The organism is Halomicrococcus pelagicus (assembly GCF_050954125.1).
The window spans coordinates 1-57,671 of record NZ_JBPBWC010000017.1 but is presented as its reverse complement, the minus strand read 5'-3'; the positions used below and the strand labels follow the sequence as shown (position 1 = coordinate 57,671).

Here is a 57,671-nt window from a genome sequence, read left to right as displayed (position 1 = left end):
ATCTTCGTGATCTGCGGGAGTTGCTAGCGCCGACGAAACTTCGACTGCTCCAACAGATCTTAGCGACCGACTGGGGCTCATTAAGCGCACGTGAACTTGCCTATCGGAACCCGGAGCTGACTGAAAGCACAATTCGTGACCATCTCCGAGCGATGGCGGATCGTGAACGGCCGTTTGTCGTGCAACTTGAGGCTGACACCAAACAGAAGGGGGTGCCGTGGAAGTATTATGCTGTGACTGAGTATGGTATCGAACTCCTCAAGGAAGCCGATATGTATGAGGGGATTTCAGTGCTCTATCAGGCGTATCAGGCGATGGAGCGGACTGACGAAATTCGACGCATCGAAGAATTCACTCATCGGCCGACGCCCGACTGGCTCTAACGCTGTCACTTAATCGCACGGGCTGTTGGAGAGGCTGTGGTATGGAGAGGTGTAGCGTTTGAGCGTGGTAGTTTAACGAGATTGCAGGTCCGTTCTGAGTTCTGTTGCCGTAGCACCAACTATTATTTGGGTCCATGCCATGTGTCCACATTCCATGATCGATGATGTGAGTGAGCAGAGTGATATGCTTCACCGCCATCTCGAAATCCTCGGACTCGTGCTCGATCAAGAACCGGTCGGCATCGTCCAGCTCTCGAAGCAGACTGCCTATGCTAAGCACGAGGTCCGCTACTCGTTACGACGACTCGAACAGAATGGTCTAATCGAACCTACACCTCAAGGAGCCCGCACAACCGATAACACAAGCGAATTCATCGCAGATCACGATAATCGCATTGATAACCTTCGAAAACGGATATCCGTACTGAAACGTGACAGGAAGACTGCAGAACAAACATAGGAGTAAAACTGAATTTCTCGTAGCGTCCGATAGCAATAGGCGCGATCAAAGACGAAGTGGGACGCTCGAACGTTAGTATACTATACTTACTAAAGTAACGAACTGGTGCAACAATCCAACAGCGACCGAAGCACTCGGAATACGAGGCTTATGGGGGTGACCGAGGGACACCAGATTTCCTGAGCTTTCTCTGAGCGACAACCAGCTCCACAGGAGCACCCGCGGGTCAGAGAACAGAAGATATCTCGCTCATATCCAACCCACTGATTAGTGCGTGGTAGCTGCCGCACGTAGGGTGCCAAGCCTTTGGACGACCAACAATGACCCACAGAGACCATGGTCTTATGAGAGCCCAGCACTACCCGTGGATATGGCGTTTATCGCGAGTTGACACACGCTACTTGAGGAATGCGATGTGCTTGCCGAGGATGCAACCCTCGTCATTCCGCTTACAGGCAAGCAGTTCCAGATTACCGATAGCTAAGAGCATCGCATCATCATTGAGTTCGTCGATTCGGGCGATGCACAGCCGCTCCAGCGCGACCAGTTCGCGACCCTCGCCGACACTGGCGGAGTCTTCGATCTTGAACGGTTGCCGCCGGACGTCGCACCCTACGCTGCCGTGATCGGTCTCCATCCACGCTATGAGTGAGATGAGCGCGCCGGTACCATCACTGAAACCGACGACCCAACAAGCTCACAGCTTATCGACAGCAGTCCATCCCCAGCCAGCGATGACACCGAGCGTGTCGAGCCGGATCTCGACATCTACGCCGACATGCTACTGCTGATCGACGCGCTCGAACGGCGTGATCCGACCGCGCTCGACGATTGTGAAACGCCAGTGCTTATCAATCTCTATACGCTCCTCTCCGACGTCGAGCGCGACGCTGGCGATCTCCGCAAAGACGTCCGAGGACTCTTGCTTGAATGGCTGCATCACGATCAGGCAGTCCACGGCCAGTATGGATGCGTCCAGCGGGCAACCCGCCGTAATCGATCACTGGAAGACGACGAAGAAGTTCTGGACGTGCTCGGAGATGCAGGCATCTCACGTGAACGCGTCATGGGTGTTGATCGCGAGAAGGTCGATGAGGCACTTGAGGTGACGGAGCTTGCTGAGTCGGCGGTCTACGACATCGATGAACGTGAGTACGTTCGGAAAGCCGAGGTCGACGACGACCGCAAGGAAACCCGCCTCCAGGGACTGAAAGACCAGCTCGCACTGAGCGACGAGCCTGAGACTGACGAATTATGCCAAGAGGTCGAGGAGCTTGAACAGCGGATTGAAGAGCTAACCCAGTTCAGACCCGGTTCTGAACTCGAATCACACTCCTAAGAGGGTTATTTGTAGAGGACAGAGAAGCACGTCTGAAAGCAGACGGTGGAAGCGCGTCTGCGTGGCGACAACGCTGACAAGCGGATGTTCCTTGGGTTAATTGTGCGACGGTACCACGGCACTATCAGTTACGCAACGGAAGTCATATATCAGTCGTGGTCAGACAGACTCGACTGTCACAACTACGGGACCAACGGCCGTTCAGAACGAGGTGGCTCGCCAGTCGACCGGTCAGTTCTCGGCCAGTGAGTCGTCAAGTGCGTCATCGAGGCCATCAGCAAGCGACTCACGGAGTGATTCCTCCTGGTCAGGCTCAGCCAGCGCGTCCTCGAAGCGCTGCTGGTAGTGATGATTCACTGCCTCAGCGGCGCGCTCAGCCTGAGTCACACGCCGATATTTCCGGACCGTACTCGTGCTCACAGCAAGCCTGTCTGCAATCTCGGTTGTTGAGGCCTCTTCATCGAGCAATGCACGGAGTCGATCGAGGTCGAACGGAGCGTCGAAGTCCGTGTCGCGAAACAGCTGCAGATGGATACGTGCACGCGCAACCGATTTATCTCGACTTGCATCCCCTAATTCACGCGCAATTGCTGTATCCGAGTAGTCATCAAAGTACAGCTGAACAAGGTCTATCAAGTCAGCTGTCGACAGTGAGGTTTGGAACTCATGTTCTGCCTGCATCTCCTGGATAATCTCGCGAAGCGTCTCATCTACAGCGGAACTCTGTTGGAGTGTGCCGTGGGATTCCTGCTGTTCTTCGGTGACGGTTGATTCGTCAGTGATATCCTGAAAGATTTCGCGTAATCGCTCAGTTTGGTCGCTTCCAGTATCAGCTTTCGTCATTCCAGCTGAAAGAGCTAGCGGCTGCTTGCATATCATCCTGTCGTTTAGGCGTCTTGGAGTTGCTATGTCGGTGATTACGTCCTCAGCTAAAATCGAGACAAGGATTCAATAGTTAGTATAATATGCTAACTAGCAATGACGAATCGAATCAAGCAATCTGGCGATGGGCTCGCGCTCCAGGTCACAAAGCCAGCCCGTACGGCTGGGCTCGTCGAAGAAGATGAGAATGGTAATCCAAACGAGCGGGCCGACATCCGCGTGTTCGCGTTCGATGGGCTGCTCCTCCTCACAGATACTGACCGGGTTGACGATGATGATGTGGCGGAGTTGGCGGCGACGGCCGTTCGCGATACGTCGTCGCTGCATCGGGTAATGGATGCCTCGATTCAGATTGCCGGCAATGGCTATCAGGTCCAGCTTCCCCCGGCTGAAGACGCTGGGTTTCGCGTCGGCGATCAGCCGGCCTGTACGGCCGCCCCGAACATGCTCGTGCTCGCGGACGGCGAGTCGGAGCGGTTGGCGACGGATTTCGAGGCGATCCGGCGAGAGCAGCTTGCTACTTCCAGTAGCTAATGTTAGAAGGTGATGCTAACCCAGGCCCCTCTCAGGTTGTCCTTCTCGCTACTCTCTTTTGAGAATTGTTCAGAGGGCCGTCCACTCCATTCGAGCACAACCATTATATGAGATGTAAACTAGTACATAGCACATAACAACATGCGCGTTGACATCCATCTTCCATTACCAGACGAGCAGATTTTTAGATACGAGGCGATGGACGACATCCTCGAAATCGTTGCACAGAATCCAGCAACGGAGTTTTCAAATCGAGAACTGCAGGAGCTTACCGGATTCGGCGGGCCAAGTGTCTCGAAGGCACTCTCACTGCTTGAAAGCTTGAACCTCCTCACTCGCCGTGACGTCAGTCGCAAAACCCTCTATCAGATCAACGAAAAGCATCTTCACGAAGTCGAGAATCCATTCTTAGAAATTCCACAACCAGCGTTCCGGCAGCCACTCAAACGCTTCACAAATCAAGCAACAGGTGAACTCTCGTCCGTTGCTGGCGTTGTCTGCTTCGGCAGCGTCGCACGAGGTGAAGCAGACCGAGTTAGTGACATTGATCTCTTTGTGCTGGTTGACGAGGATGACGAACTCGTGGCGGCCAGACGAACGATTTCGACGATTAAATCCAATCTTGAGACAGAGTTATTTGACGGGCAGCGATATGAATTCGAAGTGTTTGTCGAATCTGTCGACAGTGCTCGGCGTCGAGACGAGGATCTCCAGCCGATTTTTCAGGAAGGCGTCGAACTGTACAGCACGGGAACGCTTCAGCAGATCAAACAGGATATATTTGGAGGGAACAGATGACGTCGAACGATCTCATGAAGGCTCTTGCAAACGCTGAAGATGCATTCCAACGGTCTCCTGACAACCCTGAGATAGGCGTAGAATTCGTTTCTGATCCAACAACGCTACAACTGCGGAAAGCTTGCCGGCTTCTCGACGCTGCACAGTTTCTCATCGACCGGAATGGCCATTACACGGTGATTATCGAAGCGTCGTTTGTCGCGATTGAGCGCTCGATCCAGTTCTATGTTGAAGCGAGCGGCTACACGATGCCTGGCCAATCGCATACGGAAGTCTACGATTACGGAGTGCGAGCAGGACTATTTTCGCAGGATATCGCTGATCGGCTTGAAGCTCTCTGGGAGGAAAATCGATCCGAGTCATACTATCGGACGGGGATTGCTGGCGAGTACCGCGTTAAAGCAATCTATCAGCTTGCTACTAGGCTTCATCAAGAAGCCGTGCAGCTCACTCGAACCACGGACTGTATTTGTGATCGGTAACCGGACTCGGGTATCGTGACGTCCTCGCCCGACGTTCACGGCGGGGCTTCCCACACGGTGGGAGTACCGGACTATCTGGAGAGGTGACCTCCTCCTCGCCGTAAACGGCGAGGCGTCCCACGGCACCGCACCGCTGGGGTGGGATAGTTGCTGGTTTCCGACCCGTCGGCATGACGGGTCGATGGCGGGGCCACACCGCCGTTGCTCCTATCCCGGCATGGGACTCGGAGGTATCTTGCTGACCGAGACACCACAGCGGTTCGAGAGGATGTCTCGAACGTCCTGGGGCACGGAGTCCCGATATTGTGCAATTGAGTGGGCGGTGTGACCGCCTCGGTGTACGTTATATTTTGAACCGATACGACTTCAATATCCGTATGAGGGTCGATGCGTGGGTTGTGAAGGAGTTGTCGGCTTCACTCCCGCCGGAAACGGCGGGATTCTCTCCTCGCAGACAGATAGAATTCGGAGTTGATTATTTTTGTAAGGAGAAGTTGTTTGTCGAGGTGGGCTCTCCCCCACCCCACTGTGTCGAGTGTCTTTGTCGACAAAGAATGGGTGACGGGAGTGAGTTGTGTGGCTAGTGGACTACTTGTTTGAATCAAGAATATCGTTCGGAGTGATTGTGACTAGACCTATATAAACTTTCTCGTCATTTATAGTTGATTAGAGAATTGTTGCTGGATGGTTCTAGTGAGACACTGGACAAAGCGGGGTGGCAGCATCAAAGACACTGGACAGAGTGGGGTGGTAGGCTACTACTGTAGTACTGATCAAGAACCTTCACACGCAGAATATATAGCAAGAATTGGTATATGATTAATCACAGTCAAGTATTCCATCTCAAGAATCTCGTCGAGAGTGTCGTCCTCATTTCGCCGTACAGCGTGATATACTGCCTCGCGTACGTGGAACGTCGGAACAGACCGACTAAGCTCTGTTTCGAAGTTCGGAATGAGGTCCCATTCACCGTCGACGACCTTGTTGTGGACTAAAATCGTCAGGCGATCATCGCATTCGAACTTTGCTTTCTTCCATAGTCCGTTAGAGACTCATTGGAACACGTTCGGATTACCTAATTATGGAATAGTCTTTCTATTGCTGAAAACGAACGCACTGAGAAAAACGAACGGAACGAATAGAACGAACAGAATGAGGTGAACGAGTCCCGTGGACCTACAGACCATGTATTGATCTTTCATAGGAAGTAACGAATAGAACGAGCGTAACGAACTCAATGAACGTAATGAAGATATTTATAAAAACGAATGAGTTTCGTTCAGTGAGCATAACGAACGGTAGGTTTTAACACGGTGGTATTCCATTCATCAAATGAAACAATTGCACCGAACGCACTCACCGTAACGAACGAAACGAAGAAAACGAGCATAACGAATTCACCAAAGATAATGACTGATATGAGCGACACGAACACTTCACGAATCACCGTAGCGAATCAGAAAGGAGGTGCGGGGAAAACAACAGACGTCATCCATACCGGGGGTGCACTCGCCGCGCGAGGACATGACGTACTCCTCGTCGATATCGACTATCACGGTGGGCTTACATGCTCGCTCGGGTACAACGATCTATATTACGACACCGACCGAACAACGCTATTCGACGTGCTCGATTTCGAACAGATGGAGTTGGTCAACGACATCATCGTCGAGCACGAGGAATTTGACATTCTCCCCGCGAGTGAGAAGATCGCAAACAACAAGAACATCCAGACGCTGCTGGAAGCGCCAAAGAGCCGAGAGCGGTTGGGGATGACACTCGACGAACTCGACAGGGACTACGACTACATCATCGTTGATACGCCACCATCGCTGAACGTCCTCACCGACAACGCCCTCGTAGCAACCGGCAACGTCGTTATCCCCGTCATACCCGAGAAACTCAACGCCAACAGCCTCCAGATTTTCGCAAAGCAGCTGGGCTCCCTCGAACCGGCGTATGGTGACATCAACCGGCTTGCGATTGTGTGCAACCGTGTTGAGCAGAACGCGGAGCACCGAGACACCATCGAGGAGATCAAATCGGCATACTCGCTCCCTGTCTTCGAGATTCCGAAGCGCACCGACCTCTCCCAATCGATTGGCGAAGGCGTGTCCGTCTTTTGCTTTGGGAAGGAGAACAAGCGCGTCGAGGATGCTCGCGAGCTGTTCAACGAAATCGCCGACCTGTTCGACGAGACGTTTGAGAAGGCCGTTCCTGAGGAGGTAGAAGCATGACCGACGGATGGGGAGATGCCTCGGGTATCGAAGGCAACTACGAAGATGAGGATAATGAGGCCAATTCTAGCGAAGTGAGTGAAGTGGACGAAACGGTGGAAACAAGATCATCGACTGAAACGTCCGAATCGAGTACAACGAGTGAAACGAGCGGAACGAGCGAAACGAACAAAACGAAGACGAATATCAAGGACGAATGGAACGGGCGGACGATCTACATTCCGGACGACATCCTCGAGGATATGGAGGATACGTACCTTGAATCCCAGCTGAAGCTACGAAAGGCGGGTCAGGACAAGTTCAAGAAGAACCGCCATTTCTACCCGCTCCTTGTGCAGTTTGGTCTTGAGGCGCTCTCTGAAGCGGATGCTGATGAAATCCAGACTCGACTTTCCAATCATGGGGCTGAGTAGCAGCGGTGAGAACCAGAAATACAGTCCGGCTAGATTTTGAAACGTGAGGGTTACCCACGGCTTGAGGGACGGCCGACAGAAGTTGAGACCGTGGCTCTCAATGCAGAGCTAGTTTGTCTCAATCACTGGAGCGATGACTGCCCAGTACGTGTCGACGAGTTCTTCGAGATCGAGAAGGGTCCACGGGATGTCGTCGACGTCCTCCCAGTCCCGGTCAGGTATTGGTACTGGGGTATTGCTCATTGCATTGGCCCCCACGATGTCCGCTGTTTGAGGCTGAGCATGAGGGATAGACGCCCCGCTGAGTTCGTTCTCGATTCTAAGAACGGCATATTTGGCTGATAACGCGTTTCTCATAGATAGGGGATAGGTTTTGGGGACACACAGACCACACGGACCCATTGAGTCTGTGTGAACACCGGCAGGTCACCGCTGGAGCGAACAATACATCGATATATCCCATGATGGTATACCAAATTCAGTGAGCACCGCTTCACGTATGTAGCCATCAAGGTCACAGATACGAGGATTCTCGCTGAAACGCCGTCACACTGCATAACCCCGGTACAGGACGTGCTGAATCTACGAGCGCCTGAATGGATTCACTTACATCATCCGTACGTGGTAGACGAAACTGTAGTGCAGCTCGCCGAGTCTCGATAGCAAAGACAGACGGCCAACAGGCGGTTCCAGAGAACACGGAGGCGAACCGACTGGGAGAGAACCAGCGTTAACCATGTAGTCGAGTCACTCTACCAGCCCAGATTGCGAAGAACGAGTCTCTTCTCGACGCTCCACTCATGGTTGTCCCTCATGCTCGTCACCATCATCTCCCATGTCCTATCCAGTATCTGTGTGGGTGCGGCGTCAAAATCAGTATCGGATGTAGTCGGAACTAGTCTCGACGAACTCGTCTAGAGCGTCGGACCAGTACTGTCGGAGACTCCTGTACATGTCCGACGCGTCGACCTCACTACTAGCATCTTCCACGATCTTCCGAAGATGACTCCCGCCCGAAAGCTGATCGATGAAATACTCGTCTCCCATGTGGAGCCAGTCAGCCTCCGGATAGGAGGTGAACGCCGAGAGAACCATCGTGATTCCAACATTCACAGGGTCGATTGTGTCTCTGTCGAGGATGTGCACTTGGACGCCCTCGATGTCACGGCGCTCATGTTTCGAAAACATCGGGGTGAAGTAGGCAGGGCGGAAGCCGACACCAGGGAGGTCGTAGCTGTTGAGCGTCTGGCTCCATTCGTCTGCGTCGATCCAGGGCGCTCCGACAAGTTCGAACGGTTTCGTTGTTCCTCGCCCCTCCGAGAGGTTCGTCCCCTCGAAGAAGCACGTTCCCGGATAGAGGGTCGCCGTGGTGAGGGTCGGCATGTTCGGTGAGGGAAGAACCCATGGAAGGTCGGTCTGGTCGAACCACATGTCCCGCGACCACCCGTCCATCTCGAGGATTTCGACCGAGGCGCCGATATCGTACTCATCGTTGAAGTACGACGCCAGCTCGCCCACGGTCATCCCGTGAACGACCGGAAGTTCGTACCCATTGGCCGGTGACGCACCGAGTGGTGGAGCCAGGTTCCCGACAGCCTCCAACGGGCCTAACGGATTCGGCCTGTCGAGGACCAGTAGCCGAGTGTCCGTATCTGCAACCCCTTCGAGTGCGCGAGAGAGGGTGTAGATGAGCGCATAGAATCGACATCCGATATCCTGCATGTCGTAGATGAGGGTGTCCAGATTGGCCAGCTTCTCCGGTAGCTCTGTATTGTTATCACCGTTGAAGCTGTAGACCGGTAATCCAGTCTGTTCGTCGACCGATTCCCCGATATCGACGTCCGCCTGTGCGTTCCCGCGGATTCCGTGCTCCGGAGCGAACAGGCGTGCGAGTTCGACGTCATCATCGGTGAACAGAAGATCGATGGTCGGCGTTAGGTTCCGGGTCACTCCAGAAGGGTTCGTCACCAGACCGATTCGCTCGCCAGCGATTCGGTCGTGGGTATTACTGATGAGAGATTCGATTCCTAGTCGCACCATTTCAGTCAGAGAATGAGGGGGAAGCCCCTATAAAACTATGTGTCCGTCGACATTCCCCATCATCCGAACCGATACCCTGTATCGAATTACACGGAAGGCCGTTCGAGGACTCCGTTCAACCAGTCGAGATGAGCGGTGCCAAGAAGCCCGTGGTTATAGAGATAGAGTTCTCCGCTTGAGACGTTATTGGCGGTCTGAGCGACGGATGTGAACGATTCCCGGTCGGGGAGGATATCCGGATCGAATGTGACGGCAGCGTTCACGGGGCAGTCGACGGACCTATCGAGTCCTTCGATTCGGTTCCGGCCGGTCGTTACGTCATTGGTGTAGCACATCGCGGTCACCGAGTCTAGGTTCTCTTGTAATCGGTCGAGCCGAACGCCGGCCGGCCAACCATCGCCGACTTCGTACCCGATTCCATCTGCCACGTAGTAGTTCAAGGATACTGCACCACTCGCATCGGCAAGCTTCGAGAGAAGCTGTTCTATGATATCCCCGCGGAGATCTAAAAGAGGTCCTCGAGAACGGGATACTCTTCGACAAGCGTCACCAACTTCGGCGGATGATCCTGTGGTCCACGAATCGAGTCCTCCAGAAGCTCTTGGATGAGCGATTCCGCCGCATCCATATCGATATCCGTGGCCTCCGCCCGGCGGCGACACCCATCGCAGAAGCACTGAGAAAGTAAGAACTCCTCGGAATCGCTCGTGAGGACATGGTTCTTGGAGTGGCCGAAGTCCACTCCGTGACCGTGGAGAACTGACGGGAAGCCAAGCGATTCCAAGTCTATCCTGTCGACCTCACATCGACAAAGCGAGCGGGCGACACCGGCGTAGTACTCCTGTACCGCCGGATACGAAGGACACAGGGAATGGTCGTGGGCTTCGCCGAAGACACCCTGGAGACGGAATTCGGGATGTTCCGCTCCGAGTCGGGTGTTGTGGAGACAGACCATCCAGGCGGCCAGGTCGAGATTTCGATCGGCGGTGGCTTCCCGAACGGTCGATACCGGTTCCGTCAGACCCGGTATCTCGTTGGTCAGCGGTTCGATTGATGTCGAAACGAAGTCTGTCGGCTCCGGGGTGAAGTAGCAGCCGCCCGGATACTGCACGAACTTCTCGGATTCGGCTCGGGGAGCAAACGTCCGAATCGAGTGATAGTGGGCTGCGAGTGCGACTGAATCGATACCCTTCTTCCGGAGACGCTCGATTTCGGCGCCGACACCGTATTGCTGTAATGTCCACGGGTATACCAAGATCGTCGTCATGCGTCGACCCGAAGTCGTTCGACCATCTCTTCGTCGACCGAGATACCGAGTCCAGGGCCGGTCGGAACGGGGTATGCTCCGTCGGACAGTTCTAGCGAATCTTCGAGTAGATACTCATCCCAGGCGTAGTAGACTGAGTCCGGTGGAAGGTTGATGGCGGGGGTCGTGGCAACCAGATGAAGCATCGCAGCGGTCTTGATTCCAAGGTCAAACCCACAGTGATGCGACAGTGAGACCCCCGACTCAGCGGCATTCGCCGCGAGGTCCTGTGCGCGAAGGAGACCTCCTGCAGGAATCAGGTCGATGACACCGACGTCGACCGCATCCTGTCGGAGTAGGTGTGAGAAGTTCCGTTCGAAGTAGGTATCCTCGTTGACCGCCAACGGAGTCCGAAGTCGATTACGGAGCTTCTCGTAGGTACCGTAGGTATCGATTCGGCACGGTTGTTCGAGATACTGTAGGTATACGCCGGCATCTTCGAGCATCGCACCCGCTCTGACCGCTTCCTCGAATGACCATCCCTGATTCGGGTCCAGCCTGAAATCGAGTTCGCCATCCACGGCCTCGTACATGGTTCGGATACGTTCGACATCACCGCGCCAATCAGGACCAGCTTTGGTCTTGAGCGCCCGGAATCCTGCTTCGACTGCGAATCGGGCGTGTTCTTTCGATCGCTCAGAGTCCAACATCCCGAGACAATAGGCCACCGGCACCTCGTCCTCCACGCGCCCACCGAGCAGTGTCGAGAGTGACGTGTTGAGTTGCTTGCCCAGTACGTCCCACATCGCCATCTCGACCGCACCGAGGTACGGGTGGATACGGGTATATGGGAAATAGAACGAATCAATGAACTCTCGGATGTTCTCGACCTCTCGTCCGATGAGTTCCGGTGCAATCACATGGTCTACAATCGCCTTCGTTGCTTCGGGGGACGTCATCGCAACGAGCATCTCCCCCCAACCTACGATACCCTCATCCGTTTCGATGCGGATCAACATGCGGTCCCGTTCCTTGACCGCATCGTGGTTGCTTCGATACGGTGCAAGCCCGTATTCTTCTTCGAGAGGCTTCACACCGACGCGTACGGGGATAGCCTCCACGCTCACAATCGCCATACCAACGAGACTACACCTAAAGTACTAAAGCCATTCCCCTGCTACTGCCACATAGGCGGTCAGCGGTTCGGGCGAAGAGTTCAGTGTCGTCGAAGCGTTAGGAGTATGCCAGCTTGAGTTCGATGATGTTTGTCGCGTCGTGGAGTCGATCGGCCACTCCGTTCGACAGGCTGTCGTACGAGAGACGGCTCACCGGGCCGGAGATTCCGACGGAGCCGATGACCTTTCCGCTCTCGCCCCGCAACGGAGCGGCAGCGGACCGGGAACCACGGACCCGCTCTTCGTCATCGGTGGCAATCCCATCTTCCCGGATGTCGGTCAGCTCCTCGCGTAGCGCATCTTCGTCGGTCAGGGTCTTCTCGGTGTATGCTGGAAGAGCCCGATGTTCGAGGATGGTGTCCACTTCATCGTCTGGGAGCTGTGCCAGAATCGCTTTCCCCATCGCTGAAGTATGGAGATGGATGTGGGTTCCCGGAGAGGTGTTCAGGGACATCGCATCATCACCCTCTGCGGAATAGAGGAAGACAGCACGCCCATCCTCTTCTACAAGGAGACTCGCAACCTCACCCGTCTCTGCCGCCAGTTCATCTATCTCGGCCCGTCCAGCGTGATATACCCTGTGAATTTTCCTCGTAGATTCGCCTAATCGAAGAAACTGCAGACTGAGTCGATAGGTATCGTCCTCTTGGACAACGTATCCCCGTTCCATGAGCGTGCTCAAGTGACTATGGACCGTGCTGTTCGGTAGGTCCAACTCCTCCGCGATAATCGTGAGCCGAGCCCCATCCATCTTCGCCAGTGTTTCGATGACGTCGAAGGAGCGTTTTGTCGCTTTGATGGGGTTCTTGGCTTCGTAGGTCATGCGAAGGTCACTATCAATGAGAGGGTCAGCTGGATAAATAATCCTTCCCCTTACTGTCATCTATGCCTGTTTCGGACAGAACTCATCAACGGCTCGTGTTGACCATCTCGAAGGAAACGAAGAGAGGCCATCGACGGCATTCCATATATTAGGTCAGGAGATACCGTGACTGGCTTCGAAATGCCGGATGGAGGAATCTCAACAGAAAGGTGCTACTCACAGTCGGTATCGGTCCAGCGTTCAATTGAGCTGAAATGCTCGATTCAGAACGAAAGACCTGCATCCAAGTCGTACGCTAGATCAAGATGGCTCTGATTCGGTCCGGCGGTCATCCCGCCATCGACCATGAGCTCGGTTCCCTTAATATAGCTTGCAGCATCTAAGACCAGGAAGGGTGCAGCCGTCGCCACCTCCTCGGGTTTCCCGAACCGGCCCAATGGATACTAATCGGTTCAGCTCTCCCATTGCTGGTCGTCCCACTCTTTGTCACGCTTCAGAGCGAGAGCCTCAGACTGTATTGTCCCTGGGCAGAGGACGTTCGAGCGAACCCCGTGATGTCCATAGTTGGTTGCGATGACCCTCGAAAGACCAGATATTCCGCTCTTGGCTGCGGAGTATCCCGTCAGACTGATACCGCTTTTGGCATTCACTGATGAAGTGAATACCAAGGTCCCACCGCCGGATTCGACCATGCGAGGAGTTGCGCTCCGGGCGAGTAGGTAGTGACTAGTGAGGTTGAGTTCTATCATCCGACGCTACGTCTCAGGGGATGTCCGATGAAGTACATCGTCGTCCCCCGAGGCACCGGCGTTGCTTACGATGATATCCAGTGAACCGAACTCGTCCATCGTCGCATCAAGTAGCGTCTCGACATCTGCCTTATCGGTTACATCGGTCGGAACGAAGAGTGCATCGTGACCATCAGCCTCGAGAGCTCTGGTTGTCTGTCTCCACTCTCTTCACCAATATCAGCCACGACAACGGTTACAGCCGCATCCGCCAACCGTGATGCGATAGCACGTCCGATACCATTGCCGCCACCTGTGACCACCGCTGTCTTCCCCTCGAGACGGGCCATATCCAGATATCCTTTCCAGGGCCAATTAGGATACTGGAGATCACCATCAGCTTCGGGCGATCAGAACCACGCAGACAGAATCTTACACGACGAATTTTGACACAAGGGTTCCGTCGTCAGAGTATTTCAGCATCTTTGAATCGGTGCGTCGAACAGTGCCGATACGATACTATCCAGTGAACGAGAAGCCCCACGACAGTCCCGTTGGTTTCTGTTACACACATAGTAGTGTAACGGCATCGCTTCATCCAAACGAGTCTGTGGAAGATAATGGTCTGAAAGAGACAGTCTAACAGACTCCCTTCACTGATACTGTATGGCTGTCCGGTAACAGGGAACACAAATCATGGACCGTCGACCATCTCAATCAAACCTTCATTGACATACAAGCGGAGGTAGATGATGGTAGGTCTGAGCCTACTTTCGAATTTACAGCCAAATCCAGAATATGCGTCTGGTATTCTAGACAATTTCCTCCTATCGGTTCTGTTCGCCATCACCGGACAGTATTCCTTCTCGTCTGGTCCGATGATATTCAAGGAAAATCGAATCCGACCACCTAGAAGGGCGGTAGTATAAACCGAAACGTGGCCGGTCTCGCGTGGCGGAGTCGTTGTGTCGAACAGAGAGAACTGTGGGCGGCAATGTTGAGGCACCTCATCGCCATAGAGAGGATTCCTCCCTATACTGACGAACACGGAAACCTCGAGTTCGCTGCATCGACACTGAGGGATGTGAAGTGCCTGGGGTTGTCAGTTACCGAGGTATCGATGTTCGGATCAGGGACAGCGTGAAGAGCTAACTGACCGCTGTGTTCTGACAGTGCTATGATGGAGAAAGAGCTTCGCAGTCACTCAGCAACGACGTTGTTCTCGAGGACTCCGATGCCATCGATCTCTGCCTCGACGGTGTCTCCAGGTTCGAGGAGTTCCGGTGGCTCTCGGAAGATGCCGACACCGCCAGGCGTCCCCGTCGAGATGACGTCGCCGGGACGAAGTGTCATGGCGCGACTGATGTAGGCGATGAGATCCGCCACATCGAAAATGAACTCTTCGGTGTTCGACGATTGTTTCGTTGTTCCGTTTACGCGGAGAGAGACTCCGGCTGCATTCGGGTCGAACTCGTCGCCGGCGACGAGCGTCGGGCCCATTGGCGAGAAGGTGTCGTAGCTCTTCCCGCGGAAGAACTGGCCGTCGCTGAACTGCGCATCGCGCGCGCTCACATCGTTGACGATGGTGTAGCCTGCAACGTACTCCTGAGCCTGTGTGCGCTTGATATGCTTTCCCCGGCGTCCGATGACCACGCCGAGTTCCACCTCGTAATCGACCTGCTCGATATCCGCCGGATGTACGATCGGACTGCCGGGGTTGGTCACGGTCGTCGGCGCCTTCGCGAAGAGGAGCGGGTTGTCGGATACTTTTTCGTCCTGTTCCTCGACGTGGTCGTGGTAGTTCATACCGACGCAGACGATCTTCCCCGGAGTCGGCACCGGTGCTAACAGGGAGACCGAGCTGCGAGTTAGCGTGGGGACGGCTTCGGTCTCGACGGTTCGGCGGACCATCCGCCGGTAGTTCGGGTCGACCATGTCAGTGTAGCTCGGTGGCCCTTCCGGCATCGCGTCCAGAGCATGTATTTTATCGTCGTCCAAGACACCCCACTGCGAAGTACCGCTGGTCGTGTAGCGTACGAAGCGCATCGTCAAGCAAAATCAGTGGCTGGAACATAAACATTTGCTACGAGGTGAGCGCGTCTCGATGGACTGGCACTCGGTCGAGGGAGTCACATATGTTTAAGTCGGTCCTTCGAGATGATGGGTACATGGGGCTCACGCTCGTCCGAAGTAACACCGCCAAGAGTATCACCACCTGGGCGACAGTTGATCTCTCCTGAGAATAACGGGATTCGGATCGCCTAGCCCCTGATGGATCACCATGACCTACAAAGCTGGAATCATCGGCACTGGCGGTATCGCTGGAATGGGAATCCTCGGGATGCACGACGAAGAGTCCATCGGCAAGGAGAAGATCCAGGCTAGCCACGCTGGAGGGTACGATGCTGCCCGTGACATCGAACTGGTCGCTGTCGCAGACGTCGACGAGGAGAAGCTCGGCCGATTCGGAGATACATGGGAGATCCCCGAAGACCGGCGGTACGTCGGCCATGAAGCGATGCTCGAATCAGAAGACCTTGACGTCGTCTCGGTCTGCACGCCATCGTTCCTCCACCATCGTCACGTCATCGATGCGGCGCACTCACGGGCGTCGCCTTCCGTAATCTGGTGCGAGAAACCTATCGACTCGCAGGTGACGAACGCACTCGAGATGGTCGAGGCCTGTGATGAGACCGACACCGAGCTCGTGGTGAACCACTCGTTCCGGTTCACCGACAAGCTCCAACAGCTCCGACGGCTCGTTCAAGAGGAGGACCTACTGGGGGAGGTACACTCGGTGTCGGCGCAGTTCCGGATGGAACTGCTCCGTAACTCGACCCACCTGCTCGACACCCTCGTGTACCTCCTCGACGCGCGAGCGAAGACCATCAGCGGGTACATCAACGGCGAGAACGAGGCAATCGACTCGCTCGACGTCGACCAAAGTGTCGACGATGCCGGGGGCGGCGGGTTCATCGTCATGGACGACGGAAGTTTCGTCACCATCGACTGTACGATTCCTCGCGAGGACTCTTCGATGACGTTCCAGTTCATCGGCTCGAAGGGGAAGCTGTACCTCAACAACGACGATGGCGAGTGGCGCTACTGGCGACTGGAGAACGGGGAGCACATCGAGGAACCGCTGCCGGGAATCGATGGGTCGTGGACCTGGGAGGGCGATTACAAGGGTTCGTTCGCCAACGCCGCGAACCACATCGTCGACCTTCTCGACGATGCAGTTCGAAATCACTCGACCGGTGTCGAAGCCATCCGGTCCTTGGAGATCATCGTCGGATTCTACCTGTCACACTATACCGGCGGCCGGGTCAAGGTTCCACTCGAACGTCCACTGCGAGACGTTCGTATCACCTCCTGGTGAACTGGCTCTGATACGTCCGGCTCACGGGGAACTACCGAGTGAATGCTTTCGCCCCTCAACATTTATGGTCACTCACACGCCATTGTCTCACATATGAAATCGAAGCTCGGCCATACATCCGGGACTGCTCCTGTTGGAACAATGCACCGCGATTCCCTGCAGTACACGTCCGAGAAGTGTGAGGATACGAAAGGACAGCTTCCGGGTTGGAAGGTGGCCGATTGCAATTGACGACAACGATCAGAGATCAGCCATGAAATACACGAAACTCGGTTCGACAGGTACGACGGTCTCACGACTCTGCTTCGGTACCTGGCGGTTCGGCAAGGAGACCAGCGGCGTCGTCGAGACAGATGAAGACCAAGCACATGAACTATTAGACGCAGCCTGGGACCAAGGAATCAATTTCATCGACACTGCGAATGTCTACGGCACGCCCAACGGTACTAGCGAGGAGTACGTCGGCGACTGGCTCTCCGACCACGACCGCGAGGACCTTGTCATCGCATCGAAGGTCTACTTCCCGTTTGGCGACGGAGGTCCGAATCGTGAAGGTCTTGGGCGGAAGCACATCCGCAATCAGATCGATGGAACTCTCGACCGACTCGGGACGGAGTATCTCGATATTTACTACATCCACCGCTGGGACGAGAACACTCCGATCGTGGAGACGCTACGGACCCTCGACCGCTTGGTAGAAGAGGGGAAGGTGAACCACCTAGGTGCGTCGACGATGGCAGGATGGCAACTCACGAAGGCGCTATGGAAGAGCGACGTGGAAGAGTTAGAGCGATTCGAGGTTACTCAACCGCTATTCCACGCTGCGTATCGCGACGATGTGATCGACTACCTCGATGTCTGTGCCGACCAGGACCTTGCGGTGTGTCCGTACTCCCCGCTGGCAGGAGGATTCCTCACCGGCAAGTACGAGCGTGGCGATGACGGTCCCCAGTCCGTAGTTGCGCCAGATGATTCGCGCGCATCGTTCGATGACCGGTTCGACGACTTCTACGTTTCAGCTAGAGGATGGCACGTACTCGACGAGATACGGGCGATCGCGGATGAACTCGACGCGACGCCCGCTCAGGTAGCACTCCGATGGTTGATTCAACAGGACCAGTTCACGACCATCCCCATCGTGGGCGCAAGGACAGTAGATCAGTTGAATGAAAATACTGGTGCAGTCGATATCAAGCTCTCACAGGACCAGCACAACCGAATCTCGGAAGCACGGTACGATGAAGAGGGGAAGCGATGGGGGCACCGAACCTGACAGCAGGCGACGGTGAGCGAGGCGCCAACAGCTCGATTCCGAGTTGTCCAAAGTGATAACCCGATGTAGGTCGAGTTGGGGCCTTGGACCTATCGGGAATCATCGTTCCGATGGCGACGCCGACCGAAAGAGGAACCGGAGAGATCGACGAGGCGAGATTGGCGCGATTCACGGATTCTCTCATCGAAGGGGGCGTCCAGGGGCTGTTTCCCGGAAGTTCGATAGGTGAATTCCCGAGTCTGACCGCCGAACAGAATCGAACCGTGATAGAGATCGTCGCAGAAACCGCCGATTCGGTTCCCGTCTTCGCAGGATGCGGGGACACGATCGTCGGAGGTGTCCTCGGGAAGATTGAAGTCGCCGCGGCAGCCGGGGCGGATGTCGCAGTCGTTGTCACGCCATACTATCTGGATACGACCCAAGCCGGTCTCGAACGCTTCTTCACCGGCGTCGCAGACCGGTCGTCGCTTCCGGTCGTTCTGTACAACATCCCTCCATTGACCGGAAACACCATCGACGTACGGACCGTCGGAACCCTCGTGGAACACGAGCGGATCGTCGGTCTGAAAGACACGTCGGGCGACCTCACCTACCATCACCGGGTCAACGAACGCACCCCCGGCGACTTCGCCGTCTTCCAGGGAGCGACGGAGCTCGGCGTTGCATCGCTCGAACTCGGTGCCGACGGTCTCATCGCGGGGCCAGCAAACGTCTTCCCCGAACGACTCACACGGCTCTACGACGCCTACGAATCGAGCGAGCACGACGTCGTCTCGCGGCTCATGAATCGTACGGTCGCGCCCATGGTCAGTGCGATGGACGACCTGCCGACAGCGGCCGCCATCAAGCATCTCGTCGCTGTTCGTACTTTTGATATCGGCTCACCGCTCCCACCGTTGCCGACGTTGACGGACTCCGAACGTGACCGATTGGAGGAGACCTATCAGGAGATTCTCGACGCGTGAGGGGGACGGCCGCGGAGCGCCATCGTCTCACCGTCGCCCTTTCGGCACGACGAAGACGGCGGGGACGTAACGCTACTGAGCACCCTCGACAAGGGGAACTTTAACCCTCCGCGTTGATGGCTCGCAGTATGGCACTGCCGACGCCAAGTAGCGTCCCCGTCTCATATCCGAGACACGTCGACGAGCTCGAGACCCCCGTGGTGACCGTCGATCTCACGACGATGGAACGCAACATCGACGAATACGCCGAGATAGCTGACGAACACGACGTTCGGCTACGGTCGCATGCGAAGACACACAAGATTCCCGAACTCGCGCATCATCAGAACGAAAAGACCGGTGGAGGAATTGTGTGCCAGACACTGAGCGAGGCGGAGGTGATGGCACAGAACGGTATCGACGATATCTATCTCAGCTACATGGTCGTCGACGAACGGAAGCTCGACCGTCTCGTGCGTCTCTCCGAGAAGCTCGATTCGTTCGTGACGACCGTGGATTGTGAAGGGAATATTAACCCGCTTCAGACCGTCGCGGAGGAACATGGTGAACGGGTAGATGTGGTTCTCGAAATCGATGCGGGACTCAATCGAGTCGGCACATCCGGCGAGCAAGCGGTCGAGATGGCACGGTACATCGATGACCAATCGGCGTTGAATCTCGTCGGTGTGATGGCCTTCGAAGGACACGTGTTTGGTCGCGATGATGTCCGGACGGCGGACAAGTACGAGACCGCGTGTATGGAGATCATGGACGAAGTCGCCCGTACGGTGGATCGAATCGAAGATGTCGGGATAGAGGTCGACGAGGTGAAGGTCGGATCGACGGCGACGTCGAGATACAGTTGCCGTCATCCCGTGGTGACCGAGATTAACCCGGGGATGTACATGTTCAACGACGCGAATCTGGTACGGGGTTCACCCGACGTGACGAAGGCCGACTGTGCGTTGTCGGTGCTCACCACGGTCATCTCGAAACCAACGTCCGATAGGGTGGTCGTCGACGCCGGAAGCAAGAGCATCTCCTTCGACACTGGACAGGACCCGATTCCCGTGGATTCGGACGTCGAGTACTACAACGCTTCCGAAGAACACGGATGGGTGGATATGAGCCGCGCGGAATCGGACATCTCGGTCGGCGATCGACTCGAGTTCATCCCGCCGCACGTCTGTACGACCGTCAACCTTCACGACACCATCGTCGGTGTCGACGGTGATGACGTTCGAGAGATCTGGAACGTCCAGGCGAGAGGGAAGGTTCGATGACCGGCGGCCCACGGAGGCGGCATGACTGAACACGATCTGATACTCGAACGGGCACGTATCGTCGATGGGACCGGTGCGCCCTGGTTCCGCGGAACCATCGTGGTCGACGACGGGAAGATCTCCGTGGTGATACGGAATCGGAATCCGGAACTATCGGGGCGTACCGTCGTCGATGTCGACGGGAATGTCGTCGCGCCGGGCTTCATCGATCTTCACTCTCATTCGGATCTTGAACTGTTCGGGGACCCGACGTTGTCTCCGAAACTCCGGCAAGGCATCACGACAGAGATACTCGGTCAAGACGGGTTCTCCATGGCGCCGATGTATAGGGACGGAGGACCGGAAGAGTGGACTGACCACCTCAGTGCGCTGGCCGGGGACGTCGAGACAGACTGGACGTGGGGAAGTATCGAGGAGTATCTCGATACCATCGACGAACAGGGTGTCGCACCGAACGTCGGGACCTTGGTCGGGCACGGGACAGTCCGATACAACACCATCGGAATGACCGATCGGGCACCCGCGGACGAAGAACTAGTCGAGATGGCGGAACTGGTCACCGAGGCCCTTGAACAGGGTGCCATGGGGTTCTCCACGGGTCTCGTGTATCCCCCACAGGTGAACGCATCGACAGAGGAGGTACAGGCGTTAGCCAGTCGCCTCGGGCCGTACGGACGACCGTTCGTCGCACACATCCGTAGCGAAGGACGGTGGATCTGGAACGCACTGGACGAGTTCGTCGACATCGGTGCGGACGAGGACATCCCGCTCCACCTCTCGCACTACAAGGTCTCGGGAAGCGACCAACAAGGGAAGGCCGGGCGGGCGAATCATCTTATCGAGGCGGCGCGCGAACGAGGAGTGGATTTCACGGCCGAACAGTACCCCTACACTGCCGGGAACACGATGTTGTCCTCCGTCCTCCCTCCGTGGGTACATTCGGACGGACCGGACGAGATGTTGGACTCGCTAGAAGATGAGGAGACGAGAGCGCGGATGAAACGGGATATCGAAGAATGGAACGTCGGTGACTGGGAGAATCCCGCCGCCCGAACAGGGTGGGAGAACATCGTCATCACCGACGTTGACGACCCTGAGTACGCCACCTACGAGGGGAGGGATATCGCAACCCTCGCCGACGAGCATGAGTGTGACCCCGTCGACATCGTCTGCGACGTCCTCGTCGCAGAGGAACTTGGAGTTTCGATGACGCTCCATTCGATGTCAGAGGAGGACGTTAGGGAGATAATGGCGAACGAGCGGGTCGCCGTTGCAACGGATGGGCTGTTCGGTGGGCGACCTCACCCCCGGGTCTACGGGACGTACCCCAGGGTCCTCGGAAGGTACGTCCGTGAGCTGAACCACCTCACCTTGGAGGAAGCGGTCCGGAAGATGACGTCGCTACCCGCGAGGGTGATCGGTCTCGAATCGAAAGGTATCGTCCGAGAAGGGATGGATGCCGATCTCGTCACATTCGACCCTGCGACCGTCGGAAGCCTCGCAGATTACGATGATCCGGCTCAATATCCACGTGGTATCGAGCAGGTCCTCATCGATGGAAGGTTGGCAGTCCGAGACGGCGAAGTTACGGGTGAAACGCCAGGGAAGGTCATTCGAGCACAGGACTGAACGCATCCCCTTTCCAGGCATCCGTCACGTGAGAGGACTGGCAGTCGTTGTCCGAGCGGGGAAGATACTTCTACCGTTCGGTAGTAACGATAGTTGTTGATGACCACGGAATTGAATCCGCAGGCGAAGGAATTCCTCAAACGGATGGAAGAGAAGGGAGGACTCCCGTCACACGCGCTCTCCGTCGACGGTGCCCGAGAATCACTGAACCAACTCCTGATCACCGACGATGCGGAACCGGTCGGTGAAGTACGGGACCTGACCGTCTCCGGTCCCAGCGAGCGAGGCGTCCCCATTCGCATCTATACACCGGAAGGTTCGGGACCGTTCCCGGTGTTGGTCTACTTCCACGGCGGCGGCTGGGTGAAGGGGAATCTCGAGACGCACGACGACCTCTGCCGGTCGCTGACCAACGATATCGGTGTCGCGACGGTCTCGGTAGAGTATCGTAGACCACCGGAACATCCCTTCCCGGCAGGACTGGAAGATTGCTACGCGGTCACCCAATGGGTCGCCGAATACGCCGACGCGTTCGACGGGGACCCCGACAAGATTGCGGTCGGCGGAGAGAGTGCAGGCGGGAATCTGGCAGCTGCGGTGTCGCTTCTCGCCCGCGACCGCGGAGGGCCGTCGATCGATCACCAGATTCTCCTGTACCCGGTTCTCGACCGAGACCTGGAACGGCGATCGTACGAAGAGAAGGGAGAGGATTACAACCTGACCACGAGTAGCATGCAATGGTACTGGAACCACTATCTCGCAGACGAGGTGGATGCGAAGAATCCATACGCAGCACCGCTTCAGGCGCGGAAACTTTCGAATCTTCCGCGTGCAACGGTGGTCACCTGTGGCTTCGACCCACTGCACGATGAAGGAGTCCTATACGCTGAACGGCTCGACTCCGCAGACGTCCCCATTCGACTACTCGATTACGAGGGCCAGATCCATGGGTTCATCTCGTTCCCCGACCATATGGACCAAGCACTCGAGCTTCGGGAGGAACTCGCCGCAGCGCTTCACGAGACGTTCGATATGGAACCATGATCAGTCACTGTAGAATCTTGGTCGAGCGTCATCAGTCACAGTCATCTGACGGTGTTCCGTCCCCTCGACCGACTGCAGTCCATACTTGACAGTGGATTCCGTCTCTTCGAGAACAGTCCATAAGGGGTGGCACGGCTCGGTAATCCACTTTCGATAGCCAACACGTAGGATAGGAGCCTCTGGCACAGGTCGAGACGAATCCGGAACCGACGCTAACCGGTGTCAATATTTATATGGGCGTTGTTGGTCAACACGGTATGGCTTCTGACAACCGAACTACCGAACACACCCAATCAGTCGACGGTCGTACAGCACTCGTGACGGGAGCGAGTGCAGGTATCGGTCGCGCGACGGCCCTCGCACTGGCAGCGAAAGGAGCGGACGTCGCACTTCTTGCACGGTCAACAGAGGAGTTGTCGTCACTCGCCGGTGAGATTGACTCTCGATATCCAGGAGACGCACTGGCAGTCGAGTGTGACGTTCAGAACCCGGGCCGTGTCGAGGAGGCTATCGAGACCACGGTCGAAGAGTTCGACGGGCTCGATATCGTCGTCTGTAATACGGGCACCACGGGAGCAGGATTCGAGGACCGACTCGAACAGCAGTCACTCGACGATTACCATCAGGTCGTCGAGACGAACATCAACGGGACGTTCTACACGACCTCCGCCGCACTGCCGTACCTCCGGGAGGCGAACGGCAACATCATCTTCGTCGGGAGTTCGGCCGGAAAACTTCCCCGACCGGGGAACCCGGTGTACGCTGCTTCAAAATGGTGGATGCGTGGATTCGCCCTCAGTGTCGAGGCTCACGTCGGCCGAGACGGCGTGGCGGTCACGCTTCTCAATCCGACCGCGGTGCGGACGGACATGTGGCGAGATAAACTCGACCGCGGACAGGCGGCAGAGCCCGAGGAAGTGGCCGCACAGGTGATCAACGCCGCCGAACAGCCACCGCACTCGACGCTCTCGGAGATCGACCTCTTCCGGCGAGACATGCTGGGAACGTTCGTCCCCGAGGAAATCGACCTGTCCATCCCGTTCGACCGAAACGGTGACGATAGATAGAACCGTCGCTGAAGACGGATACGATCAACAGATCCTCGAAATGACGTTCGTCGCTGAAATCGTCTGCTCTTGACTCCATCGACGAACCGTCTGAAGGAACTCGGCAACTCCCGTCGGTCGGCACTCATCTTTCACCGGCTTCGGGATACGACGATACGGAACGAGACGCTCGCCGCGGCCATCGGCCAGACGAACGGCTCGATCGAGACTCTCACGCTGGAGAACGAGACAATCAGCGGAATCATCATCGAGAATCGGTCCGTGTGAGCCTCGTCGTTTAACCTCACTCAGGCGACCGAGGTCAACATCACGTATCGGAACTTCCAGTCGGAAGGAACCGCAAACGTGAGCGCCCTCGGGCCGGCCACCGTCGAGATAGGGACCGCCACCGTCGACTCGGCGACCGCCGAGTCGTTCATGGTGATCAATGTCTCGATAGGTGGTGAAACAGCGTCCGTGGAGACCGCCACCGCAGAGAGGACTGAGACGACGACCGAGTCGTAGTCCGAACAGTCCTTGATACTACGTATTTTCCCTGAATGGGCGAAAGATTACCGACGTAGACCGGCGTTCCCGCGGAATGTTCCACGCGTCGGTCGGAGAGGTCGGAGGTCATCTCGGACGGGCAGGTGGGGTCGACGGAGCCAGCTAGCGATACATCCTGCGGGGGACAGTTAAGGGGATGAACCGTGTGGTATCTGATATGCTCGTCGGATACGTGGCTGATGAGATGTACGAGGCTATCCACGACGTGATGATCGCGTTCTATCGGGACGGAGCTCACGTCACAACCGTATCCTCGGAGTCGACAGGCGCGATTCGCGCGGACGTGGACCCCGGTCGATTTGAGGTCGTCCTGGCCAAGGATGGCTACGGGAAGAAACGGTCGACGATCGAGGTCGGCGAGGACCGGACTCACGACCTTCGCCTGCTGCACACTCGTCCGCTGGGGTACGTCTGGCCGAAATGGTCCCGTTCCGGGGAGACGGCCGAATATCGGCTCCACACCCCGGAGGATACGCGGTTGACCTTGTGGCGATACGGGGCAGAGAAAGAGTTGATACGGAAGGTTACCTGGCACGATGAACACGGTCCTCACAGCTGCTTACAAAGGCTGCCTGATGGCGATTTCGTCGGTGAGGGTGTGTGTTGGAACGAAATCGGCTACGAGTTGAACGATCCACATTCCCAGACGGTCGTGGCTCCGGAGCGGAGTGGCCTCTACTTCTTCCACATGGAGACCGTAGGCGGGGAGTTCTTCGCCTTCCCGTGGATCGTGGCACCCAAGCGTCCACAGGCACGGATTGCGGTCGTGGCCGCGACGAACACCTGGAACGCGTACAACAGCTTCGGTGGACGAAGCAACTACGTCAACACGACCGGCCTCCCGGATAGGCCGGTTATCGAACCGAGACGGGAGCTGGACCGTTTCCAGCAAGCGGATACGTGGAGCGCTGCCGACGAGGAGTACGAGCCCCTCTCGTTTGAACGCCCGTGCCCGTTCAATTCTATCTCACCCGAACGGTCCGCCACCGACCCGATACGGGGGAAGGAAGCAGCTCATACGGCCCCCGCGGAGTGGCGCTTCTTGAGTTGGCTGGAGCGCAAGGAGTTCGGATACGATCTCTACGCCGACCGGCAGTTACACGACGGAACGCTAGGCCTCGACCGGTACGACATATTGGTGGTCCACACGCATCCGGAATACTGGTCTCGTGCGATGTATGAGCGAGTTCGAGATTGGGTCTTTGAGGATGGCGGTCACCTGTTGTACCTCGGGGGGAACGGCGTAAACTGCGAGATTGAGTTTGTGGATGAGACCTGCATGAAGGTGAACAACAGCACACACAACGTTCCGGATGTCGTTCATCCCCGAGACCTTCCCGACGGCGCGTACGAAAGCCGGTTCCATCGACGGGGCGAATCTGAGGGTAACCTGCTAGGGGTCGTCTTCACACCGAGCGGTATCAAGACCGCTGCCCCATTCGAGGTAGAGGAGCCGGACCACTGGGTGTTCGACGGAACAGGATTGGAAGCCGGCGATCGTTTCGGAACCGGATCACTCCAGGAGCGTTGTCCCGGCGGAGCGTCCGGGCATGAAACCGACAAGATGAGCCAGTTCGCTCCGGACGGAACACAGCTACTGGCGGAAGGGTTGAATCCGGAATCGGGCGGCGCTGAGATGGTTCTCTACGAAACGGACAGCGGCGGTGCGACGTTCGCAACGGGATCGATCACCTACCCTGCAGCACTCCTCGTCGATGAACCGACGAGCGTCGTCACGGAGAACGTCCTCGACCGATTCCTTTCTCGGACTGCTTGAGAAGGAGCTACTTCTCGTTCCTGTTCTCTCTATCGTCGAGCAACTCCAGTCTCTCCTTCTTGACCGCGTCGAGCAGTGAATCACACGGTTCATATCTCGGGTCTCCGCTGATGTCCCCCTTTGGCATGCCCCGAGATATCTATTAACACGCTTCTGAGCAAATATTACAACCGTATAGCTGTAAGCGGGGAAGGCGGCGATCTCTCATACCTCCGTTAGCATTCTCAATCGAGACGGAACGGGGCTATTTCTAATCCATGGAAAGAGGTGGCTGGACGACCCGAATTCCGCAATCGAAAGACGACCACTTGGAACGATTGCAATGGAGTTCGTCACTACAGAGTGAGGTGGAAGAGCTAGTGATTAGATGGAAGAAGCTAGAGGAAGAGGAGATGGTCGACGGGAGAAACGTGATTAACAAAGGATTCCGGTCACCCGGAGGTCGTTACGGATTCGGCGTTCTGTTCATGGATCTGGTTGAGCAGGTCGCTCAGCTGTTCTCCCAGGTTCTCGAAGATCTCCTCTCCCTTCGCTGCGGACGCAAGTTCTGGTTCACCGATTGCACCAGATTCAGTGTACTTCTCGAACGTCCGGTACACCGACAGCGGACCTCCAACGAGAAGGTCCTGTCCGGCTTGGTCGTACTGTTCATCCTGCGGAGTTCCCTCAAGCCGATCTTCGCGTACGAGATCCGGTCGTAGGTGCAGCATCAGCGATGTCTCGAATTCGCCCGCATGTCCCATCCCGCCGACATCGCTCTCCCTGATATCGGAGATGAACTCCGTGGCGAGTTGGAAGTACGTGAGACCGAGGACCTCCACCTCGGAATGATGGCGGCCGATGGTACTGGTTGCACTCGAGATGAGCGATGCGTTTCCACCGTGGCCGTTCAGTAACAGAAGTGCATCGAAGCCATTCTCAAGCGCCGACTCTCCGATACCCTCCAAGACGGTCAAGAGATCGTCGTGGTCCAATGTGACCGTCCCACCGAAACCCATGTGATGCGGCGAGTAGCCGGTCCAGATGGGTGGGGTCACCAGCACGGGAACGTCGTCGACGACTCGTTCAGCGCCGAGATTGGCGACCGCATCGACCAGTATTGTATCGGTCCCGACGGGCATGTGATGGCCGTGCTGTTCGATGCTTCCGACCGGGACTATCAACACAGAGCCGTCACGTTCGGCCACTTCGGCGATCTCGCTGTACGTCTTGCCGGCGAAGGACCATGGGTCCTCGCCCATCGATCGATAGACCATGATTTGTACCCTTCCGCTAGCCGGAAATACTTTCCGCCCTGATGAGATTACACGTCCAACCGAAGCTCTTCGACCTTCGATCTATCGACGGTCACTCCAAGTCCGGGGTCGTCTGGAACGGTCAGCGCTCCGGCGTCGATGGTGAACGGATCTCCAATAATGTGATCTTCCCATGCGTAGTAGACCGAATCGGACGGTAGGTTGAAGGCGTCTGTACTGGCCACGGTGTGGAGCATCGCAGCGGTCTTGACACCGAGGTCGAACCCGCAGTGATGGGCCAACGAGATTCCTGCGTCAGCGGCGACTCCCGCGAGTTGGCGGAGTCCGGTCACGCCAGACGGAACGACGTCAACGATACCGACGTCGATGGCGTCGTTCTTCACGAGATGGTATAGATTGTGGGCGAAGTACGTATCGTCGTTCGCGCCGATCGGTTGGCGGAGACGTTCTCTTAGGCGCTGGTACGCACCGTACGTTTCAATGCGATTGGGCTGTTCGAGATACTGGACGTAGACGCCCTCGTCTTCGAGTCTAGCTCCGACGCGGACCGCCTCGTCGAAACTCCACGCTTGGTTCGGGTCGATACGGAACTGGAGTTCACCGTCGACCGCCTCGTCCATCGCCACGATCCGTTCGACGTCCTGTTCCCAATCTCGCCCTCCCTTGGTCTTCAAGACCGAGTATCCTTCGTCTATCGCGTGCTGGGCGTGATCACGTGATGCTTCCACGTCGAGGATGCCGACGCAGTACGCGGTCTCTACGGTGTCCGAGCACTTCCCTCCGAGGAGCTGGTGGATCGGGGTCTGTAGGTGTTTCCCGAACGCGTCCCACATCGCCATCTCGACGCCCCCGTACAGGGAGGCAATATCGACGTAGAAGTATCGATGGTTCTGGACGACCGACTCGGTCTCCCAGACGTCTCGACCGATCAGCCTCGGTGCGACCTCCCGTTCGATGAGCGTCTTCATCGCCAACGGATCTATCTCGATCATCATCTCGCCCCATCCTGTGACGTCCGTATCCGTTTCGAGACGTATCAGCATCCGTTCGGCGGATTCGACACGACCTCCGCTGGTGACGTACGGAGCGATTCCGTCAGGGTCCCCGAGTGGCTTGACGTCTGCGGTAATCGGAATGGCCTCGATATCGGTAATCTTCATCGTTTTCTCTCTAGTGTTCTGGCATCCTTCGGTCGGCTACGCCTCCCCGAGATTCGCTCGAATCCGGTCGACAACGTGGTCGAGTTCCTCGTCGGTGAGACACTTCGGGTTAATCCTGAATACTCCTCGTCCGTGTTGGCTTTCGTCAACGTAGATTCGCGGATTCTCGTCCCGAAGACGGTGGATGAGTTCGGTTGCGTCGACTCCTGCTACGCGCTCGTTCACCGAGACGAGGGCAGTCGTGGCCACTCGAGTTTCGTCGCCATCACAGATGTGTGCGTCCAACCCGTCGATCTCTCCTAGATAAGAGGCGGCGCGTTGCGCTCGTTCGTCCCACTCTCGATGGAGTTCCTCCTCGTCCTCGTCGAGGAACAATTCGAAAGCGGTGACCACGCCGAGCAACTCCTCCTTCCCTACCTTCATCCCGCGTCCGATTCCGTGCCGGGGGACGCCAGGAAGGGCGTCCATGTCGAACAACTTCGCGGGTGGGCCAGATTCCCAGAACTCGGTATCGACCCCTGATGGGAGATGCTGTAGCGCAGCCGCCGAGACCAGTTCTGATCGTCCGGCGAGGATGCCTGTGGCTTGAGGACCGCGGACAGCCTTTCCACCACTGAAGGCGACGAGGTCGGCACCTTCGTCGATGTACCGCGTCAGGTTCTCTTTCGGGGGGAGTTCTGCCGCAGCATCAACGATGACCGGGAGATCGTAGTCGTGTGCGATCTCCACGACCGTCTCGAGCGAGAGTTCGGTGAACGGTCGATCGATGAATGCGACGGCGACTGTCTCGTCGGTGATCGAAGTCTCGATCTCCCATGGCTCTACGTCCTCGACACCATTGCCGAGGTTGTTGAGCCCGAAGCCCACGAGGTCAGCACCTGCGGCTCGGAACGCGACTTCGTATTCGTTCCGATGTGCGCGGGCGATCAGGACGTCGCTCGGAACGCCGTCGGTGTGGGGAAGTCGGTTCGTGATTCGATAGTCACTGTCCGCAATACACGCAGCGGTGGCGAGGGTGAGAGCCGCGGCCGCACCGCTCGTGACATAGCCCATTTCTGCGCCCGTCGCCTCGGCAATCAGATCCGAAGCGTGGGACTGGATGTCCGCAAGGTGGACGTGGGCCTCCGTTGCCCGTCGCATCGCCTCGGCGGCTTCAGCTCGCATCCGTGTCCCGCTGATTCGGGTGTGTTCGCCGACAGCGTTGATCACCGTCGGGACACCCATCTCGTCGTATATGGTCGACTCATGCGACTCCATACCATGATATACTCGAACCAGACTATAAAACCTACACCTGCCGACGCCACGGCGAACCTATCGGAGGCCAGAACTCAGATTCCATCCAGTTCCTACGTTCCTCGCTGGCCGTGAGTCCGGGGACCTATAGGGTCTCGTACTCGTCCCAGATGTCGGTGAGCGGGCGGCCTTCACGAAGTTCCGATCGGACTTCGTCTTCGATCGATCGGGTTCGTTCGGCCTCCTCGATTATCTGGTCAAGTTCATCTGAGGGGAGTACGACAATCGAGTCGCTATCCGCGAAGATGATATCCCCGGGTCGAATCGTGACTCCCTCGATCTCGACGGGGACATCGTACGATCGGTCATCGACTCGACCGAGCGACTCGAGCGCACTCCTCCCGTCAGCCCACACCGGAAACTGCTGTTGCTCGATGAGCGAGGAATCTCGGGTCGGTCCGTCGACGAGGGCACCGACTGCACCACTCACTGAGACAGCAGTGCTCAGTAACTCTCCCCACATGCCGGCAGCCACGTCGTCCGGTGCTGCACGAACGACGAAGTCGCCCTCATCCACGGCATCGAGCGCGTCGAGTAAGACGATGTCCTCAGCCGACTCCGGCCGGTCCTTGCGGTAACCAATCTCCACCGTCTGAATCGTATGCGCTGTTCCGACGACTGTTTCTCGGCTCCACAGTGCCTCGATACGCTTGCAGGGGATGACGTTGTCGTAGATGCCGAGATCATCGGTGACGTCGTTCAGCAGGTTGCTGTGCAGGTCCGTCAATCGAGTTCGCTGATCACTGCTCAAACTCATGGAGCGATACTAACAGCGTTGTTCGAGGATAAAAGGGTGGCTACGAAGCGCGTACCATCGGCACGGAGCACTCGTCACATCCGGATATCTCGAGTCTCGTTGGATGGAATCAGGCGGAGAGTATCATCGGTAAGGTCCGGTTGCATCCCCTATCCAATCGAGATTCCGGTCGGGGAGAAGGCCGTAGTTGTAGAACGAGATTCGTTCGGCACCCGTCTCGACGAACCCGTCGACGATGTCGGACAGCGTCGCGCCATCCTCGACGATCGGATACCCTGGAAGGATTCCAGCATGGATGGGGGTGTCGGTCATCGATTGGGCGGTGCGGACGTCGGCTGTCGCCTCCTGTCGATCGGACCCGTACGCCAATGCGGTGTAATAATCGACGTGCGGCGATAGCTTCCGCAGGTCAGCACCGTGCTTCCAGGAATCTTCGGTGCCGAGGTTCGCGATGTAGTACCCCATCTGTGCGTCGTTGACCGCCGTCCGGAGGTCCTCGAACAAGGCGGTCAGCGTCTCTGCTTTCGACTTCGCGAAGGCGAGCACCTCCGGATGGTCGACGATCCATCCAGCGACGTCGACGTCTGACGGAAGTCCGCCGGAGGCGATGTCGTCGAGCGTCTCGACACAGTCCGCTCTGGCTCGGTCGACATCGATGCCACTGTCGGCTGCCGCTGCACGACAATCCTCACAAAAACAGAGGCCGAAGAGGAACTCGCCGAGGTCTCCGAGTTCGACATGGAACTTATCGTGATGCCATCCGAATCCGGTCCCGTAGAAGTAATCGAACGTCTCTAGCTCGATTCGTCGGAACGGCGCACGTTGGTCGAGGTCTGCTAACAGGCTCGTCAGGTACTCCTGTACCTCCGGCTTCGATGGACAGAGGCCGAAGACGAGGCTGTCACCGTATGGATTCTCTATCGTCAAATCCCGATTCGCCATCCCCAACCGTGAGTTGTGACAGCCGATGGTCCAAGAGTTCAAATCGAGGTGGGTGTCCTCGATATCTTCTACGATCTGATCGAGCCAATCCGCATCCCCCATCGTCTCGTTGGTGACAGGCCGTAGCCGTCCGTACTCGTCGTCGGGGTGGAAGTACGCACTCGGATAGGCGAAGAACGTACTCCGCTCTGGGTTGTGTGGATGGAATGTCTGAACGGTATGATAGTTAGTTGCGAGGTTCACCTCGCCGATTCCTAGTTCCGCAAGTCGTTCGGCCACCAATTCGACCCCTTCATCGAGCAGGTCCCAAGGGTACGCCCAGATAGCGAACTCCATGGTCAATAACCGTTATATCTGATGATAAAGGTACGGGTGAAAGCAACGACAGGGTGATTTCGAGGCAACTTGCTCACTCCGTATCAGGGGAAGCTTCGAATGAATCTAGGTGGCTTGAGAATCGATGACGATGGTATGTTCTCGGTTTTGCCCCTTGAACATGAGGTGGTAGCGGTCTTTGTGGACTGTGGTACCGTTCACTCGGACGACAAGTCGATACTCGAGAAGGCTCTCCATCCCGGTGAATTCGAAGGTGCCTTCGGAAGTCGTGTTGGTCGAGTTAGTCGCAACGACCCCTTGCAGGGGAATCGCATGGAGTTCAACCGTGGCATCGGCAACTGGTTCTCCAGATTCCGTGACGACTTTGCCCGAGAGATGTCCACCATCGTTCTGCCCGACGTACGCAACGACCCCACCGGTGGTAATGAGGATGATGGCTATCAGTACCGTGAATCGGTTCACGAGCAGTTCTTTCCAGGTGAACATCTCCTGGGCCAGTCTGAGTAGTGGTGGGAGTTTCATAGGTCTAAGTCTTGATACTGCCAAGGACGGCGCTCTTGATGAACTGGCGCTGTAGTAGCAGGAACACCACGATGACCGGAATCAGCACCATGATGGTGAATGCATACTGAAGCGCGAAGTTCCCGGACATCTGGCTCTGAAACTCGGCCAGCCCCAATGGTAGCGGGGTATACTCCGTCGACTGGACGATGATCAGCGGCCAGAGGTAGGAGTTCCAGGAGAAGATGAACGAGAGGATGACCGTCGTCGCGAGTGCAGGCTTCGAGAGTGGCCAGTAGACCCCGAACAGGATGTACAGCTCGGACGCCCCGTCTAGGCGAGAGACCTCGGTCAGGGCATCAGGGATGGATGTGAACGCGTCGTGGAGGACGAGGATGTTGACGATACTGACAGCAACGACGATAGCCAACCCGGTGTAGGAGTTCACGAGTCCCAGCTTCTGGGTCACGAGGTAGTCCGGCAGGAAGATGGTCTGGAACGGAATCATCATCGCCGCGATGATGAAGGTGTAGACGTACTTCTTACCGTAGAAGTCCATCGTCAAGCCGTAGGCCGCCAACGAACAGAAGATGAGATTGCTGGCGACAGCTAGTGACGTCACGATCAAGCTCGTGATGAAGAACTGTGCAAAGGGAATCGCGTACCAGACGCGGATGAAGTTGAAGAGGCTGGGGTTCTCGATGACGAACGACGGGTTGCCACCGTACAGCGACCCCGCAGGCCAGGTGAGTGCCACCTTGATCAACCAGTAGAAGGGGAACACGAACAGTAGTCCGAGGAAGAGTGCAATCAGGAAGAACCCAATGCGTTTGTAGAACTCCATCGGGTTGGCCCTGAATGATTCGATACCTGACCGGACGTTCAGATCACTGCGATCGATGAATCCGTTTATCTTCATAGGTGACCACTCCGTTGGAGTCGCTGGCCCACGAGTGCGATGAAGAGGGTGAGCACGACCATGATGACACTCAAGACAGCAGCATAGCCGAACTCACCGTACTGGAACGCCTGTTTGTAGATCCAGGTGAGGAGAATCTCGGTACCATGACCTGGGCCGCCGCCGGTCATGACGGTGATGAGGTCGAACAGCCGGAAGGAGATGACCATGCCGACCAACAGGCAGACACCGATGGTCGATTTGAGCAACGGTAGGGTGATGTAGAGGAATCGCTGAATCGGCCCAGCACCATCTATCTTCGCGACCTGGTACACTTGCTTTGGAATCGTCTGAAGTCCCGCGAGGAGGATGACGATGTAGAACCCGACGGTCTTCCAGACCTGGATGATGAACACCGCGAAGAGCGCCCATTTGGAGTCACCAAGCCACGAGATACCCTGGTTGATGAGGCCGAGTTCGATCAGGAAGTGGTTGATAACGCCGTTCGAGGTCTTGAACATGTACTGCCAGATAACTGCGATTGCGACCATCATCGTGATGTACGGTACGAAGAACAGCGATCTGAACATGTTACTACCGGGGAACTTCTGATCCAGTAGCATCGCGATTCCAAGGGCAATCGCAATCGAGACGGGGATGGTTCCGAACAGGACGATGGTGTTGATCAGACTCCGGACGAAGACCGGGTCCGTCGTGAGCATCATCCAGTTCTCAAGCCCGGTGAACGACATCTCCCCGGTGTAGCCCATCTCGCTGAACGAGAGGACGATGTTGTAAACCAGGGCAATGTACTTGTACAACAATAGCCAGACCACCACGGGTGCCAGGCAGACTCCCGCGATGATCGTCCGTCGGGCTTTCTTGGAGAGATCCAGGGTCTCAAACGGCCTGTTGACCTTCTCCCATAATCCGGCGGTTATCGGTGACTCAGACATCTTCGATCAAGCACTATGGGGTTAGTTAACAGGAAACTACTTTAGCTTTACTGTGGCATGCAGTCACAGTGCTCTGTCTCGGTGAAAACATCATCGGACAGGTCGTGGAGGCTGGCTGTCGGCTACGGATGAGGACCGCGATACCGAAGAGGATTGCTGGCAGAAGGCGTCCTTACCCTTGGAGCGCCTGATTACACTGCTGTTCTGCTTGCTTCACCGCAGCGTCGACTGGTTTCTCACCCAGCGCTGCGGCCGAGAACTGCGTATCCACGATCTGAGCCATCTCGCTGGAGGCAGTGACCAGCGGAGGGACCCAGACACGGTCGCTGACATCGTCCCAGAGTTTGTACATTTTCACGAGACTCGGGTTCTTGTTCTGGAACTGCTCGTCGTTCTGCAGTTCCTTCACGGCCTGCTTGTGTGGCACAAGCACCGTCGTGTTGCGCAGGAAGTCCTTCTGCCACTTCTTGTTGAGGATGACCTTAATGAGATCGAACGCCGCACGCTGGGCGACGTCCGAGTTGTCTACCTTGACGACACCGAGGCCGTGCATCGTCATCAGTGCGCCGTATCGCTTCCCACTCGGTGCGCCACCGACGGCCATCGCATCAGGTGAGACCCAGTCGCCGGAGTTCTGGATGAGCCGAAGTGCAGAACCGGATCCGAAGTACATCGCGGTGTTCCCGGCTCCGAATTGTTGTGCTGCGGGCTTCCAATCGCCGGTCCAGGAAACCTCTGGGATGACACCGTTCTGGGTCAGTTCTCGGAACCGGCTCAGAATCTCCTTCGTCCGCGGCTTGTTGAACACGACCTCGGTCCCCTTGTCGTTGACGACGTTGATACCTTCCGCCAGGAACCAAGGCCATATCTGCCAGTCGAACCGGATGAAGGTGAGTCCGAACTCGGCCCCGGAGTTGTTGACCAGATTCTCGGCCATGTCGAGATACTCCATCGTCGAGGGGTAGTTGCCGACAGTCGGCGGGTCGATGCCCGCTTCATCGAACCACTTCCGTCGTGAGAACGTCGCGTTCGTCCCCATGTAGAAGGGCATGTTCAACAACTGCCCGTTCACCGTGTTGACTTTGATGAGCCGGTCGTAGTACTTGTTGAGGAACTGATCGTCCGTGAATTGCCCTAATGGGGCCCAGATTCCGGACTCACCCTTCTCCGCGTATCGGGTGAACGTCGTCATCTGCGTGTCGAACACGTTCGGTGGATTGCCACTTTGAAGCCGTGACTGGAAGTAGGACAGGATGTCCTCGGTTGCCGGTCCGCGGTCGGTCCACTTCGTCTGGAGATTCTCATATTTATCACCGTACTCCTCCTTGTAATCCTTCATCCAGCCGTTGATGGACTTCTTGAGGAACGGTAGATTCCACGTGTAGAGCTCGATGGGATCGTTCAGGCTTTGTTGATTCTTGTTCCGGCTTCCGGTGCATCCAGCGAGACCAGCTGCCCCACCTGCCCCAAGTAGGGTCAGGTAGCGGCGGCGAGTCGGATGGCTGTCCTCTCCATTTCCGTCACTGTCTGGCATCGTGTGCCACGGTATTATACCTCAGGATAAATAGTTATTGGTCAGATCTCCAATGACAGAGGGGGAAAGAAACGGTAATCAGTCTTCAGTGATTAGATTCACCAAGATATCGGTCACCTGACCTACCTCGTCGTCTGTAAGACAGACGGGGTTCAGCAGGATGGGCGCATCCGGAGCATCGGTGAATCCGACGTACACCTGGGGGTCGTGTTGCTGAAGTCGACGTACGAGTTCCAGATTTCCGAATCCAGTCACCGAGTCGTCGACCTGGAGTGTTACGTTCGTCACCTCATCGGGTTCGCCGCCGGTCAATGAGACGTGCAATCCGTCCATATCCCGCAATCGGTCTGCCATTCGCTTTGCACGCTCATCCCACGTATCGAACGTTTCCTGGTCGTCCTCGTCGACGAACGATTCGAAGGCGGTGATGATCCCGACCAACTCCTCACGGCCGACCTTCATCCCTCTCCCGATGCCGTGCCGAGGGACGCCATCGATGGGCGCTTCCCCGAACAGTTCCCGTGGGGGGTCCCAAAGTCCCTCAATGATGTCCATATCGAGTTGTTGGAACGCGACAGATCGGATGAGATCTTGCCTCCCAGCGAGGATTCCAGTCGCCTGGGGGCCCCGGATAGCCTTCCCGCCGCTGAACGCGACCAAGTCGGCCCCTTGGTCGATGAACCGAGAGAGATTCGATTTCGGGGGGAGTTCGGCCGCGGCATCGACGATGACCGGCACGCCGTTCTCGTGAGCGACATCGGCCACTGTTTTGAGGGACGGTTCTGAACGAGGTGTTGCGACGTACCCGACCGCGACCGTATCCTCGCCGATAGCATCGTCTAGCTCCCAGAGCTTGAGGTTCGTCGATCCAGAACCAAGGTCTCGGTCGAGAGTTCCCACGTCGACGATCTTCGCACCTGCGAGTCGCAACGCGTGGTCGTATCCGGTCCGGTGAGACCGAGCCATGACGATTTTGTTCGCGATGCCATCGGTGTTCGGCAGGCGGTTCATCATACCGAGGTCATCGCCGGCAAGGCATGCTGCCGCGGCCAACGTGAGGGCAGCGCTCGCGCCGGTTGTGACGTATCCAGCGTCCGCATTCGTCACCTCGGCAATCCGCTTCGAGGCTTCCGCCTGCAGATCCGAAATCCGGACGAATCCATCGCTTGCCTCCTGCATCGCTTGCGCAGCTTCCGGACGGAGTCGGGTGCCACCGACCCGGGTCTTCGTCCCTGCTGCATTGAGGACCTCGGAGATACCCAATCGTTCGAAGACACTATGCTCGGCCGATCCCGTGTTGTCTCCTGTCATGGTTAATCAGGTATCGTCGATACGGTATTCAGCAAGTTTATCCTCATCGACCGTCACGCCCAGACCCGGTTCGTCAGGCACCGGGATGGCCCCGTCGCGCACCTCAAGTCTCTCTTCGATGATATCGTCCTCCCATGCATAGTAGGTCGAGTCTGGAGGGAGGTTGAAGCCAGGCACAGACGCCACGGTATGGACGATCGCCGCAGTTCGGATTCCGAGATCGAACGCACAGTGGTGAGCGACTGGCACGCCAGCATCTTCAGCGATGCCTGCGAGCTGGCGGACCGCCGAGATACCGCCAGCCGGCGTCATGTCCACGACAGCCACGTCAAGTGCATCTCGTCGAATCATTTCCTGAAGGTTATGCGCGATGTACGTATCCTCGTTGGGCCCGATAGGCTGTTTAGTCCGTTCCCGAAGTTTCGCCAACGTCCCATGGGTATCGACCCGAATCGGTTGCTCCATGTACTGGAGGTAGACACCGGCATCGTCGAGGGTCGCTCCCAGACGGACCGCCTCGTCGAAGCGCCATCCTTGGTTCGGGTCGAGGCGGAAGTCCAGTTGGCCGTCGACCTCGTCGTGCATGGCGATGATCCGTTCGGCGTCCTGTTTCCAGTCTCGTCCAGCCTTCGTCTTCAAGACCGTGTAGCCATCGTCCAACGCCTTCTGCGCATGGACCCGCGACTCATCGGGTGAGAGGATGCCGAGACAGTAGGCGACGTCAACGTCTTCGGCAGTCTGATTACCGGGTTCACCCATTCGGGTAGTCGGGTTGGGTGCCGTCCATCCGCCTAGAAGTTCGTAGATTGGTTTGTCGACTGCTTTCCCGACGATGTCCCAACATGCAATCTCGATAGGTGCGAAGAACATGTCGGTGTTCGTGTACTCGATGAATATCTGTCGACGGAGGGCATCGACCTCGAATGGGGAATGGCCGATCACCCATGGTGCAATTCCGTCCTCGAGTATCGTAATCGTCGAATGGGGAGAGAGGAACACTCGCATCTCTCCCCACCCGGTGATACCCTCATCCGTCTCGACACGGACCACGACTCGATCGACGTTCTCGACCTGGCCGTGATTCGTCACATACGGAGCGATTCCACCGTCGTCCAGCGATATCACGGGCATATTGACCGCGTACGCCTCGATATCCACGATCTCCATACAACACTGTAGATTCTACCACAGCGAATAAAGGTACCGCCGCCAGTGATCACTGGAACTCGGGGAGAACCTCTTCTTCGAAGACGTCGATCGTGTGGAACGGATCGCCGACCTTCGATCCGACGAGGACGCGAGTTGCACCCGCCTCCTCCATCCGGCGCAACTTCGAGACGATCTCATCGGGGTCTTCCGTTATGTTGTTTGTCTCTCGCACCTCTTCGTCGGACATCTCGCGGAGTCGGTTGTCCGCGACGCGTTGGATGGAACGCGGATCGGAATTGCCGAGTTCCGTGTCCGCCGGGATGTACTCCCCAACCTCGCGGATCTCGGAGACCAACTCGTCCGGGTCACCGAAGTGCGCGGAGAACTCCGTCGTCAGGTCGACGTCGTCGAGCGAACGTCCGGACTCCTCGAGCCCGCGTTGGTAGTTCGGGATGATGTTTTCCTCGATCAACTCGGCGGAGGCTGCGGTGATGAGATGGTCGGCATACTTGCCGGCGTTGTAGCACGACTTGGGTCCCCATCCAGCCCAGTGGACCGTGAGGTCGTCTTTGGGCTGAGTGTACAGTCGGATGTGGTCGTAGTCGAAATACTTCCCGTGGTGGCTCACGTAGCGATCTGCATCCCAGAGTTTGTCGAAGAGGTCGAGAGTCTCTATCAGCATCTCGGCCCTGGTGTCCCAATCCGGCCACTCGTCGACGAAGTGAGCCTCGTTGAGCGCTTCGCCGACCCCGACGCCCAGATTCAGCCTTCCGGGGAACATGTGGTCGAGGGTCGCAAATGCCTGTGCGAGGAGAGGAGGACGGTAGCGAAGCATCGGGCAGGTCACCGAGGTGCCGACCGGAACGTCGTCAATCTCGGACATCAGTGCGCCGAACCAGGGGAGGACGTGATGGGTGTAGGGCCGCGAGTCGATCCATGGAAGGAAATGATCGCCGATCCAGATTCCTTCGAACCCAGCGTCGACGGCGGCCTTCGCCACCTCGATATCCTCCTGCGGTTCGCGGAAACATCCGTAGACGTTGTAGTGTATCTCTAACGCCATAGTCATATGGTATAGAACCACATATTTAAACCACACTACAGATAGGGTAAGCGGACAGACAGGAGAGCCGGTTCAGACGTCGAGTTGATCCGGCAGTTCATCTTCCTCACGAGCCGGTAGTTCGCGATTGACGATTGCCTCCTGAGATTCGGTGTTGAAGAGGTGGAGTCGCTCAACCGGGAATAGCAGCTCGAGCTCCTCGCCTTCGGTGACGAAGCGATGTCCCTCGACGCTGGCCGTGTACTGTTCTCCATCGTCCAGCGTGAAGTAGAGTATCTGTTCCTTCCCAAGGGGTTCGACGACGTCGATGGACACGGAGACGCTGTTGCGCGTCGGTTCGTCGACGACCTTTATCGACTCCGGCCGGATGCCGAGAATCGCCTCCTCGTAGCCATCCTCGAGGGTCGAGGAGAGCTCCTCGGAGAGATGGTACGAGAACGAGGGATGTTCGAGCACGGCGTCACCGTGCTCGAACCGTACCGTCGTATCGATGAAGTTCATAGAGGGGCTCCCGATGAACCCAGCAACGAATACGTTCGACGGTTCGTAGTAGGCCTCCAACGGGGTCGCGACCTGCTGAAGCTCACCGTGATTCATGATCGCGATTCGATCGCCCATCGTCATCGCCTCAACCTGGTCGTGGGTGACGTAGATTGTGGTCACGTCCAGTTCCGACTGAAGCTGTTGAATCTCCGTCCGCATCGTGGTCCGAAGCTTCGCGTCGAGGTTCGACAGGGGCTCGTCCATCAGGAATGCCTTCGGTTCCCGGACGATGGCGCGACCGAGCGCGACCCGTTGTTGCTGTCCACCGGACAGCTCGTTCGGCATCTTCTCGAGGAGAGGTTCGATGTTCATGATGTCGGCCGCCTTCTCGACGCGCCGGTCGATCTCGTCGTCGTCGAATTCCCCTTGCATCCGGAGGCCGAAGGACATGTTCTTCCGTGCAGTGAGATGCGGATAGAGTGCGTAGTTCTGGAACACCATCGCTATATCACGGTTCTTCGGCTTCACGTCACTCACCGGCTCATCGCCGATGTAGATCTCTCCATCGGTCAGTTCCTCGAGTCCCGAGATAAGCCGTAGAATCGTCGATTTTCCACTCCCCGAGGGGCCGACCAAGACGATGAACTCCCCGTCTTCGATATCGAGATCGACGTCATCGACGGCGACGATATTCTGGTTTCCTTCGCCCCCAAATTCCTTGCGGACACTATCAAGGGATAGTGAAGCCATACCACAGTATCGAATCACATCATTGATATACCTTGTGCATACATCGACGACATGTTCGAACGCGTCGGGAGAAACTATAACACAGGTGCCGACCGACAGGATGTCTCATGGCCACTGACGCGCAGCTTCTCATCCGGGATGCTCGAATCGTAGACGGAAGTGGGTCTCCGTGGTACACGGGGCACGTCCTCATCGACGATGGGACGATCACGGAGCTCCGCCGAGGCGACGGTGAGAAGATGACCGGTGATATCGTCGTCGATGCGGATAGTCGGATCGTCTGTCCGGGGTTCATCGACGTCCATTCGCACTCCGACCTCGAACTCTTCGAGGACGGGACCCTCGCTCCGAAGATCCGCCAGGGGATCACGACCGAGATACTCGGTCAGGACGGCTTCTCGATGGCACCAGTCACTGGACGGGAGGCCCAACAGGCCTGGCAGGACACCATCGCCGATCTCGCCGGTCGGACCGATCACGGATGGACGTGGGACTCCGTGTCGGAGTATCTCGCCGCCGTCGAGGAACACGGCATCGCTCCGAACGTGGGGACGCTCGTCGGCCATGGAACGGTTCGATTCGAGGTCATGGGGATGAGCGACCGAACCCCCGCCGCCGACGAGGTGGAGGCGATGGCGGATCTCGTCACGGCTGGACTCGAACAAGGAGCGGTCGGGTTCTCGACCGGGCTGGTGTATCCACCGCAGTACAATGCCGACACGGCCGAGGTTGCGGCGTTGGCATCCAGACTTCATCCGTACGGTCGTCCGTTCGTCGCCCACATCCGAAGCGAAGGGCGGTGGCTCTGGGAGGCTCTCGACGAGTTCATCGACATCGGTGCTGAATACGAGATTCCCCTCCATCTCTCACACTTCAAGGTCGCCGGGAAGCAACAACAGGGAAAGAGTGACCGAGCGCTCCATCGACTCGATGCCGCTCGAGAGAGGGGTGTTGACATCACGGCGGATCAATATCCATACGCAGCCGGGAGTTCGCCGCTCAGTGCGCTGCTACCACCGTGGGTACACACCGACGGACCGAGTGGAGTACTGGAACGTCTGCACGATTCCGAGCTTCGCGAACGGATCAAGGTAGACATCGAGAGATGGCGCATCGAAGGCTGGGAGAACTACGGAGCGCAAGCCGGTTGGGACAACGTCGTCATCGCTCACGTCGAATCGGATGCGAACGAACACCTCCAAGGGATGTCGGTCGCAGCCATCGCGAGCGAACGAGGAGTACATCCAGTCGACGTAGTCTGTGACCTGTTGGTCGAAGAGGAGCTGGAGGTGACGTCCATCGAGCACGGGATGGCAGAAGAAGACGTCGAGCGAATCATGGCGGATCGACGGGCCGCGGTGGCGACCGACGGACTCTTCGGTGGACAACCGCATCCGCGGACGTACGGAACGTATCCGCGAATACTGGGGACCTACGTCAGAGAGCGAAACCACCTCGAGTTGGAAGAAGCGATCCGGAAGATGACGTCCCTCCCTGCGAGGGCGATGGGACTATCGTCGAAAGGACTCCTTCGACCGGAGATGGATGCCGATATCGTCGTTTTCGACCCGTCTCTCGTAGACGCTCGTTCGACGTTCGATTCGTCGACGCGGTTCCCCGTGGGTATCGACCATGTACTGGTCAACGGTGAGCCGGTCGTCACGGACGGCGAGGTGACTGGCAACAGGCCAGGGGCGGTCATCAGAGCGCAGTAATGTCCGACCGAGGCTCTGCCTTCGTCATGGCGCAGGTCGTACCATACTGGAGGCCAATGTTTTTGTAGTGTTACGAAGAGGATTGAACTGCCATGGAGGAGATTTCGACCGACGCCGCACCGGAGAGTATCGGCCCGTTCTCGCAGGCGATCCGCGACGGTGGCACCATCTATGTCTCTGGGCAAGGGCCTGTAGACCCGGAGTCCGGCGAGATAGTCAGCGACGATATCAAGGAACAGACCGCGCAGACGCTCGAAAACATCGAGTCGATCCTGGAAGCTGCCGATGCTTCGCTCGACGACGTTGTCAAAGCGACCGTGTTCGTGACGGACATGGACGACTATGACGCGGTCAACGAGGTGTACGGTGAATACATGAGTGCACCGTTCCCCGCGAGAAGTGCAGTTCAAGTGGCTGACCTTCCGATAGATATCGGAGTCGAAATCGAGACCATCGCAAGCGGATGACGGACGGCCACCGATAGAGGTGAGTCATCACCCGTATTCTTTCGCCATCGCACGTCGGTTCCAATCACACTCGTCGTCGGGAAGACAGCGAGACAGACGAAGAACATTCCAAACAGCTACCGAACAGAGGCTTTAAGTCCTCCGTCGGAGGAAATCATTTACGACGGGATGTCGACCTTCGAATCGATGAAGGGACCGAATTCCGAGAGGCCACGGATATCCACAGAGTACACCTACAAGGGCGTCGAGATGGCCGTCCTCGAGAACAGATACCTCAGAATCGAGGTGCTCACGGGCAAGGGCGGCGACATCATCGCGTTCCGGGACAAGCAATCTGACGTCAACCCCTTGTGGCGGAGCCATCACGACTGGGTCGCCCCGACGGAGGTTGCTCTTCCGAAAGGTGACGGAACAGCTTGGACAGATTACTATCCCGGGGGGTGGCAGGTCAACCTGCCAGTCGCAGGCGAGGGGATGACGGTAGCGGGAGCAGAGTATGGATTACACGGTGAGAGTGCACTCCTCCCGTTCACGGCGACCGTAGGGCGAGATGATGGTGAGGCAGTGTCCCTGGAACTGGCCGCCGACCTCGTCAGATATCCGTTCCGTATCGAGCGGACGCTGACGTTACCGGCCAACGAGGCCAGACTACACGTAGATGAGACGGTGACGAATCGCGGTGAAGTACCGCTTGAGTTCATCTGGCAGCACCACATCGCACTCGGACCCCCGCTCGTCGGTCCAGAGGCCCGACTCGACGTGCCGGCTACCTCCGGTCTCGTCGACGACTACAGTGACGGCGGATACGAGAACGGCCGGCTTCAGGGCGAGAGCACGTTCGAGTGGCCGAACGCGCCCGGTAGAGACGGAGAGACCGTCGACCTACGGAGCTTCCCACCGCGTGACGCGAAGGTGAACGACATGGCGTACGCCATCGGTTTAGACGATGGATGGTACGCCGTGACGAATCCCAAACTCAATCTCGGATTCGGCGTCACGTTCCCGGCCGACCTATATGAAAGCGTCTGGTACTGGCAACCTCTCGGTGGTGAGATGGACTCGCCGTTCTTCGGGCGGAACTACAACGTCGGTCTCGAACCGACGACTGCGTACCCCGGCCACGATATCCCCGAGAAACAGCGTGAGAACGGATCGATCGATACACTCGAACCCGGTGAATCGAAGTCGGCAGAACTGACGGCTCACTCGTACCGAGACATCGACTCGGTCGAGCAGCTTGATGCGACGGAGGGAGTGGTATCGTAGGTCGAGTGCAGACCAGCGATGTCTGTCAGTCGGTCGCGTGCTCGGCGTGGATCGGACATCTTCGAAGCGGTCCTCAAAGCTGCTCCCACCATCGGTCACCGGGCATGTTCCCGGCGGCCGATAACCCGCTATCGACGGGGAAGACCACCCCGGTTATCCAGCTGGCACGTTCGGTCGTGAGGACCCAGATCGCCTCTGCGATGTCCTCCGGCTGCCCGTATCGTCCGAGCGGATAGATGTCCTCGATATCCTGTAGCATCCCAGGGTGTTCCTCCTCGCGTTCTTGCCAGATGTCAGAGTCACCGATGACCGAACCGGGACAGACCGCGTTGAATCGAACCTGATCGGTAGTCGATAGTAATCGAACGGACAAGTAGAGTGCAATCCTCCTTTCGCCGTGGCGTATCCAACCTCGCTGAAGCCCCCCATGAGGGCGTTGATGGTCGAAACGAAGACCACGCTACTATCGCCACCTTCCCGAAGATATGGAAGTGCTTCGCGGGTCACGAAGAATGCGGACTTGAGATTTAGTTCGATGTTCGCCTCGAACCTCTCTTCGTCGATCGAATCCATCGTAAGACCGAACGAACCCCCCGCATTGTTCACCAGGATGTCGATGCCCCCGTACTGGTTCACGATATTCTCCACGGCATCGGTAACCTCGGATTGGTCCGTGACGTCACATTTGATACCGTCCGCCATCCCTCCGGCAGATTCGATCCGGTCGACCGTCTCTTCGATGCCCACCGCATCGATATCAAGTACGACCACCGTGGCACCTCTGGACGCAAGGGTGGTCGCGACGGTACGCCCGATGTTCGAGCCACCGCCGCCGGTCACGACGGCGATCTTCTCTGAGTCATACTCCATAGAAGTTGCCTCAGTCGATGATACGCTGTCGTATCAGCAATAAGTGTTCCTCCCGCACCCCTGAGTATCCGAAGAATTGTGGTTGACAGATAGTTGAATAAAATCCGCAGTTGGCGGCCTGCTTCGATGGTGTCGGTTCCCACCGACATACATCGTTCTCCATCGTTTCTCTCACCAACACTGTGTGAATCATTGCCGAATATTTATCACAGGCCCTTTCGATTGTTAGTCTATGGACGAGTCAGGCGAGGCTGACCGAGAGCCATCAGCACACGAACTGTACGGTGACGCGTCGGAGGCAGATTACACCCGGTCCTTGGAACTCCAACAGATGGCGCTGGACGAGATACCCGAAGCGACATCATCTAACTACCGTGGGAAGACCAACTACGCACCCTATCCGATGATCTACATGGATCACGCGGACGGTGCGATGCTCACGGACGTCGACGGCAACTCGTACATCGACTTCCACTGTGGCGTCTCCGCCATAATCACCGGACATCGTCAAGAGCAACAGCTCGAGGCGGTCAAACAGCAGCTCGACAAAGGATCCTACTTCGCGACCACGTACGAACTGGAGTATGAGACCGCTCGATTGGTCAACGACATCATCCCGGGTAGCGACCGGACGAAGTTCATCAACACGGGGACCGAGGCGGTGATGACGGCGCTCCGGCTTGCACGAGCGTACACCGGCAAGGAGAAGATATTGAAGTTCGAAGGGATGTACCACGGTCACTCGGACTACGCCCTCGTCAACGTTCATCCCGATGTCGGCAGCCTCGGGACCCGACGGAATCCGACGAAGATTCCAGAATCGACGGGCGTTCCTCGAAAGACCCTAGAGACCGTCGAAGCCGTACCGTGGAACGATGCCCAGTTACTGGCCGAGAAGCTCGAACGAGAAGGTGACGAGATTGCCGCGGTCATCACGGAGGCCGTGATGAGCAACAGCGGGCTAGTGTGGCCGACAGCGGAGTATCTAGACGAGATCCGCCGTCTGACTGACGAACACGACGTCCTGTTCATCCTCGACGAGGTCGTGACCGGCTTCCGCATGGGTCTCCAAGGTGCGCAGGGATACTTCGACATCGAACCGGATCTTGCCGTGTACGGCAAGGCGATAGCCAACGGGTATCCGTGTGCGGCGCTCACCGGCCGTGCCGAGGTCATGGATTTCATCAAATCCGAGCCGGACAAGGCGACCTTCATGGGGACGTTCTCTGGGAATCCGCTGGTCGTCGCGGCCGCGAACGCTAATCTTAAACAACTTGACGAGCTAGGCACGACCGGGTATGAGGATCTTTACTCCAAGGGGACACAACTGACCGAAGGATTACGTGAGATACTAGCTGATTCGGGTGAGGACGTGTTCATCCCTGAGTTCGCAGGGTTCTTCTGTCTTCATTTCACCGATGGTGAAGCGGAGCCCGAGACGTGGTCGAACTGGCGCGATATCGCACCACACGTCGACGACGAGCGGTACGAACAGTTCGCGAGCGAGATGATCGGCCAAGGTGTCTTTTTCCCGCCGAAATCGGGGCGGATCAACCTGATGCACGCTCACTCTGATGAACACATACAGTCTGCGCTAGAGGCAGCGAAGCAGGCGGTCTCGAATCTAGGTTAAACGGGCTTTCACCTCGTAGTTCGGCGCCTCATGGGCTTTGTCGGTTACTCCGTGAATCAATTGGGTGCAGACAGGGGGAGATTATCCCCGATCCTCGGTAGATAGTCTCGTTCGACTCCCGCTTTGAATCAAGTCTGATAGAAAAAGAGGTGGGTGAAGTATGCGCTATATACTACGGGTAGAGGACATTCACTTCGATGATATTTGTGATTCGTTTGACCTCGTCGGCTAGTTCGCCGGTGAGTCGTTCGTCCTCCATCCGACTAGCAGGGCCAGAAACGCTGACTCCGCCGTAGACTCTCCCCTCTTCGGGAACGATCGGTGCCGCCACGCATCGAAGGCCGGACAGTCGCTCTTCCTTGTCCGTAGCGTATCCACGTTCACGAATCGTCTCTAACTCCTCTTGGAGAGCTTCAATGGACGTAGTGGTATTATTAGTCTCTTGTGGAAGACCGCGTTTCGATATTATTGAATCCGTTTCCTCCGGCGGGAGATGGGCGAGGATGGCCTTCCCTACTGCCGTACTGTGAAGATATTCCCGTTTCCCCACGTAGGTGTCGAGATTGACCGCGTTCTTCCCACGCACAACGTCAATATAGATGCCTAGTTCGTGTTCCTCGACCACGAGGTTCGCAACCTCACCGGTGTTCTCTGCCAGTTTCTTGAGCTCAGGTTTGGCGGTTTGGAATACCTCCTTCTGGAGTCTTACCCGTCCGCCATAATCCAAGAACCGTAATGCGAGGCGGTATTGGTCGTCTTCCTTGATGACAAATTCGTGGGCCTCGAGCGTCTTCAGATGGTCGTGTACTGTACTCTTCGCGATTCCCGCTTCATCAGCGATCTCCGTCACACCTGCACCTCCTAAGTCGTCAAGAGTCTCGGCGAGTAGAATCGTGGTTTCGAGCGATTTGACGGGGGATTTCGGTGTGGAAGTCATCGTTTGACTTATTAATAGAGGAGGCATAGCATAAAGGTTGTTCCGTATCACCGGACACCGGCTCGGCCGAAACATTGTGTAGGGTGAACTCCAATGTTTCCTCCGTACTCTTTCGTCTATACCCGTCATCTCTTGAGTAGGTATCAACAGCTATTTTCGGGCCTAGAGCCAAAGAGCCAATAGGACGTCCATGTTCTTTGATTCATGTTGTTCCGCATTAGTGAATATTTGTAATAGTCTGTTCTGTTGCGTTACGAACCTAGGTGTGTAATGCACGGGTGACTTTGATGTATCGGGTAGATCATCGTTCGCCATCGCCGAATCAGCCATGAAGACGGTACTTGAACTCCTACGAGCGTCTGTGACATCACGGGAATTGAACTCAGGTCAGGATACTGGACGATATCTTGTTTTGTCGGGGATGGGGAAATTCTGGCAGATCGGGCGGCCGCGCCTTGGATGGAAGGTTCAACTCATCCAATATGGCCATCAAGAACCTATTTATGTACCGCCAACGCTTTGGTACGAGAAGGGATTACAGTGACCCATACAGTAGTTGTCGGGGCGTTCGCTCACGAAACCAACACGTTTGTGGACAACCCGGTAAGTCGTCAGGACTTCCAGGACCGGCGAGAACACCTGGGTGATGATATCGCCGAAAATCTACGTGGAACCGAGACTGCGGTCGGCGGTGTTCTTTCCGTAGCCGAGGAAGAGGAGGTCGAACTCATCCTGACGGTCGACGCTTTCGCCACTCCAGGCGGAGTCGTAACCGAAGAGACCTACGAATTCTACGCTGGGAAGATCCTCAATGGTGTACGGCAGAACGTCGACGAACTTGATGGTGTCATCCTTCCGCTGCACGGTGCGATGGTGGCAGAGCACCTCTCAGATGGTGAGGGAGAGCTGATCCGTCGGGTCCGTGAAATCGTCGGTGAAGACGTACCCATCGTCGTGACGTTGGACCTCCATGCGAACGTGAGCGAGGAGATGGCTGAACACGCGGACGCACTGCTCGCTTACGAAACGTACCCCCACCTTGACAAGGCGGCAACAGGCCGTCGCGGGATGGAACTTCTCATCCGGTCGATGGAGGATGAGATTGAACCAGTGGTTCGGTTCGAATGTCCACCGATGATAATCCTCCAACCGAAAGCCTACACCGAGGAAGGTCCAATGGTCGAGATCATGGAGCGAGCCCGTGAAATCGAACAGCGTGATGGGGTGCTGAAAGCCAGCGTACTGCCAGGATTTTATCACGCGGATATTCCAGAGATGGGCGTGACCACTCCCGTTGTGACCGATGATGACCCGGAGTTAGCACTAAGGGCTTCGCGTGAACTTGCCAGATTGTTATGGACCCGACGCGAACAGTTTATCGAGGAGTATCCGAAACCTCCCGAGGCGATTGCCGAGGCTAAGGAACTCGTTTCCGGATTTGGGCCGGAGGATGGTCCGGTAGTGATGGCGGAGTTCGGATCGAACCCAGGCGGTGGTGGTGCGGCGAATGGGACGACAGTCCTTCGGGAGATGCTGGAACAAGATGTCGAGAATGCGGGCTGGGCGATAATGCACGACCCTGAATCTGTCGATGCGTGTGTCGAAGCCGGCGTTCGAGAACGGATCACGGAGACCATCGGCGGGAGGACCGACGACAGACACGGTGAGCCAATAGCGGATATCGACGGGTACGTGAAGGCAATCACCGACGGGATATACAGGAATACCGGTACATCGCACTCTGGCAAAGGGGTCCAGAACGATATCGGGACGACGGTGCTGTTCCAATGCGGGCGAGATGACGGCATCAACGTGGTACTTTCGGAACGACGCGCTTCGGCATTCGATGCCGAAATTTGGCGCCACGTCGGAGTCCAACCAGAACGCTTAGACATCATCTGCATCCCGAGTCTAATAGCCTTCTTAGGCGATTATGGGCCAATATCAAGCGAGATCATCCTCGTAGACACCCCCGGGCTAAGTGCGGTGAATCCAGAACGATTTGACTATTCGAAGATATCCCGACCGATCTACCCTCTTGACGACATGGACGACTCAGTTTTCTCAGTTCGAGATTGAGGTGTTTGCGGAAAACCCGATTACGAACTCAGTATTACTACCAAGGTAGTAGATGGGAGAATCGTTCGAGTCCAACTACGGTCACTTCTCAAGGTCGGTGTTGACGATTGCAGTGGGTTTTTCGCCGCGGAGTACCCGGCGGATATCTCGAGCCACATTCTGTCGGAGTTCGATCTTCGATTCTTCGGAATACCAGGCGACATGTGGCGTGATGCCGACTGAATCGAGTTCCATCAATGGAGAGTCCTCCGGAGGATCCTCGTTAAGAACGTCGAGCCCAGCAGCTCCGACGACGTCCTGAATGTCGAAGAGAATGGCGTCGATGTCGTCGATCATCTCGGGCCGTAACTTCCGGTCGTCCCTGTAGAGACTGACGACCGGAAGTCCGGTTTTCTCGTCGACCGTATTGCCGACTTCCTCGCCAGCCTCCGCGTTGCCGCGTATTCCGTGTTCAGGACTGAAGAGCTTCCGGAGATCGAACGACTCGTGTTCGTACAACAGGTCGATCGTCGAACGGAGCTTGCTGTCCGTGCCTGAGGGATTGGTGATCAAGCCTAATCACTCACCGTCGAGGAAACCGCTTCGTTCCCGAAGGAGAGTTTCGACGCCGAGTCTGACCGACGACCTCGCCGTGTCCGGCGGCTGAGTTTCCGCCGATCGGGTGGCCGCCGCGGTGTCTTGTTGACTCAGGTAACCCGACGTCCCGATTACGGTGCCGATCGCCCCACCGGCAGTCACTTTCAGCCATTCTCTTCTCGTCGCAGGAACCGATTCGTCGGTGTTCGTGCTGGTCAGCTCTATCTTACCATCTGATAACATAAAATTTATTAATTATATATATATATATAATATTTATTATATAATAACAGTAAACTATATAGATAATCGATCTCGGCTAATCGCCTCCATACCGCAGTCCATGACCGTACGGGTAGTGACCCTCTATCTCGACGGGAAGCGTTCCTTTCGGTTTCGCGCCGAAGATGACGTCGACCGCAGCCTCCAAGGCAGATTTGTTCAGTTGAGCCCAACGGTCGAGCGCGTACGACGCGAGGTACGCATCGACATCTGGGTACGATGCGATGTCGTAGGGAAGGCCGATGGACACCGCCGCGGTGGGCGTTTGGGTGGCACGCACGGCGTCGACGAGCCGAGCCTGCCCGCCGGGGAGGTCTGACGCAGAGTACGTGGTGACGAGCACACGGTCAGCGTCCTCCGCGAGCGCCGCCGCCCGATCGATCTCCTCGTCGGTCGGGTTCTTATCGCGCCATTGGCTCGATTGCCACGAGACCGCGTCGCCGGCCGCGACCTCCTGAACGGCCGCCGCGACGACGTCCACGTGGACGACACCGGCGACGAGCGTCGTCTTGATCGCCTCGTCGTCGAACGGGAAGATGCCCTCGTTTTTGACGAGCGTCATCGATTCGCGAGCAATCTCCGCGGCGCGTCGGCGGTACGGAGCCATCCCAGTACTGTGTGTCGCCCGTTCAGGCTCGACGTATATTCGGTCGTTCTGTCGGCCCCCTCCCAATGACAACAGGCCGTATTTCCGCTTTGTTTCGAGTACCCGAGCGGCCGCCTCCTCAACGCGCTCCATCGAGAGTTCGCCGGTCTGCACAGCGTCGTACAGCGCGTTGACGGTTGTGGCATGGGTATCGTAGTCGCCCATGGACAGGATGACGTCCGCTCCCGCCTTCGCAGCGAGAACCACCGCGCGATCCTGTCCCCAGATGTCCGTGATCGCTTGCATCGACATTGCATCGGTGACAATGAGACCCTCGAATCCGATCTCCTCGCGGAGGAGACCGGTTAGAACCGGTGACGAGAGCGTCGCCGGCCGATCCGGGTCGATCGCTTCGACGACGATGTGGGCAGTCATTAGGGCGTCGGAACCGGCGTCGATGGCGGCCTCGAACGGGGGAAGGTGTACTTCTTCGAGCGTCCTCCGATCGTACGAGACGACCGGGAGACCCGTATGGGAGTCAATCTGAGTATCCCCGTGACCGGGGAAATGTTTCGCGGTGGCGATGATCCCGCGTCCGCCGGCCTGGAAGTTCGGTATCTGTGCGGCTGTGAGGTTGGTGTTCCCGCTGAACGATCGGATACCGATCACGGGGTTCTTCGGATCAGTATTGACGTCCGCGACAGGGGCGAACCCCCAGTGATAACCCATCGTTCGGGCTTCTTTCGCGGTGATCTCGGCCGCGTCCGCGGCCGCACGCTCCGAGCGAAGCGCTCCGAGGTTCATGTTCCGCGGGAACTGCGTCGTCCGGCCATCCTGTAGATCTCCGACGCTGTGGGCAGTACCGAACTCGAAATCGGCACCGACGAACAGCGGAAGCGAAGACTTCGTTTCCGAGGCCCAGCGCTGAATCTGGTTGTTGAATTTCGCCGTGTGCGCTGGCGCGTCGATGTGTTCGACCATCGCCGCTCCGACCTTGAGTTCCTTCACGATCGCTTCAGTTTCAGACGACGTCTGACCGTCTGCCGTCGGGTTCATCAGCGCCATCACCATCTGGCCGACTTTCTCCTCGTCGGAGAGGTTCGCGAGCATTTCCTTGACGAGGCTTGATCTGACCGCGGTATCCGCCGACTGCGATTGCTCTTCTCCGGTGACGAGTCCCGGAACCGCCGATACGACGCTTGCGGCGCCGGCCGCACGTACGAAAGTACGACGCGTAGCTGTGTTCTCTGATCGATCGTCGATCAAACTATTGCCATCGAAAGGAATGTAACTCTGTACCATTTAAATTATTATAGACTATTTAGATTTTAAATTATATGGTTAATTCGGTGAAGAAGCTGCGTCTGGGTATGTTAAGATCCCGAACTAGAGTGGTACTGAGGACAGGATAGATACGAAAGGTGGAAAACCAAGATGAACGTGGAGAGAGACGTAGGTACTTCTCGGACTCGCGTGGAAGAATCCCAATCGGTTCAGCCGTGACTCTCAGTTGCTGAACTTCGCCTCGAGGACGCGGTAGTGGACCAAGGTACTTGCGGTGACCGATAGTAGTTGATGTCTAATACATCCCAGCGAGGACCTTGAGCAGCAAGTCGTTCTTTGAATTCCTGCCAAGTAGTCTTTGACGCGGGCGACCAGCCGAGTTCGGCGATGGCGGGTAGCCGCGGGAACGTCATGTACTCGATGTCGTCGAGTGTTTCAACAAACTCCGTCCACAGCGCCGTTTCGGGACCCATGATCGACGACTCGTCGACACCATTGATGAAAGTCCCTGGATCCCAGGTGTAGGAATCCTTGACCGACGTGTTGCCGGCCCAGTCCTGACCTACGCCGTCCTGGTCGTTGTAGTTCATGTCGAGATAGGCGCGACTCGCCGGCGAGGAGATTATCTCATGGCCCTCCTCGGCGGCCGCTGCGACCTCTGGCGCATCCTGGCCAGGATACCAGTATTGGGCGATCGTCTCCGTCGGCGGGTCCGCGCCGAGCACTTGGTGCCAACCGATCGGCCGTTTGCCGTGTTCCAGAACCATCGGAATCGCCCGGTCCATGAACGTTTCGTACTCCTCATCAGAGAGGGTGTGGGCCTCGTCGCCACCGACGTGGAGGTACGGACCCGGGGTCATCTCGGCGACTTCCCGAATGACGTCGTTGACGAACTCGTAAGTGACCTCCTTGTCGATACACAGCGAGGTGTCGCCCACGTTAACGCCCGTGTCCTCCGGTCGTTTCTCGCCGTCGCAGTTGAGTGCGGCGTACGACTCTAGGGCCGCCCCGGTGTGGCCTGGCATATCGATCTCCGGGATCACCGTGATGAATCGGTCCTGGGCGTACTCGACGAGTTCGGTGTACTCCTCTTTTGTATAGTAGCCGCCAGGAGTACCACCGACTTCGGAGTCCGCTCCCTCGTCGGTGAGATTCGGCCAGCTATCGATTTCGATGCGCCATCCTTGATCGTCGGTGAGGTGGAGGTGCAGGTGATTGACCTTGTATTGGGCAAGGTAGTCGATGTACTGTTTGACTGCGTCAACGCCGAAGAAGTGGCGGGCGACGTCGAGGTGTGCGCCGCGATAGTTGAACCTTGGATAGTCGCGAACGTATCCGCCCGAGACGGTCCATTCGACAGACTGCTCCGTTTTGCTCTCGATGGCCGGCGGGAGCAGTTGCCGGAGTGTCTGGACGCCGGCGAACAGTCCGGCCGGTTCGTTGGCGCGGATCTTCACCCCGCTCGGGTCTACTTGCATCCGGTACCCTTGCTTGCCGACGTCTGACGGTGCGCCGTCGAGTCGGAGCGAAATTCCGCCGTTCAGTCCCCGCGACGGACCATCTTCGATCGGCAGCTCATAGCCGGTCGCGGGACGGAAGAGTTCCGCTAGGTACTCCCCCGTGCCAACCGCGGCGTCGTCTCTGACATTGATCGTCGTGTCCTCGGTGATGGTGTATCCGGTACCCGTAGGCTTGGCCTCAACGGGAACGGGGACCACGTCCGCCATGCGGGTCCCTCCATTCGTGCTGTTTGTCGCCGTAGCACTGCCAACTCCGATCGAGAGCGCTCCGACGCCGGCTAACGATTTTAGGACTGTACGTCTCTTCGATTTGCCAGTCGGTGACATGGCACCTCTATATCACATTCTAACTATATAATATTTTTGCAGCTAACTAAAGTATAATTCTCGCGCCGTTCTTTCAAGTAATCGAACACGACGTTGTGCGCCCGATGATTCCATTCGAGGACAAAAAGCCAGAACTGGAAGCTGCTCACAACAAAGCGGTCTCGTTCCGCGTCGATCGTTCGGGCACCACGTTCCGAGTATTCTTTCGAGCAGATAGCTTCTCAGGACTGTTGGTAATCTACGTAATCAAGAACCGCCATGGGCAGGAAATCCGACCAGTCAATGTGAGAAGATCAACGCAGATGGCTCGGGCGTCGTCCGAGACGTCTCACGAGAGACAGTGGGCGACTGGCGTCGTCCAACACGGATGCCGGACTGACGAGGTGACTCGCTGTCATGGCCGACAGCCGATCTCATCGTCGTGCTCCGACGTCCTGGCCCAGTCCCGGATATGGCGCGGCGCTCGCTCCGTGCCACTCACCTCTACGACAAGGATGAGTATGTCACCCCGGCTGTGGACAAGCTGACCGAATTCTTTAATCAGCACCTGGCCAATGCCTAACGTAACGGGCGCGAAGATATTGAATCGAAACTGGCTGGCGTAGGTTTGTCGAGACGGCGAGCACTCTCCAGCACCAATTGAAACTTGCTCACAAAAGTTGAGACCGGAGTTCTCAATGCATATGGTCATTTGATCGTTCACTGATCATTTACAAAAACTAGCTAAGAATGGATAGTTGATGTCTCGAAAACTACGATGTAACCCGTCGTTCAAGCGCTAGCTTGAGCCCGAAGCCGACAAGAACGCTTCCGCTTACTACACGAAGGATCGTCTGCACGAGTTCGCGTTCGGTAATGACTCGTCGAGCCCGCGCTGAGAAGACTGCTAAGAGTGCTTGATAGCAAAACCCGAGCGTCGCAAAGAGGACTCCGAATGTAAACAGCTGGATGGCGGTCGAACCACCTGGCTGAACGAACTGTGGGAGAAACGCGAGAAAGAACACTGCTACCTTCGGATTTAACACGTTAATCATGAGTGCGCTTTTGAACGACTCCGTCGGCGTGAAGCTTGTACTCTCTGGTGCGATTTCGAACTCTTCGGAGCTTCTAAACGTTTGGACGCCCAGGTAGACCAAGTACGCTGCACCGACCAATTTGACGATGGTGTACGCAACAGCTGATGTTTGAAGAACCGCTGAGAGCCCGAGAACCGCAGCTGTCGTGTGGACGATGCTTCCAGTTGAGGATCCCAGTGCAGCAGTCACGCCGACGGTCCGGCCATCACTGATGCTTCGAGTCAGCGTATAGATGCTGTCAGGCCCCGGTGAGATTATCAGCACAAGGGCGGCTGGGATGAATGCGAGAAGGATGTTAAGGTCCAACACGAACCAAGAATCACTGATATGTAATATAAAACCATGGATTGAAGTCATCGGTTGCCCATTTTGCCTATCCAGCTACAAACTAGACCATTTCATCTCAGTAGTCTGAGATAGACAATTAAACAAGTATCATAGAAAAAGTACTAGTCCTCAGCAATGCCCTCGACACGAATATCTCAACGCGAGGTTTTCTGCCGGATCTCCCAAGCCCACCACAAGGACTGGCCTGCCTACCGTTCAACACCGATGTACGACCGAAGCTCTCTCGGCGGCCTCGAAGAGGACGTTCGGACCGTCGCCAAGTCTGGTTCGGACACAACGCTCATCAGTCAGTCACGAAGATTTGATATCGCAGTATATGATTGATTGGCGATATGCCGTTTTCAGGAATAAGAGTCGCTCTAGCGGGTGGTTACATTAGAAGTGGTGGTGTGGATGTACTTCCGTTTACCATAAACGGAAGTGGACCCCCCGGGATCCTAGTCTCAATCTGTGCGGAGTTTGTGGTGTGATTCGAACAGCTGACTGTGAGAACCCCACCACTAACAGGTTATTGCAGTTGTGAGGAGTGGAGGCGTCACAAAGGCGGGAGAGACCCAAACTATACCAGCCCACTAGCTATTCTGAGAAATACGAGTATCTGTTCTGCTAGCCCCTAGAACAGGCCAGTGTCTAAGACTTCACTTACAAGGGAGCACAATGGGCGGACATTTTCGCTGCTAGTTAGTACGTGTACAGGTGTTCCACTACGTACCATCACCGAACCACACGACTCCGCCTATTAGCTAAGGATAACGTCACCATTTCTGCATGGCTTCGCGTGTGGAACCCATTGTCCGCGTCTCTCCGGACTGAACACCTACAGATCGCGTGGTTGGACTGTCTTGCGATCGTTTTCGTCGGCTCGCCGTGCAGCATTTTCGAGCACGGTCGCAACTTCGTCGTCGAGTGCATCATAGAAGTCGCTCGCAACATCCTTCTCTTCGAGCTGGTCTTTGACTGCCGCTTTGACGATTAAATCCGTCATACAGATGCCTAAACAGCATAATCCTATAAAAACTCGGTGGCAAATCAATCTTCGATAAATCTCAATAAGTGTCGTCTCGATGGTTACGACCGATTAGTATATTATATAAATCTGACCACTATCTCATAAAGGCAGCCGATCAAAGTGAAAGATGCAACCACTGCTGGTGATGAGTAGTAACGAGACAACCTGCGGGGTGACAGTGCAATCCCAGTACTTGTCCGTGTCGCTCGCTAACTACCATCCAAGAGGGACAATAGTATGTATCGGGTCCAACTACCGATGCAGGAGATCGACCTTGCTCGCCCACTCTCACTCGGCCCAGCCACCTATCTCGAATTCGCGACCCTCGGCGAGACCGAGATGGGAATCCTCCCGCGGTTTTGGGCGTACGGACCCGAGCGTGAGGCGCTCTGCGAGCGTCTCGAAACCGACCCCGACGTCGAAGCCGTCTCACAGCAAACCGAGTGTGATGATCGTGTCCAATACAGTGTCCGCTGGGATAGCGATCTAACTGGTGATCTCGCTCAATTCATAGAGACAATTCACGCTCATGATGCTATCGTCTTGTTCGGCCGAGCCGACCAGACGTTCTGGCGGTGTCTCCTCCAGTTCCCCTCCAAATCACCGCTTCTCGACTTCTATATTGACTGTGAGTTCGACTCACTTACAATCGAACACCACTCGCCACAACAAGCACATGCGTTTGTCAGTGGTGTTGAACGACGCACATCGACGTCTGATGACTGACTGTGTCGCAGTTGTCCTATGTTCCCGCTCTCGCCTCCAAATGTAACCAACAAGCGATTGTTCGAGCTATTCGTCGCCCCATACAGCTGAGGTGTT

51 protein-coding genes and 3 pseudogenes (1 of these 54 running past the window's edge) are annotated in these 57,671 nt (G+C 56.7%); 24 read left to right on the top strand and 30 right to left on the bottom strand.

What is annotated here, in order from left to right:
- From ACRYA2_RS21365 to ACRYA2_RS21355, 3 genes and pseudogenes are all read left to right on the top strand, one after another.
- Positions 1-383 carry the 3' portion of a winged helix-turn-helix domain-containing protein gene (locus ACRYA2_RS21365; protein WP_433632863.1) on the top strand. Its footprint begins 142 nt before the window's first position, so 383 of the gene's 525 nt are visible here — the last part of the coding sequence; the start codon falls outside the window, past its left edge; the stop codon is at positions 381-383.
- 154 nt (positions 384-537) lie between these two features.
- The gene (locus tag ACRYA2_RS21360; RefSeq protein ID WP_433632861.1) at positions 538-843 is read left to right on the top strand and encodes a hypothetical protein; all 306 of its coding nucleotides are present in this window, start codon (positions 538-540) and stop codon (positions 841-843) included.
- Between the two features lie 415 nt (positions 844-1,258).
- Positions 1,259-2,182: pseudogene (locus ACRYA2_RS21355) on the top strand (DUF7983 family protein).
- A gap of 231 nt (positions 2,183-2,413) precedes the next feature.
- Here ACRYA2_RS21355 and ACRYA2_RS21350 read toward each other — a convergent pair.
- Positions 2,414-3,025 carry a response regulator receiver protein gene (locus ACRYA2_RS21350; RefSeq protein WP_433632859.1) on the bottom strand — a complete coding sequence of 204 codons (612 nt, stop codon included), beginning with the start codon at positions 3,023-3,025 and terminating at the stop codon, positions 2,414-2,416.
- A 135-nt stretch (positions 3,026-3,160) separates the two neighbouring features.
- Here ACRYA2_RS21350 and ACRYA2_RS21345 point away from each other — a divergent pair, with 135 nt between their 5' ends.
- The 5 genes from ACRYA2_RS21345 to ACRYA2_RS21325 all read left to right on the top strand — a co-directional run bounded on the left by ACRYA2_RS21345 (position 3,161) and on the right by ACRYA2_RS21325 (position 7,528).
- A complete protein-coding gene (locus ACRYA2_RS21345) occupies positions 3,161-3,598 on the top strand; it encodes a hypothetical protein (protein ID WP_433632857.1) in 438 nt (145 codons plus the stop codon).
- Between the two features lie 141 nt (positions 3,599-3,739).
- Positions 3,740-4,396 carry a nucleotidyltransferase domain-containing protein gene (locus ACRYA2_RS21340; protein ID WP_433632855.1) on the top strand — a complete coding sequence of 219 codons (657 nt, stop codon included), beginning with the start codon at positions 3,740-3,742 and terminating at the stop codon, positions 4,394-4,396.
- Positions 4,393-4,878, top strand: coding sequence for a DUF8154 family protein (locus ACRYA2_RS21335; RefSeq protein ID WP_433632853.1), 486 nt, complete (start codon positions 4,393-4,395; stop codon positions 4,876-4,878). The genes ACRYA2_RS21340 and ACRYA2_RS21335 overlap by 4 nt, the downstream gene beginning before the upstream one ends.
- Positions 4,879-6,296: 1,418 nt before the next feature.
- The gene (locus tag ACRYA2_RS21330; RefSeq protein ID WP_433632851.1) at positions 6,297-7,115 is read left to right on the top strand and encodes a ParA family protein; all 819 of its coding nucleotides are present in this window, start codon (positions 6,297-6,299) and stop codon (positions 7,113-7,115) included.
- Positions 7,112-7,528 (top strand): DUF8160 family protein, encoded by a 417-nt coding sequence (locus tag ACRYA2_RS21325; protein ID WP_433632849.1) that lies wholly within the window; start codon positions 7,112-7,114, stop codon positions 7,526-7,528. Before ACRYA2_RS21330 ends, ACRYA2_RS21325 begins: the two co-directional genes overlap by 4 nt.
- Positions 7,529-7,636: 108 nt before the next feature.
- Here ACRYA2_RS21325 and ACRYA2_RS21320 read toward each other — a convergent pair whose 3' ends face one another.
- The 8 genes and pseudogenes from ACRYA2_RS21320 to ACRYA2_RS21285 all read right to left on the bottom strand — a co-directional run bounded on the left by ACRYA2_RS21320 (position 7,637) and on the right by ACRYA2_RS21285 (position 15,586).
- The gene (locus ACRYA2_RS21320; RefSeq protein ID WP_433632847.1) at positions 7,637-7,885 is read right to left on the bottom strand and encodes a hypothetical protein; all 249 of its coding nucleotides are present in this window, start codon (positions 7,883-7,885) and stop codon (positions 7,637-7,639) included.
- A gap of 516 nt (positions 7,886-8,401) precedes the next feature.
- On the bottom strand, positions 8,402-9,568 hold the full coding sequence (locus ACRYA2_RS21315) for an exo-beta-N-acetylmuramidase NamZ family protein (RefSeq protein WP_433632845.1): 1,167 nt from the start codon (positions 9,566-9,568) through the stop codon (positions 8,402-8,404).
- An 86-nt stretch (positions 9,569-9,654) separates the two neighbouring features.
- Positions 9,655-10,008 carry a hypothetical protein gene (locus ACRYA2_RS21310; protein ID WP_433632843.1) on the bottom strand — a complete coding sequence of 118 codons (354 nt, stop codon included), beginning with the start codon at positions 10,006-10,008 and terminating at the stop codon, positions 9,655-9,657.
- Positions 10,009-10,073: 65 nt separating this feature from the next.
- Positions 10,074-10,835, bottom strand: coding sequence for a hypothetical protein (locus ACRYA2_RS21305; RefSeq protein WP_433632841.1), 762 nt, complete (start codon positions 10,833-10,835; stop codon positions 10,074-10,076).
- Positions 10,832-11,950 carry a mandelate racemase/muconate lactonizing enzyme family protein gene (locus tag ACRYA2_RS21300; RefSeq protein WP_433632839.1) on the bottom strand — a complete coding sequence of 373 codons (1,119 nt, stop codon included), beginning with the start codon at positions 11,948-11,950 and terminating at the stop codon, positions 10,832-10,834. The genes ACRYA2_RS21305 and ACRYA2_RS21300 overlap by 4 nt, the downstream gene beginning before the upstream one ends.
- A 97-nt stretch (positions 11,951-12,047) precedes the next feature.
- On the bottom strand, positions 12,048-12,812 hold the full coding sequence (locus tag ACRYA2_RS21295) for an IclR family transcriptional regulator (protein ID WP_433632837.1): 765 nt from the start codon (positions 12,810-12,812) through the stop codon (positions 12,048-12,050).
- Between the two features lie 263 nt (positions 12,813-13,075).
- Positions 13,076-13,890, bottom strand: a pseudogene (locus ACRYA2_RS21290) (SDR family NAD(P)-dependent oxidoreductase).
- 850 nt (positions 13,891-14,740) lie between these two features.
- Positions 14,741-15,586, bottom strand: coding sequence for a fumarylacetoacetate hydrolase family protein (locus ACRYA2_RS21285; RefSeq protein WP_433632835.1), 846 nt, complete (start codon positions 15,584-15,586; stop codon positions 14,741-14,743).
- A 235-nt stretch (positions 15,587-15,821) separates the two neighbouring features.
- Between ACRYA2_RS21285 and ACRYA2_RS21280 the strand changes: the two genes are divergently transcribed.
- The 10 genes from ACRYA2_RS21280 (at position 15,822) to ACRYA2_RS21235 (ending at position 26,482) form a co-directional block, all read left to right on the top strand.
- Positions 15,822-16,919 (top strand): Gfo/Idh/MocA family protein, encoded by a 1,098-nt coding sequence (locus tag ACRYA2_RS21280; protein WP_433632833.1) that lies wholly within the window; start codon positions 15,822-15,824, stop codon positions 16,917-16,919.
- A gap of 253 nt (positions 16,920-17,172) precedes the next feature.
- On the top strand, positions 17,173-18,192 hold the full coding sequence (locus tag ACRYA2_RS21275) for an aldo/keto reductase (protein ID WP_433632965.1): 1,020 nt from the start codon (positions 17,173-17,175) through the stop codon (positions 18,190-18,192).
- 83 nt (positions 18,193-18,275) lie between these two features.
- Entirely contained in the window at positions 18,276-19,157 is an 882-nt protein-coding gene (locus ACRYA2_RS21270; RefSeq protein ID WP_433632831.1) for a dihydrodipicolinate synthase family protein, read from the top strand.
- Between the two features lie 128 nt (positions 19,158-19,285).
- Positions 19,286-20,419 carry an alanine racemase gene (locus ACRYA2_RS21265; RefSeq protein WP_433632829.1) on the top strand — a complete coding sequence of 378 codons (1,134 nt, stop codon included), beginning with the start codon at positions 19,286-19,288 and terminating at the stop codon, positions 20,417-20,419.
- 21 nt (positions 20,420-20,440) lie between these two features.
- Positions 20,441-22,048 (top strand): N-acyl-D-amino-acid deacylase family protein, encoded by a 1,608-nt coding sequence (locus ACRYA2_RS21260; protein WP_433632827.1) that lies wholly within the window; start codon positions 20,441-20,443, stop codon positions 22,046-22,048.
- 99 nt (positions 22,049-22,147) lie between these two features.
- Entirely contained in the window at positions 22,148-23,092 is a 945-nt protein-coding gene (locus ACRYA2_RS21255) for an alpha/beta hydrolase (protein WP_433632825.1), read from the top strand.
- Between the two features lie 257 nt (positions 23,093-23,349).
- Positions 23,350-24,159: an SDR family oxidoreductase gene (locus ACRYA2_RS21250; protein ID WP_433632823.1), complete on the top strand. Its 810-nt coding sequence runs from the start codon at positions 23,350-23,352 to the stop codon at positions 24,157-24,159.
- Between the two features lie 69 nt (positions 24,160-24,228).
- A complete protein-coding gene (locus ACRYA2_RS21245; protein ID WP_433632821.1) occupies positions 24,229-24,426 on the top strand; it encodes a hypothetical protein in 198 nt (65 codons plus the stop codon).
- 78 nt (positions 24,427-24,504) lie between these two features.
- Entirely contained in the window at positions 24,505-24,663 is a 159-nt protein-coding gene (locus ACRYA2_RS21240) for a hypothetical protein (RefSeq protein ID WP_433632819.1), read from the top strand.
- A gap of 199 nt (positions 24,664-24,862) precedes the next feature.
- Positions 24,863-26,482 (top strand): N,N-dimethylformamidase beta subunit family domain-containing protein, encoded by a 1,620-nt coding sequence (locus ACRYA2_RS21235; RefSeq protein WP_433632817.1) that lies wholly within the window; start codon positions 24,863-24,865, stop codon positions 26,480-26,482.
- 431 nt (positions 26,483-26,913) lie between these two features.
- On the opposite strand, the gene ACRYA2_RS21230 is transcribed toward ACRYA2_RS21235, so the two are convergent.
- From ACRYA2_RS21230 to ACRYA2_RS21170, 13 genes are all read right to left on the bottom strand, one after another.
- Positions 26,914-27,738, bottom strand: a complete 825-nt coding sequence (locus ACRYA2_RS21230) for a creatininase family protein (protein WP_433632815.1) — start codon at positions 27,736-27,738, stop codon at positions 26,914-26,916.
- A 47-nt stretch (positions 27,739-27,785) separates the two neighbouring features.
- Positions 27,786-28,898 (bottom strand): mandelate racemase/muconate lactonizing enzyme family protein, encoded by a 1,113-nt coding sequence (locus tag ACRYA2_RS21225; protein WP_433632813.1) that lies wholly within the window; start codon positions 28,896-28,898, stop codon positions 27,786-27,788.
- A gap of 36 nt (positions 28,899-28,934) precedes the next feature.
- Complete coding sequence (locus tag ACRYA2_RS21220) at positions 28,935-30,155, bottom strand: aminotransferase class V-fold PLP-dependent enzyme (protein WP_433632811.1); 1,221 nt, start codon at positions 30,153-30,155, stop codon at positions 28,935-28,937.
- 124 nt (positions 30,156-30,279) lie between these two features.
- Positions 30,280-30,951, bottom strand: coding sequence for an RraA family protein (locus tag ACRYA2_RS21215; RefSeq protein WP_433632809.1), 672 nt, complete (start codon positions 30,949-30,951; stop codon positions 30,280-30,282).
- 123 nt (positions 30,952-31,074) lie between these two features.
- Positions 31,075-32,229, bottom strand: coding sequence for a hypothetical protein (locus ACRYA2_RS21210; RefSeq protein ID WP_433632807.1), 1,155 nt, complete (start codon positions 32,227-32,229; stop codon positions 31,075-31,077).
- A gap of 105 nt (positions 32,230-32,334) precedes the next feature.
- A complete protein-coding gene (locus ACRYA2_RS21205) occupies positions 32,335-32,751 on the bottom strand; it encodes a carboxypeptidase-like regulatory domain-containing protein (protein WP_433632805.1) in 417 nt (138 codons plus the stop codon).
- Positions 32,752-32,755: 4 nt separating this feature from the next.
- Positions 32,756-33,649: a carbohydrate ABC transporter permease gene (locus ACRYA2_RS21200; protein ID WP_433632803.1), complete on the bottom strand. Its 894-nt coding sequence runs from the start codon at positions 33,647-33,649 to the stop codon at positions 32,756-32,758.
- The gene (locus ACRYA2_RS21195) at positions 33,646-34,584 is read right to left on the bottom strand and encodes a carbohydrate ABC transporter permease (protein WP_433632801.1); all 939 of its coding nucleotides are present in this window, start codon (positions 34,582-34,584) and stop codon (positions 33,646-33,648) included. Before ACRYA2_RS21195 ends, ACRYA2_RS21200 begins: the two co-directional genes overlap by 4 nt.
- Before the next feature lie 172 nt (positions 34,585-34,756).
- The gene (locus tag ACRYA2_RS21190) at positions 34,757-36,118 is read right to left on the bottom strand and encodes an extracellular solute-binding protein (RefSeq protein ID WP_433632799.1); all 1,362 of its coding nucleotides are present in this window, start codon (positions 36,116-36,118) and stop codon (positions 34,757-34,759) included.
- Positions 36,119-36,196: 78 nt separating this feature from the next.
- Positions 36,197-37,429, bottom strand: coding sequence for an aminotransferase class V-fold PLP-dependent enzyme (locus ACRYA2_RS21185; RefSeq protein ID WP_433632797.1), 1,233 nt, complete (start codon positions 37,427-37,429; stop codon positions 36,197-36,199).
- Positions 37,430-37,435: 6 nt separating this feature from the next.
- Positions 37,436-38,596, bottom strand: a complete 1,161-nt coding sequence (locus ACRYA2_RS21180; RefSeq protein ID WP_433632795.1) for a mandelate racemase/muconate lactonizing enzyme family protein — start codon at positions 38,594-38,596, stop codon at positions 37,436-37,438.
- Positions 38,597-38,645: 49 nt separating this feature from the next.
- Entirely contained in the window at positions 38,646-39,641 is a 996-nt protein-coding gene (locus ACRYA2_RS21175; protein ID WP_433632793.1) for an LLM class flavin-dependent oxidoreductase, read from the bottom strand.
- 72 nt (positions 39,642-39,713) lie between these two features.
- The gene (locus ACRYA2_RS21170) at positions 39,714-40,874 is read right to left on the bottom strand and encodes an ABC transporter ATP-binding protein (RefSeq protein WP_433632791.1); all 1,161 of its coding nucleotides are present in this window, start codon (positions 40,872-40,874) and stop codon (positions 39,714-39,716) included.
- Between the two features lie 107 nt (positions 40,875-40,981).
- Between ACRYA2_RS21170 and ACRYA2_RS21165 the strand changes: the two genes are divergently transcribed.
- The 3 genes from ACRYA2_RS21165 (at position 40,982) to ACRYA2_RS21155 (ending at position 44,322) form a co-directional block, all read left to right on the top strand.
- On the top strand, positions 40,982-42,589 hold the full coding sequence (locus ACRYA2_RS21165; protein WP_433632789.1) for an N-acyl-D-amino-acid deacylase family protein: 1,608 nt from the start codon (positions 40,982-40,984) through the stop codon (positions 42,587-42,589).
- Positions 42,590-42,681: 92 nt separating this feature from the next.
- A complete protein-coding gene (locus ACRYA2_RS21160) occupies positions 42,682-43,056 on the top strand; it encodes a Rid family detoxifying hydrolase (protein WP_433632787.1) in 375 nt (124 codons plus the stop codon).
- Positions 43,057-43,242: 186 nt separating this feature from the next.
- On the top strand, positions 43,243-44,322 hold the full coding sequence (locus tag ACRYA2_RS21155; RefSeq protein WP_433632785.1) for a DUF4432 family protein: 1,080 nt from the start codon (positions 43,243-43,245) through the stop codon (positions 44,320-44,322).
- Between the two features lie 73 nt (positions 44,323-44,395).
- Here ACRYA2_RS21155 and ACRYA2_RS21150 read toward each other — a convergent pair whose 3' ends face one another.
- Together ACRYA2_RS21150 and ACRYA2_RS21145 are read right to left on the bottom strand one after the other, a co-directional pair.
- Positions 44,396-44,695, bottom strand: coding sequence for an SDR family oxidoreductase (locus ACRYA2_RS21150; RefSeq protein ID WP_433632783.1), 300 nt, complete (start codon positions 44,693-44,695; stop codon positions 44,396-44,398).
- 11 nt (positions 44,696-44,706) lie between these two features.
- Positions 44,707-45,192: pseudogene (locus ACRYA2_RS21145) on the bottom strand (SDR family NAD(P)-dependent oxidoreductase); the annotation flags it as partial.
- A 232-nt stretch (positions 45,193-45,424) separates the two neighbouring features.
- Here ACRYA2_RS21145 and ACRYA2_RS21140 point away from each other — a divergent pair.
- Positions 45,425-46,825 (top strand): aspartate aminotransferase family protein, encoded by a 1,401-nt coding sequence (locus tag ACRYA2_RS21140; RefSeq protein ID WP_433632781.1) that lies wholly within the window; start codon positions 45,425-45,427, stop codon positions 46,823-46,825.
- Between the two features lie 172 nt (positions 46,826-46,997).
- On the opposite strand, the gene ACRYA2_RS21135 is transcribed toward ACRYA2_RS21140, so the two are convergent.
- Positions 46,998-47,762 (bottom strand): IclR family transcriptional regulator, encoded by a 765-nt coding sequence (locus ACRYA2_RS21135; RefSeq protein WP_433632779.1) that lies wholly within the window; start codon positions 47,760-47,762, stop codon positions 46,998-47,000.
- Between the two features lie 540 nt (positions 47,763-48,302).
- On the opposite strand from ACRYA2_RS21135, the gene ACRYA2_RS21130 reads away from it, so the two are divergent.
- Complete coding sequence (locus ACRYA2_RS21130; RefSeq protein ID WP_433632777.1) at positions 48,303-49,841, top strand: M81 family metallopeptidase; 1,539 nt, start codon at positions 48,303-48,305, stop codon at positions 49,839-49,841.
- An 81-nt stretch (positions 49,842-49,922) separates the two neighbouring features.
- On the opposite strand, the gene ACRYA2_RS21125 is transcribed toward ACRYA2_RS21130, so the two are convergent.
- The 5 genes from ACRYA2_RS21125 to ACRYA2_RS21105 all read right to left on the bottom strand — a co-directional run bounded on the left by ACRYA2_RS21125 (position 49,923) and on the right by ACRYA2_RS21105 (position 56,825).
- Entirely contained in the window at positions 49,923-50,393 is a 471-nt protein-coding gene (locus tag ACRYA2_RS21125) for an exo-beta-N-acetylmuramidase NamZ domain-containing protein (protein ID WP_433632775.1), read from the bottom strand.
- Positions 50,394-50,736: 343 nt separating this feature from the next.
- Positions 50,737-52,395: a glycoside hydrolase family 3 protein gene (locus ACRYA2_RS21120; RefSeq protein ID WP_433632773.1), complete on the bottom strand. Its 1,659-nt coding sequence runs from the start codon at positions 52,393-52,395 to the stop codon at positions 50,737-50,739.
- Positions 52,396-52,778: 383 nt separating this feature from the next.
- Positions 52,779-54,296 (bottom strand): beta-N-acetylhexosaminidase, encoded by a 1,518-nt coding sequence (locus ACRYA2_RS21115; RefSeq protein WP_433632771.1) that lies wholly within the window; start codon positions 54,294-54,296, stop codon positions 52,779-52,781.
- Between the two features lie 872 nt (positions 54,297-55,168).
- Complete coding sequence (locus tag ACRYA2_RS21110; protein WP_433632769.1) at positions 55,169-55,801, bottom strand: LysE family translocator; 633 nt, start codon at positions 55,799-55,801, stop codon at positions 55,169-55,171.
- A gap of 856 nt (positions 55,802-56,657) precedes the next feature.
- Entirely contained in the window at positions 56,658-56,825 is a 168-nt protein-coding gene (locus ACRYA2_RS21105) for a DUF1931 domain-containing protein (RefSeq protein WP_433632767.1), read from the bottom strand.
- A 282-nt stretch (positions 56,826-57,107) separates the two neighbouring features.
- Here ACRYA2_RS21105 and ACRYA2_RS21100 point away from each other — a divergent pair, with 282 nt between their 5' ends.
- On the top strand, positions 57,108-57,575 hold the full coding sequence (locus ACRYA2_RS21100; protein ID WP_433632765.1) for a hypothetical protein: 468 nt from the start codon (positions 57,108-57,110) through the stop codon (positions 57,573-57,575).
- The last annotated feature ends 96 nt before the right edge of the window (positions 57,576-57,671 follow it).

Excerpts from the sequence above, each read along its gene's own strand:
- ACRYA2_RS21115 (WP_433632771.1), bottom strand. The coding sequence starts at position 54,296 with ATGGCGGACGTGGTCCCCGTTCCCGTTGAGGCCAAGCCTACGGGTACC.
- ACRYA2_RS21185 (WP_433632797.1), bottom strand. The coding sequence starts at position 37,429 with ATGACAGGAGACAACACGGGATCGGCCGAGCATAGTGTCTTCGAACGA.
- ACRYA2_RS21235 (WP_433632817.1), top strand. The coding sequence starts at position 24,863 with ATGCTCGTCGGATACGTGGCTGATGAGATGTACGAGGCTATCCACGAC.
- ACRYA2_RS21210 (WP_433632807.1), bottom strand. The coding sequence starts at position 32,229 with ATGGAGTTCGCTATCTGGGCGTACCCTTGGGACCTGCTCGATGAAGGG.
- ACRYA2_RS21325 (WP_433632849.1), top strand. The coding sequence starts at position 7,112 with ATGACCGACGGATGGGGAGATGCCTCGGGTATCGAAGGCAACTACGAA.
- ACRYA2_RS21320 (WP_433632847.1), bottom strand. The coding sequence starts at position 7,885 with ATGAGAAACGCGTTATCAGCCAAATATGCCGTTCTTAGAATCGAGAAC.
- ACRYA2_RS21345 (WP_433632857.1), top strand. The coding sequence starts at position 3,161 with ATGACGAATCGAATCAAGCAATCTGGCGATGGGCTCGCGCTCCAGGTC.
- ACRYA2_RS21140 (WP_433632781.1), top strand. The coding sequence starts at position 45,425 with ATGGACGAGTCAGGCGAGGCTGACCGAGAGCCATCAGCACACGAACTG.
- ACRYA2_RS21200 (WP_433632803.1), bottom strand. The coding sequence starts at position 33,649 with ATGAAGATAAACGGATTCATCGATCGCAGTGATCTGAACGTCCGGTCA.
- ACRYA2_RS21220 (WP_433632811.1), bottom strand. The coding sequence starts at position 30,155 with ATGGAGTCGCATGAGTCGACCATATACGACGAGATGGGTGTCCCGACG.
- ACRYA2_RS21225 (WP_433632813.1), bottom strand. The coding sequence starts at position 28,898 with ATGAAGATTACCGATATCGAGGCCATTCCGATTACCGCAGACGTCAAG.
- ACRYA2_RS21255 (WP_433632825.1), top strand. The coding sequence starts at position 22,148 with ATGACCACGGAATTGAATCCGCAGGCGAAGGAATTCCTCAAACGGATG.
- ACRYA2_RS21335 (WP_433632853.1), top strand. The coding sequence starts at position 4,393 with ATGACGTCGAACGATCTCATGAAGGCTCTTGCAAACGCTGAAGATGCA.
- ACRYA2_RS21135 (WP_433632779.1), bottom strand. The coding sequence starts at position 47,762 with ATGACTTCCACACCGAAATCCCCCGTCAAATCGCTCGAAACCACGATT.
- ACRYA2_RS21215 (WP_433632809.1), bottom strand. The coding sequence starts at position 30,951 with ATGAGTTTGAGCAGTGATCAGCGAACTCGATTGACGGACCTGCACAGC.
- ACRYA2_RS21260 (WP_433632827.1), top strand. The coding sequence starts at position 20,441 with ATGACTGAACACGATCTGATACTCGAACGGGCACGTATCGTCGATGGG.
- ACRYA2_RS21105 (WP_433632767.1), bottom strand. The coding sequence starts at position 56,825 with ATGACGGATTTAATCGTCAAAGCGGCAGTCAAAGACCAGCTCGAAGAG.
- ACRYA2_RS21285 (WP_433632835.1), bottom strand. The coding sequence starts at position 15,586 with ATGCGCTTCGTACGCTACACGACCAGCGGTACTTCGCAGTGGGGTGTC.
- ACRYA2_RS21165 (WP_433632789.1), top strand. The coding sequence starts at position 40,982 with ATGGCCACTGACGCGCAGCTTCTCATCCGGGATGCTCGAATCGTAGAC.
- ACRYA2_RS21205 (WP_433632805.1), bottom strand. The coding sequence starts at position 32,751 with ATGAAACTCCCACCACTACTCAGACTGGCCCAGGAGATGTTCACCTGG.
- ACRYA2_RS21305 (WP_433632841.1), bottom strand. The coding sequence starts at position 10,835 with ATGACGACGATCTTGGTATACCCGTGGACATTACAGCAATACGGTGTC.
- ACRYA2_RS21295 (WP_433632837.1), bottom strand. The coding sequence starts at position 12,812 with ATGACCTACGAAGCCAAGAACCCCATCAAAGCGACAAAACGCTCCTTC.
- ACRYA2_RS21330 (WP_433632851.1), top strand. The coding sequence starts at position 6,297 with ATGAGCGACACGAACACTTCACGAATCACCGTAGCGAATCAGAAAGGA.
- ACRYA2_RS21250 (WP_433632823.1), top strand. The coding sequence starts at position 23,350 with ATGGCTTCTGACAACCGAACTACCGAACACACCCAATCAGTCGACGGT.
- ACRYA2_RS21175 (WP_433632793.1), bottom strand. The coding sequence starts at position 39,641 with ATGGCGTTAGAGATACACTACAACGTCTACGGATGTTTCCGCGAACCG.
- ACRYA2_RS21230 (WP_433632815.1), bottom strand. The coding sequence starts at position 27,738 with ATGGTCTATCGATCGATGGGCGAGGACCCATGGTCCTTCGCCGGCAAG.
- ACRYA2_RS21350 (WP_433632859.1), bottom strand. The coding sequence starts at position 3,025 with ATGACGAAAGCTGATACTGGAAGCGACCAAACTGAGCGATTACGCGAA.
- ACRYA2_RS21195 (WP_433632801.1), bottom strand. The coding sequence starts at position 34,584 with ATGTCTGAGTCACCGATAACCGCCGGATTATGGGAGAAGGTCAACAGG.
- ACRYA2_RS21360 (WP_433632861.1), top strand. The coding sequence starts at position 538 with ATGATCGATGATGTGAGTGAGCAGAGTGATATGCTTCACCGCCATCTC.
- ACRYA2_RS21170 (WP_433632791.1), bottom strand. The coding sequence starts at position 40,874 with ATGGCTTCACTATCCCTTGATAGTGTCCGCAAGGAATTTGGGGGCGAA.
- ACRYA2_RS21120 (WP_433632773.1), bottom strand. The coding sequence starts at position 52,395 with ATGCTCGCGAACCTCTCCGACGAGGAGAAAGTCGGCCAGATGGTGATG.
- ACRYA2_RS21340 (WP_433632855.1), top strand. The coding sequence starts at position 3,740 with ATGCGCGTTGACATCCATCTTCCATTACCAGACGAGCAGATTTTTAGA.
- ACRYA2_RS21280 (WP_433632833.1), top strand. The coding sequence starts at position 15,822 with ATGACCTACAAAGCTGGAATCATCGGCACTGGCGGTATCGCTGGAATG.
- ACRYA2_RS21160 (WP_433632787.1), top strand. The coding sequence starts at position 42,682 with ATGGAGGAGATTTCGACCGACGCCGCACCGGAGAGTATCGGCCCGTTC.
- ACRYA2_RS21155 (WP_433632785.1), top strand. The coding sequence starts at position 43,243 with ATGAAGGGACCGAATTCCGAGAGGCCACGGATATCCACAGAGTACACC.
- ACRYA2_RS21275 (WP_433632965.1), top strand. The coding sequence starts at position 17,173 with ATGAAATACACGAAACTCGGTTCGACAGGTACGACGGTCTCACGACTC.
- ACRYA2_RS21300 (WP_433632839.1), bottom strand. The coding sequence starts at position 11,950 with ATGGCGATTGTGAGCGTGGAGGCTATCCCCGTACGCGTCGGTGTGAAG.
- ACRYA2_RS21265 (WP_433632829.1), top strand. The coding sequence starts at position 19,286 with ATGGCACTGCCGACGCCAAGTAGCGTCCCCGTCTCATATCCGAGACAC.
- ACRYA2_RS21100 (WP_433632765.1), top strand. The coding sequence starts at position 57,108 with ATGCAGGAGATCGACCTTGCTCGCCCACTCTCACTCGGCCCAGCCACC.
- ACRYA2_RS21315 (WP_433632845.1), bottom strand. The coding sequence starts at position 9,568 with ATGGTGCGACTAGGAATCGAATCTCTCATCAGTAATACCCACGACCGA.
- ACRYA2_RS21190 (WP_433632799.1), bottom strand. The coding sequence starts at position 36,118 with ATGCCAGACAGTGACGGAAATGGAGAGGACAGCCATCCGACTCGCCGC.
- ACRYA2_RS21180 (WP_433632795.1), bottom strand. The coding sequence starts at position 38,596 with ATGGAGATCGTGGATATCGAGGCGTACGCGGTCAATATGCCCGTGATA.